The organism is Kitasatospora sp. NPDC003701 (assembly GCF_053587085.1).
In genome coordinates this window covers 1-51,479 of record NZ_JBSFNM010000068.1, presented here as the reverse complement: position 1 = coordinate 51,479, position 51,479 = coordinate 1, and the positions used below count along the sequence as shown (strand labels likewise).

40 protein-coding genes, 1 tRNA gene, 1 rRNA gene and 1 pseudogene are annotated in these 51,479 nt (G+C 74.5%); 11 read left to right on the top strand and 32 right to left on the bottom strand.

All coding sequences use genetic code 11. From position 1 onward, the window contains the following. Nucleotides 1-150: 150 nt before the first annotated feature. The gene (locus ACWDRR_RS37915; RefSeq protein WP_449776821.1) at nucleotides 151-519 is read left to right on the top strand and encodes a mycothiol transferase; all 369 of its coding nucleotides are present in this window, start codon (nucleotides 151-153) and stop codon (nucleotides 517-519) included. A 1,054-nt stretch (nucleotides 520-1,573) separates the two neighbouring features. After that, complete coding sequence (locus ACWDRR_RS37910; protein WP_449776827.1) at nucleotides 1,574-1,903, top strand: tyrosine-type recombinase/integrase; 330 nt, start codon at nucleotides 1,574-1,576, stop codon at nucleotides 1,901-1,903. Nucleotides 1,904-1,975: 72 nt separating this feature from the next. On the opposite strand, the gene ACWDRR_RS37905 is transcribed toward ACWDRR_RS37910, so the two are convergent. From ACWDRR_RS37905 to ACWDRR_RS37875, 7 genes are all read right to left on the bottom strand, one after another. Continuing rightward, nucleotides 1,976-2,049 (bottom strand) — tRNA-Pro (locus tag ACWDRR_RS37905). A gap of 137 nt (nucleotides 2,050-2,186) precedes the next feature. Beyond that, nucleotides 2,187-3,482 carry an MFS transporter gene (locus ACWDRR_RS37900; protein ID WP_449776820.1) on the bottom strand — a complete coding sequence of 432 codons (1,296 nt, stop codon included), beginning with the start codon at nucleotides 3,480-3,482 and terminating at the stop codon, nucleotides 2,187-2,189. A gap of 215 nt (nucleotides 3,483-3,697) precedes the next feature. Continuing rightward, a complete protein-coding gene (locus ACWDRR_RS37895) occupies nucleotides 3,698-4,489 on the bottom strand; it encodes a DUF1684 domain-containing protein (RefSeq protein WP_449776819.1) in 792 nt (263 codons plus the stop codon). A 193-nt stretch (nucleotides 4,490-4,682) separates the two neighbouring features. Then, nucleotides 4,683-5,543 carry an acyl-CoA thioesterase gene (locus tag ACWDRR_RS37890; protein ID WP_449776818.1) on the bottom strand — a complete coding sequence of 287 codons (861 nt, stop codon included), beginning with the start codon at nucleotides 5,541-5,543 and terminating at the stop codon, nucleotides 4,683-4,685. Between the two features lie 350 nt (nucleotides 5,544-5,893). After that, the gene (locus tag ACWDRR_RS37885) at nucleotides 5,894-6,535 is read right to left on the bottom strand and encodes an alpha-ketoglutarate-dependent dioxygenase AlkB family protein (RefSeq protein ID WP_449776826.1); all 642 of its coding nucleotides are present in this window, start codon (nucleotides 6,533-6,535) and stop codon (nucleotides 5,894-5,896) included. 238 nt (nucleotides 6,536-6,773) lie between these two features. Continuing rightward, a complete protein-coding gene (locus ACWDRR_RS37880) occupies nucleotides 6,774-7,121 on the bottom strand; it encodes a transglycosylase family protein (RefSeq protein WP_449776817.1) in 348 nt (115 codons plus the stop codon). Nucleotides 7,122-7,481: 360 nt separating this feature from the next. After that, entirely contained in the window at nucleotides 7,482-8,291 is an 810-nt protein-coding gene (locus ACWDRR_RS37875) for a LysM peptidoglycan-binding domain-containing protein (protein ID WP_449776816.1), read from the bottom strand. 692 nt (nucleotides 8,292-8,983) lie between these two features. On the opposite strand from ACWDRR_RS37875, the gene ACWDRR_RS37870 reads away from it, so the two are divergent. Further along, nucleotides 8,984-9,829 carry a hypothetical protein gene (locus ACWDRR_RS37870; RefSeq protein WP_449776815.1) on the top strand — a complete coding sequence of 282 codons (846 nt, stop codon included), beginning with the start codon at nucleotides 8,984-8,986 and terminating at the stop codon, nucleotides 9,827-9,829. A 235-nt stretch (nucleotides 9,830-10,064) separates the two neighbouring features. Further along, complete coding sequence (locus tag ACWDRR_RS37865) at nucleotides 10,065-10,754, top strand: hypothetical protein (protein WP_449776814.1); 690 nt, start codon at nucleotides 10,065-10,067, stop codon at nucleotides 10,752-10,754. 149 nt (nucleotides 10,755-10,903) lie between these two features. Here ACWDRR_RS37865 and der read toward each other — a convergent pair whose 3' ends face one another. From der to ACWDRR_RS37850, 3 genes are all read right to left on the bottom strand, one after another. Beyond that, nucleotides 10,904-12,355 carry a ribosome biogenesis GTPase Der gene (gene der / locus ACWDRR_RS37860; RefSeq protein WP_449776813.1) on the bottom strand — a complete coding sequence of 484 codons (1,452 nt, stop codon included), beginning with the start codon at nucleotides 12,353-12,355 and terminating at the stop codon, nucleotides 10,904-10,906. A gap of 251 nt (nucleotides 12,356-12,606) precedes the next feature. Further along, nucleotides 12,607-13,320 (bottom strand): (d)CMP kinase, encoded by a 714-nt coding sequence (gene cmk, locus ACWDRR_RS37855; protein WP_449776812.1) that lies wholly within the window; start codon nucleotides 13,318-13,320, stop codon nucleotides 12,607-12,609. A 318-nt stretch (nucleotides 13,321-13,638) separates the two neighbouring features. Continuing rightward, nucleotides 13,639-14,724, bottom strand: coding sequence for a prephenate dehydrogenase (locus ACWDRR_RS37850; RefSeq protein WP_387892866.1), 1,086 nt, complete (start codon nucleotides 14,722-14,724; stop codon nucleotides 13,639-13,641). A 367-nt stretch (nucleotides 14,725-15,091) separates the two neighbouring features. Between ACWDRR_RS37850 and ACWDRR_RS37845 the strand changes: the two genes are divergently transcribed. The 3 genes from ACWDRR_RS37845 to ACWDRR_RS37835 all read left to right on the top strand — a co-directional run bounded on the left by ACWDRR_RS37845 (nucleotide 15,092) and on the right by ACWDRR_RS37835 (nucleotide 19,268). Then, nucleotides 15,092-17,251, top strand: a complete 2,160-nt coding sequence (locus tag ACWDRR_RS37845) for a DUF4139 domain-containing protein (RefSeq protein ID WP_449776811.1) — start codon at nucleotides 15,092-15,094, stop codon at nucleotides 17,249-17,251. Nucleotides 17,252-17,254: 3 nt separating this feature from the next. Beyond that, a complete protein-coding gene (locus ACWDRR_RS37840) occupies nucleotides 17,255-18,841 on the top strand; it encodes a mucoidy inhibitor MuiA family protein (RefSeq protein ID WP_449776810.1) in 1,587 nt (528 codons plus the stop codon). Between the two features lie 64 nt (nucleotides 18,842-18,905). Next, complete coding sequence (locus ACWDRR_RS37835) at nucleotides 18,906-19,268, top strand: DUF952 domain-containing protein (protein ID WP_449776809.1); 363 nt, start codon at nucleotides 18,906-18,908, stop codon at nucleotides 19,266-19,268. 57 nt (nucleotides 19,269-19,325) lie between these two features. On the opposite strand, the gene ACWDRR_RS37830 is transcribed toward ACWDRR_RS37835, so the two are convergent. The 10 genes from ACWDRR_RS37830 to ACWDRR_RS37785 all read right to left on the bottom strand — a co-directional run bounded on the left by ACWDRR_RS37830 (nucleotide 19,326) and on the right by ACWDRR_RS37785 (nucleotide 33,280). After that, entirely contained in the window at nucleotides 19,326-20,309 is a 984-nt protein-coding gene (locus tag ACWDRR_RS37830) for a helix-turn-helix domain-containing protein (RefSeq protein WP_360626318.1), read from the bottom strand. 426 nt (nucleotides 20,310-20,735) lie between these two features. Beyond that, on the bottom strand, nucleotides 20,736-22,223 hold the full coding sequence (locus ACWDRR_RS37825) for a pseudouridine synthase (RefSeq protein ID WP_449776808.1): 1,488 nt from the start codon (nucleotides 22,221-22,223) through the stop codon (nucleotides 20,736-20,738). Nucleotides 22,224-22,286: 63 nt separating this feature from the next. Continuing rightward, entirely contained in the window at nucleotides 22,287-22,880 is a 594-nt protein-coding gene (gene scpB / locus ACWDRR_RS37820; protein WP_449776825.1) for an SMC-Scp complex subunit ScpB, read from the bottom strand. 449 nt (nucleotides 22,881-23,329) lie between these two features. Beyond that, a complete protein-coding gene (locus ACWDRR_RS37815; protein ID WP_449776807.1) occupies nucleotides 23,330-24,322 on the bottom strand; it encodes a segregation and condensation protein A in 993 nt (330 codons plus the stop codon). Nucleotides 24,323-24,512: 190 nt separating this feature from the next. Further along, nucleotides 24,513-25,199, bottom strand: coding sequence for a hypothetical protein (locus tag ACWDRR_RS37810; RefSeq protein ID WP_449776806.1), 687 nt, complete (start codon nucleotides 25,197-25,199; stop codon nucleotides 24,513-24,515). Next, nucleotides 25,196-26,263, bottom strand: a complete 1,068-nt coding sequence (locus tag ACWDRR_RS37805; RefSeq protein WP_380392235.1) for a ParA family protein — start codon at nucleotides 26,261-26,263, stop codon at nucleotides 25,196-25,198. Before ACWDRR_RS37805 ends, ACWDRR_RS37810 begins: the two co-directional genes overlap by 4 nt. A 509-nt stretch (nucleotides 26,264-26,772) precedes the next feature. Further along, nucleotides 26,773-27,888, bottom strand: coding sequence for an alanine dehydrogenase (gene ald / locus ACWDRR_RS37800; protein WP_387949136.1), 1,116 nt, complete (start codon nucleotides 27,886-27,888; stop codon nucleotides 26,773-26,775). A gap of 261 nt (nucleotides 27,889-28,149) precedes the next feature. Beyond that, nucleotides 28,150-30,600, bottom strand: coding sequence for a tetratricopeptide repeat protein (locus ACWDRR_RS37795; protein WP_449776805.1), 2,451 nt, complete (start codon nucleotides 30,598-30,600; stop codon nucleotides 28,150-28,152). A 255-nt stretch (nucleotides 30,601-30,855) separates the two neighbouring features. After that, a complete protein-coding gene (locus ACWDRR_RS37790; RefSeq protein WP_449776804.1) occupies nucleotides 30,856-31,494 on the bottom strand; it encodes an NUDIX domain-containing protein in 639 nt (212 codons plus the stop codon). Nucleotides 31,495-31,603: 109 nt separating this feature from the next. Beyond that, on the bottom strand, nucleotides 31,604-33,280 hold the full coding sequence (locus ACWDRR_RS37785; protein WP_449776803.1) for a CTP synthase: 1,677 nt from the start codon (nucleotides 33,278-33,280) through the stop codon (nucleotides 31,604-31,606). Nucleotides 33,281-34,003: 723 nt separating this feature from the next. Between ACWDRR_RS37785 and ACWDRR_RS37780 the strand changes: the two genes are divergently transcribed. Beyond that, entirely contained in the window at nucleotides 34,004-35,998 is a 1,995-nt protein-coding gene (locus ACWDRR_RS37780; protein WP_449776802.1) for a glycoside hydrolase family 15 protein, read from the top strand. An 87-nt stretch (nucleotides 35,999-36,085) separates the two neighbouring features. Here the strand turns inward: ACWDRR_RS37780 and ACWDRR_RS37775 are convergent, their stop codons facing one another. The 3 genes from ACWDRR_RS37775 to yczE all read right to left on the bottom strand — a co-directional run bounded on the left by ACWDRR_RS37775 (nucleotide 36,086) and on the right by yczE (nucleotide 39,947). Continuing rightward, nucleotides 36,086-37,255, bottom strand: a complete 1,170-nt coding sequence (locus ACWDRR_RS37775; protein WP_449776801.1) for a glycosyltransferase family 4 protein — start codon at nucleotides 37,253-37,255, stop codon at nucleotides 36,086-36,088. Nucleotides 37,256-37,441: 186 nt separating this feature from the next. Then, nucleotides 37,442-39,175 (bottom strand): DNA repair protein RecN, encoded by a 1,734-nt coding sequence (recN, locus tag ACWDRR_RS37770; protein ID WP_449776824.1) that lies wholly within the window; start codon nucleotides 39,173-39,175, stop codon nucleotides 37,442-37,444. A 76-nt stretch (nucleotides 39,176-39,251) separates the two neighbouring features. Further along, complete coding sequence (gene yczE / locus ACWDRR_RS37765) at nucleotides 39,252-39,947, bottom strand: membrane protein YczE (protein ID WP_449776800.1); 696 nt, start codon at nucleotides 39,945-39,947, stop codon at nucleotides 39,252-39,254. Nucleotides 39,948-40,084: 137 nt separating this feature from the next. On the opposite strand from yczE, the gene yczR reads away from it, so the two are divergent. Beyond that, nucleotides 40,085-41,596, top strand: a complete 1,512-nt coding sequence (gene yczR / locus ACWDRR_RS37760) for a MocR-like transcription factor YczR (RefSeq protein WP_449776799.1) — start codon at nucleotides 40,085-40,087, stop codon at nucleotides 41,594-41,596. Between the two features lie 33 nt (nucleotides 41,597-41,629). Here yczR and ACWDRR_RS37755 read toward each other — a convergent pair whose 3' ends face one another. From ACWDRR_RS37755 to ACWDRR_RS37740, 4 genes are all read right to left on the bottom strand, one after another. Then, nucleotides 41,630-42,532, bottom strand: a complete 903-nt coding sequence (locus tag ACWDRR_RS37755; RefSeq protein ID WP_387892841.1) for an NAD kinase — start codon at nucleotides 42,530-42,532, stop codon at nucleotides 41,630-41,632. A 226-nt stretch (nucleotides 42,533-42,758) separates the two neighbouring features. Continuing rightward, nucleotides 42,759-43,565: a TlyA family RNA methyltransferase gene (locus ACWDRR_RS37750; protein WP_449776823.1), complete on the bottom strand. Its 807-nt coding sequence runs from the start codon at nucleotides 43,563-43,565 to the stop codon at nucleotides 42,759-42,761. Between the two features lie 20 nt (nucleotides 43,566-43,585). Further along, nucleotides 43,586-43,897 (bottom strand): hypothetical protein, encoded by a 312-nt coding sequence (locus ACWDRR_RS37745; protein WP_449776798.1) that lies wholly within the window; start codon nucleotides 43,895-43,897, stop codon nucleotides 43,586-43,588. Next, nucleotides 43,890-44,810 carry a hypothetical protein gene (locus ACWDRR_RS37740; protein ID WP_449776797.1) on the bottom strand — a complete coding sequence of 307 codons (921 nt, stop codon included), beginning with the start codon at nucleotides 44,808-44,810 and terminating at the stop codon, nucleotides 43,890-43,892. The genes ACWDRR_RS37745 and ACWDRR_RS37740 overlap by 8 nt, the downstream gene beginning before the upstream one ends. A 157-nt stretch (nucleotides 44,811-44,967) precedes the next feature. On the opposite strand from ACWDRR_RS37740, the gene ACWDRR_RS37735 reads away from it, so the two are divergent. Next, nucleotides 44,968-45,315, top strand: a complete 348-nt coding sequence (locus ACWDRR_RS37735; protein ID WP_449776796.1) for an SCP2 sterol-binding domain-containing protein — start codon at nucleotides 44,968-44,970, stop codon at nucleotides 45,313-45,315. 110 nt (nucleotides 45,316-45,425) lie between these two features. Here ACWDRR_RS37735 and ACWDRR_RS37730 read toward each other — a convergent pair whose 3' ends face one another. After that, on the bottom strand, nucleotides 45,426-46,469 hold the full coding sequence (locus ACWDRR_RS37730; RefSeq protein ID WP_449776795.1) for an HAD-IIA family hydrolase: 1,044 nt from the start codon (nucleotides 46,467-46,469) through the stop codon (nucleotides 45,426-45,428). 12 nt (nucleotides 46,470-46,481) lie between these two features. Further along, nucleotides 46,482-47,195, bottom strand: a complete 714-nt coding sequence (locus tag ACWDRR_RS37725) for a tetratricopeptide repeat protein (protein ID WP_449776794.1) — start codon at nucleotides 47,193-47,195, stop codon at nucleotides 46,482-46,484. Between the two features lie 172 nt (nucleotides 47,196-47,367). Here ACWDRR_RS37725 and ACWDRR_RS37720 point away from each other — a divergent pair, with 172 nt between their 5' ends. Continuing rightward, on the top strand, nucleotides 47,368-48,738 hold the full coding sequence (locus tag ACWDRR_RS37720; RefSeq protein WP_449776793.1) for a DUF1015 family protein: 1,371 nt from the start codon (nucleotides 47,368-47,370) through the stop codon (nucleotides 48,736-48,738). Nucleotides 48,739-48,839: 101 nt separating this feature from the next. Here ACWDRR_RS37720 and ACWDRR_RS37715 read toward each other — a convergent pair whose 3' ends face one another. The 3 genes and pseudogenes from ACWDRR_RS37715 to rrf all read right to left on the bottom strand — a co-directional run. Then, a complete protein-coding gene (locus ACWDRR_RS37715) occupies nucleotides 48,840-49,727 on the bottom strand; it encodes a tetratricopeptide repeat protein (protein ID WP_449776822.1) in 888 nt (295 codons plus the stop codon). Nucleotides 49,728-50,033: 306 nt separating this feature from the next. Beyond that, nucleotides 50,034-50,576, bottom strand: a pseudogene (locus tag ACWDRR_RS37710) (DEAD/DEAH box helicase); the annotation flags it as partial. 811 nt (nucleotides 50,577-51,387) lie between these two features. Further along, a 5S ribosomal RNA gene (gene rrf, locus ACWDRR_RS37705) occupies nucleotides 51,388-51,479 on the bottom strand; the annotation flags it as partial.

Genomic DNA, 51,479 nt, shown 5'->3' with positions numbered 1-51,479 from the left:
GCGCCCTCGTCACCCTGGCCACCACGACACAAGCAACCGCACGCGCAACCCGCCAACGAGCCATCGAAGCCGCAGGCAACCGCGAATAGAACACGGTCACCAGGGCGCTCGGCCCCCCGCCGAGCGCCCTGGCACCTCCGCGGGGGGCCGATGACTACGCCACGCCGGCCGGCTTCCCGCGGCGCCGGCGTGACGGCCCGGCCGCGGCACGCGCGGGCGCACCGGCCCCGAAGCGGCGGCACTTTCGACATCGGCACCGCGGATCCGGCCGGGGCGTTCGAGTTCCGGCACGAGGAATGCGCCCGATCCCCTGAGATCGTGAATGCCACCGAGCGCCTTGACGTCATCGGGCGGCGCCGGGACGGCATCTTCTCACTCCGCTCCACCCACACCCGTGTGATCGAGGAATTCGCGCGACACAACGACCATGTCGGCCTCCGCCGCGAACACCTCGCGGAACCGTCGAACAGCACAAGCGCGGCTGCGCGTCACCGCGATACCGTGCAGTTCGTCGACTAACCGCGATCTTGCATGAGGACCCGTCAGCCGACCGGAAGGCCTCATTCTGCGCTTCCGGCGGGTCGTTTCAATGACCGGGCAGGGTGAAATGGCCCCGTCCGGCCTGCGAGACCACCCCGACGGAGCCACCCGACACCCGCACACGCAGGTAGGACCCGCTACGAGCCTTCACTTGCCAGGTGCCTCCGGCTCGGCGCCGTACTGAACCTCGACAAGCCCCATCGTCCCGGGCCAGAGGCCCCTGCCGCTGTCCTGACCAATCGTTGGACAACCAGCTCCCCGCCCGCGCCGGGCCGCTGCACCGTGATTCGGTGGCCGTCGTGCTCCGACCGCACCACAACCACCCGGTGAACCCGCCGGCCGTCCGCGGCCTCGGGCTGCTGCGAGGACGCCGTCCCGAGCCACCACGATGCAGGCGAACCGGTGCCGCGAGCACAGGACACCCAGGCGTCAGACGTCCACCCGGCCGGAAAGCGGCTGCCGCCCGCCCCTGGAGCCGGTCGGCAACGTCCACGGCGACCCGATCGAGTCCACACCCGGCCGGCCGGACGCGCACCACTTCCCCCGGGTTGTCCGAACCGCACCGATCACTGGGCGCGGTCGGGCGATCGGCCACCTGCCGGTGCGCACCGTCACGAACGGCGTGATCGACCGCGCCGTGTACGGGTGCACGACCGGTCCACCGTGAAGAACACGCTCGCCGTGCTCGTGCGGGTCATGGAGCACGCCCTCCGGGACGGCGCCATCGACACCAACCCGGCCAAGGTCAGCGGCTGGCAGCGCGAGCACCAGCGCGCCACGAACCTGGTCCTGCGCTCGCACGGGGAGTTCGGCGGGTGGGGCGACGTGGCGCGCTTCGCGGCGTGCACGGCGGCCCGCATCGGCGAGGTCTCCGGCGTGCGCCGCAAGGACGTCGACCGGAAGCGCTGGACGTGGGACCTGTGCCGGCAGACCACGACCGGGCCCGGCGGGCTGGTGGGACAAGGGAACCAAGGGCAAGCGGCGCCGGACCGAGCTGGTCGCCTGGCTCCTGAACGTGATCGACCGGGCCCCGATGGCGCGGCTGTTCACCGGGCCGCGGGGTGGACGGATCACCACCGCCGTCCTGCGGGACGCGACGCACTGGGACGAAGTGGTGGTCGCGCTCGGCTTCGAGCACCTGCGCCGCCACGACCTCCGGCACACCGGGCTGACATGGATGGCCGACGCTGGGGTGCCGCTGCACGTCCTGCGGAAGATCGCCGGGCACGGATCGCTCACGCCGGCGCTCGATCGAGCTGGCCGGCGAGGCGCTGAGCGCGCACCCGCGCGGGCCCCGCGAGGCCCCTGGTCCCGAAGTGGTCCCGCAGGACTCCCCGGCCGCCACCTGCAACTCGTGCGCTGACCCACCCTCGGAAACGACAAAAGCCCCGCTGTCCTGGACTTCCGTCCAGTCAGCGGGGCTCCGACATCACTGTCGGGACGACAGGATTTGAACCTGCGACCCCTTGACCCCCAGTCAAGTGCGCTACCAAGCTGCGCCACGTCCCGTGGTCTCGGCGCCTTCGGCGGAGCCTGGGGGGCTCTGCGGTGGGGCTTCTCGACCTTGTCGCCGGTCTCCCTGCGACGTGGAAAACAATACAGCACGTCGGGGGGTGCTCGCTGCCAGGTATCGCGGGGCGGCGGGGTCAGGGGGTGGGGTGGCGGGCGTCGTAGCGGAGGAAGGCGGGGCGGCGGGCGGCGAGGAGGACGATGGCGGCGACGCAGGCGAGGCCGCCGCTGATGACGGAGGTGGCGGGGCTGGTGAGGGAGGCGACGGTGCCGGACTCGAAGTCGCCGAGGCGGGGGCCGCCGGCGACGACCACGATGAAGATGCCCTGGAGGCGGCCGCGCATCTCGTCGGGGGCGGCGACCTGCATCATCGTGTTGCGGAAGATCATGCTGACGGTGTCGGCGCAGCCGGCCACGGCGAGCAGGAAGAGGCCGAGCCAGAGGTTGTGGACCAGGCCGAAGGCGGCGATGGCGAGGCCCCAGGCGGCGACGGAGGCGAGGACGGCCACGCCCTGGCGGTTGACCCGGCTGACCCAGCCGGAGAACAGCGCGCCGGTCAGGGCGCCGACCGCCGGGGCGGCGACCAGCAGGCCGACGGTGCGGGCGTCGCCGGCGTAGAAGGTGACCGCGATGGCGGGGAAGAGGGCGCGCGGCATGCCGAAGATCATCGCGGCCAGGTCGGCGAGGAAGCTGGTGCGCAGGTTCGGCTGCTCGCGCAGGAAGCGCAGGCCGTCGAGGACGGAGGCGCGGCCGCGGCGGTCGCCGAGCGGGCGCATGGCGGGCAGGCGCCACATCGCGTACAGGGTGGCGGCGAAGGCGACGGTGTCGACCAGGTAGGCGGCCTGGGTGCCGTAGGCGCCGATGAGAACGCCGCCGAGCATGGGGCCGACGGTGAGGCCGAGGTTCATGCTGACGGTGTTCAGGGCGTTGGCGGCGGGGAGTTGGTGGCTCGGGACGAGGCGCGGGATCATCGCCGACCGGGCGGGCGAGCTGAGCGCGAAGAAGCCGGCCTGGACGGCGACGGCGGCGTAGAGGACGGCGACCAGGCCGAGCCCGGCGAACGCCTGGGCGGCGAGGACGGCAGAGACGACGGCGAGGCCGGCCGAGCCGATCAGGCCGAGACGGCGTCGGTCCACGGTGTCGGCGATCGCGCCGCCGTAGAGGCCGAAGGCGATCAGCGGGAAGAGCGAGAAGAGTCCGACCAGGCCGGTGGCGAAGCTGGAGCCGGTCAGGTCGTAGACCTGCACGGAGACGGCGACGGCCGTCATCTGCTGGCCGATCGACGAGACCGCCTGACCGAACCAGACCCGCCGGTAGTCGACGTTGTCGCGCAGTGGGCTGAGGTCGGCGAAGGCCCGCCGGTACCAGGGTATGGACGCGGCGGGCAGTTCGGCGGCCGAGGAGGGGGCGGACGCGGGGCGCTCGGGGGGCACGGAAGGCGTGGAGGCAGGAGCGGCGGACTCGGAGGCGGCACCGGCCGGCGCGGCGCCCGAATTGGCAGGATGATTGGTCGACACAGCCCCCCATATTCGACCTGCGCCCGCGCGCCGCGCCCACCGGGGTGGCGGCCGGGGGCCTGCAGGCCCCTTGGACTGGGCAGCCTCCACCGGCGACCCGTCCCCCCGGTGAGCGGCGGCGAAGGCAGCGGCTAGCGGGTCAGGACCTGCTTCTCGCCCGCCTCGACCGCGAAGTCCAGCCGGTTGCCCGGCGGCGGGAAGGGGCAGATGAAGTGATCGGCGAAGGCGCACGGCGGCAGGTAGGCGCGGTTGAAGTCCAGCACCGTACGGCCGTCCGCGTCGGGTGCGGGGAGGGTGATGAAGCGGAAGCGGTAGGTGTCCGCCCCGCTGGTGGCGTCCGCGATGACGCCGCTGAGCCCGTGGCCGGCGCCGCTGACCGTCAGGGTGCGGTGCTCGCCCGCCACCGTGAAGGTGATCCGGCCGGTGACGGCCAGCGGACGGTCCTTGCCGTCCGCGTTGGGGACGAGGACGGCCCGGGCGTCGCCGTCCTCGAAGGGGGTGAAGACCGCCGGGACGGCCCACTCCGGCGAGTACGGGTAGGCGGCGATGCCGGCGAAGGACTGCCGGCGGGGCGAGGCCGGGTCGAAGACCCGCAGGGCGAGCTCGCCCTCGCGCTCGATCGGGACGAGCAGCAGCTCGCCGGCGGAGGCGGTGTCGGCGGCCGGGTCGGTGTCCGGGCGGAGCAGCACCTCGCCGTCCACCGGCCCCGGCGCACCCGCGACGACGATGCCGTCGGCCGGCGTCGCCCGGACCCGCACACCCTCCGCGTCCGCCCACCAGAGGCCGGGCAGGCCGGGTATCCCGGTCGGCCCGGGCTCCAGCCAGTGCGTACCGGTGAGCGCCAGCTGTCCGTGCTCCGCGCTCACCGCCGCCGCGCGGCCGTCACTCCAGTGCTTCCAGTCCTCTGCGGCTGTCGCCGTCATCGGTGTGCCCTCCCAGTCCGTCCTGGCCCGCCGGGCCGTCCGCCGTGCATCGACGTCCGCCGTCCGCTTCCCGCCGTCCGTCCATGCGTTCCGTCATCACCTCAACGCCGACCACCGGGGTGGATCATCCCGGTCGCCCCGGCCGGCAGCGGACAGCGCCCCGCCCGACCTCGCAGGGCGCTGCGGGGGCGCGTCAGTCCTTCAGCGGCCGGAACAGCCCCTCCTGCACCACGGACACCACCAGCTGCCCGTGGCGGTCGAAGATCTGCCCGCGCGCGAGACCGCGGGCGCCGTGGGCTATCGGGGACTCCTGCTGGTAGAGCAGCCAGTCGTCGGTCCGGAACGGCCGGTGGAACCACATCGCGTGGTCGAGCGAGGCCATGTCGAAGTGGCGCGTGCCCCAGAGCGGCTCGACGGGGGCGCGGACGGCGTCGAGCAGCGTCATGTCGCTCGCGTAGGTGAGCGCGCAGACGTGGATCAGCGGGTTGTCGGGCAGCGCGCCGTTGGTCCGCAGCCAGACACCGCTGCGGGCCTCGACGCCGGCCAGCTCCTCCTTGGTCCAGCGCAGCCGGTCGACGTAGCGGATGTCGAAGGGCTGCCGGCGGCTGATGAACGGAGGCAGCTCACCCAGCCGGGACCCGACCTCGTCCAGCGCGCTCGGCAAGTCCTCGGGAGCGGCGACGGCGGGCATCGGGTACTGGTGCTCGATGCTCCCCTCCTCGGGGAGGTGGAAGTCCGCGGTGAGGGCGAAGATCGAGCGCCCGCCCTGGATCGCGAGCACCCGGCGGGTGGCGAAGGAGCGGCCGTCCCGGAGCCGGTCCACCTGGTACACGATCGGCACGCCGGGCACGCCGGGGCGCAGGAAGTAGGCGTGCAACGAGTGGACGGGGCGGTCGCTGTCCACCGTGCGCCCCGCCGCCACCAGCGCCTGGCCCGCGACCTGGCCGCCGAACGTCCGCTGGAGCGCCTCTTCGGGGCTGCGCCCGCGGAAGATGTTCAGTTCGATCTGCTCAAGATCCAGCAGCTCGACGAGTTCGTCGACAGGGGTACCCATGCGTGCGCTTCCTCTCCGGGTGGCCGACCCGAGCGGAGGTTTCCCGTCCGGCTGCCGACGCCCGTTCTATCGAATTCTCCCGCCCAGTCGAATCCTTCAGCGAGCCAGGGCATTCCCCCCGCCCCCGCACCTCGCCACCGATTCACTCGAACGAGGACCCACTCTCTCGAACGCGGCCTCGATGCGCTGCCCCGGGAACGTCTCGGGGGTCGTCTCGAGGGTCGTCTCGGCGGACGTCTCGGGGCGGCGAGAGGAACGCCGCCGGTGCGTCGGAGGGGGCGCCCCGAAGGCACCGCGGGCACACCGGGAACAGGGTCGGAAACGTCGGGCACCGCACCGGGAGCGAACCGTCAGAGACCCGACTGGCGGACCGTGATGTTGAGCCGGCCGGTCAGCCCGAGCGCCGGATCCGCCGTGCCGGGCAGCGTGCGCACCACGCCGTGATAGGCGAAACGCGCCGGTCCGCCGAACACCAGCAGGTCGCCGCTGCACAGTTCCAGGTCGGTCCACGGCCGGGTGCGGGTCTCGGTGTTGCCGAGCCGGAAGAGACAGGTGTCGCCGAGGGACAGCGACACCACCGGCGCGTCCGTCCGCTCGTCGCGGTCCTGGTGCAGGCCCATCTTCGCGCCGTGCGGGTAGTGGTTGACGATCGCGATGTCGGGCTCGTACCCGACAGCGCCCGCGACGGCGTCGACGGCCTCCCCGTACGCCTCGGCGACCGCGCTGCGGGCGAGCCCGGCGAGCTCCGGCGGGAACGCCTTGACCGGTGCGCCGTCGGCCGCGACGCGGCGATAGCCGTAGGGGTACCAGTCCAGCCCCAGGCCGACCATGCGGACGGACATCATGGCGCCGGTCGGCATCCGTACGGCGTGCATCCCGGCCGGCGGACGGGCCCACTCCCGGCAGGCGGCGACCAGGCGGAGCTGGGCATCGGCATCGAGCCAGCCGGGGACGAGCACCGCACCGGGCGCCGGCTCGGACCTCCCGCGCACCGGCGCGCCGCCGGAACCGCCACCGGACCCGGGATCAGCACCGAACAGTTCGCCCTGAATCACGCCACCATCCTCCCGCACCCGCGCTGCGTCCGGCGGGGCGGAGGGCACGGCCGGCAGCAGCAGAAGCAGGCAGACCGGCGGGCGGGAGGCGGGGAAGCAGGCAGACACGCGGGGAGACGGGGAGACGGGGAGACGGGGAGGCAGGGAGACCAGCAGGCAGCGGCAGCAGCGCCGCCTAACCGTGGTCGGAGTCGTCCCCGATCATCCCGATCTCCCGGGCACAGGCCGGCCACGCCTCCCAGCCCTGCATACGGAGGATCTCCTCGGCCACAGTGGTCTGCTGGCGCCGGCTCGCGTGGTCGGGGCGGTCGGCGAACCGCAGGCCGCCCGCCTCCTCCCAGGTCGGCGGCCAGATCTGCAGGCCGCCGAAGTAGCCGTTGCCGGTGGCGGCCCGCCAGTCGCCGCCGCTCTCGCACTCGGCGAGTTCGTCCCAGATCACGTCCGCGACCGTCGAGGCGGCCCGGGCGCGCCCGTCCGGGATCAGCACGGCGGCGGGTAGGGCCACGAGGGCGGGAGCGAGCACGAGGGCGAGGAGGCGGGCAAGCGCGGCAACGGCAGCCGCGCCCCGTACCGGGACTCCGGTCGGTAGGAAGGATTCACGGCTGATCCTACGAACGCTGGGAAGGCACAGCAGCCGACCCTAGGCGCGCGCCTCCCCCGCCCGGCCCGACACGCCGGACACGCCGACGGCCGCTCCCCCGCACAGCGGAGAAGCGGCCGGTCGAACGACCCGTCCGGGGTACGGCGGCCACCTGGATCAGGCGGCCCGGCCGAACCGGAAGGACCCGAAGGACCCTCAGGGCCCGGAAGCACCCGAGGATCCCGTGGACCCGATGGATCGGACGGATCAGACGGATCCAACAGACCCGAAGGACCCGAGGAATCAGACGGTCAGGGTCTGGCCCGGGAAGATCAGGTCGGGGTTGCCACCGATGACCTTGGCGTTGTTGTCGTACAGGGCGTGCCAGTCGACGCCCTGGGCGGCGGCGATGGTGCTGAGGGTGTCGCCGGCCTTCACGGTGTAGTTGCCACCGGTGACCTGCTTGGCGTCGTTCGAGGCCGGAGCGGCGGGCTTGGCGGGCTTCGCGGGCTTGTCGGACTTCCACGAGGTGGCGGCGTCGGCGGCCTTCGGCGCGACGGCGGCCTTGGGGGCCTCGGCGGCCTTCGGCGCGGCGGTCTTCGGGGCCTCAACGGCCTTCGGGGCCTGCGCGGGCTTCGGCGCGGCGGTGGCGGCCGGGGCGGCCGGCTTCGCGGCGGCGGTCGAGCCGGCGGAGGTGTCGACGGCGGCCGGGGCGCCGCCCTTGGTCAGGCCGGCCTTGACGGAGCAGACGGGCCAGGCGCCCGGGCCCTGCGAGGCGAGGACCTTCTCGGCGACGGCGATCTGCTGCGCCTTGGTGGCCAGGTTGGCCTGCGAGGCGTAGGCGGTGCCGCCGAAGGCGGCCCAGGTGCTGGAGGTGAACTGCAGACCGCCGTAGAAACCGTTGCCGGTGTTGATGGCCCAGTTGCCGCCGCTCTCGCACTGGGCAACCGCGTCCCAGGTCGAGACGGAGGCGGCGGAGGCCGAGGTGGCCGTGACGAGGCCGGCCACCGGCAGGGCCGCGACAGCGGCGCCCGCCACGACAGCCATCCGAACGCGGTTGCGCTTGGTGACGGTGGAGGGGGTGGCAGCGGCGGTCTCGTTACGGAAGGTCATGAGGTTCCTCTCGACAGCCCCGGGCGGGCATGCGGAACCAGACCCTCGAGAGGGGCCGAATCGCTCGCCGCGTCCGTCGGGCGGCCGGGCACGTGTCGGACGTGCCGCGCCGCCCCGGCCACCCGCCACGCACCGGCGACCGGATCGAGCGGTCGCATCGGCGGGCACGGCCTGCACCGGGTTGAGCCGGCGGGCTGTGCGTCGGGGGTGAACCCGGGTGGTGCTCGTTGCACCGCCAATGAAGCTACGAGTCGGCCGCCGGGGAACCAAACACTCGGCGGTCTGCCCAGCTCAGCAAGGCGTTACCGGCGGTAATGACCATGCAAGCATGTCCAATTTGTCCGATATAGCCGTCATTTCCTAGATCAAACATCGACCGGCCGTGACTCACCTCACGGTTTCATTCCGGCAGTCCTGTCACCGACATCGACAGATTGTGACCGCCCGACAGCGCGGCGCGGTCGGATCAGGGGCAATTCCCGTCAGCCTCGGGGCCCACCCGTGACCCCTGACACAGGGCTCCGTTGGTAAAGGCGGCCGGAAACGCCCCTCCGCCCCACCACTCGAGCCCCACCACTCGACCCGGCCCGACCGACCCCGGCCGGACCCGGTCGTCCCCGGCAGTACCCGCCCCGCTCCCCGCCCACGTCAACCCCTGACGGCCGGCGGACCCGACAACCCGAGGAGTACCAGTGCCGCGCATGCTCGCCGTCAGCGACGAGGTCCGATCCGAGATCGGCGACGACGAGGCCGACCGCCTGCTCGGCGGCGCCCACGCACCCGACAGCTACGAGTGCACTTCCTGCCGCACCCCCGGCGACTCGCTCCAGGAGGCCACCAGCACCGTGCTGTTCGTCGGCGAGGAAACGGCGGTGCTCGCCTTCGCCCATGCCCGCTGCATCCCCTCCCAGGTGGTTCCGGTCTCCGAGGAGCAGCTGGTGGGCGCGGTGCGCAGCATCAGCCAGGCGCAGGCCGACGCGCCCGCGACGGTACCCGCCCCCGCCGTCCCGGGCCCCGCCCGGTCCACCGGCGACCAGCCCGCCGCCGCCCAGCCCACCGCGCCCGGCCAGGCCGCCATCCTCGGCATCACCTGCGGTCTGGTCCTGCACGGCGGCACCGGCCACGCCTCGGTGGTCGTCGAGCCCACCGGCCCGGTCGGCCGTCCGGGCAACACCTCCGGCACGGACGAGTTCCTGGACCTCCTCCAGGACGCCGGCTTCCAGCCCGTCACCGACCTCGACAAGACGCCGGACCAACTGCCCGGCTGGTCCGTCCTGGTGGCGATGGGCAAGCTGCACGCGATCCTGCAGCCCGCGGCCGCCGGGGGGAGCACCGGCTGGTGGCAGGCGCACCAGCCGCTCCAGGTCACCGATGCCTGGCGGTTCGCCGCCAACCAGCTCACCGAGGTGACCATGTACGCGGTCCCGGCCGGCACGGTCGGCCGCCAGCCGCGCGAGGACCTGCTCCGCCAGGCGCTGGAGCGCGCCGTCGCCCTGGGCCAGGTGGTCGGCGCCTCCCTCCCGCTCGCGGGCACCTGAGCCACCCCGGCAGCCCCGACCCGGCCAGCCCCGACCCGCGCCCCTGCCCGGGCGCCCCTGCCCCGCGCCCGGCCGGAAGGCCCGCCACCGACCGATCGGCTCCCCCGATCGGCATAGGCCAACCTTCCGGCCGGGCCGACGCACCCCGCATCCCCCGGCGGATTCGCTCGTTGGCCCCTATGTGTACAGCTACGACGTCTCCGCATCCCACCGCCGGTCCACCACCGTCCCCCGCGTGATCCCGGGCATGCGCCCGTCGTACGACGCTGAGCACCCGCACTCGGCCACGCCGATCTACGACGAGCTGTACTCCGAGTACCGGCGGCTGTTCCGCGCGCTGCCCGGCGACCGCTCGGGCGAGGAGAACCTGAAGTTCGCCGGCTTCGCCGTCCGGGACGGCTACCCGGTGCTCGCCGAGCCGCGCCCGTACCCGCCCCAGCACCAGGCGTTCCAGACGTACGCGGGCCAGGCCCTCGGCATCCCCCAGTTCATGCCGAGCCAGCAGACCGGTCCGGGGCACAGCGGTCCGGGACACAACGGCCAGCACACCACTCACGCCGGCCACACCACGGGCGCGCACCCCACGGGCGCGCACCCGACGGGCGGACATCCGAACGGCACGCACCCCACCGGCACGCACGGCGGCCACCACACCCCCGCTCACCATCACCCCGCCGACCCCACCAGCGACGGCCTCGGTCACGCCGGTCCGGCCGCCCAACCCGCCCAGCCCGCCGCCCAGTTCACCAACGGCCAGGGCTGGGTGGCGGCCGGCTACCTGGGCCCCGTGCCGCACCCGATGCCCGCTCCGGCGCCCGCGCCGGTGATGGGCGGCGGTACCGGCGCCACCGCCGGCCCGGCCACCGGCGGGCGCCACCGCAACCTGCTCTCGCTCCCCCCGGGCCGCAGCAGCGACCAGCACTGACCGCGCCCGCCCCTCGCACCCCGCCCCCCGCACGCCCACGCAACCGCCCCACGCAACCGCCCCACGCACGCAGGAGGTCCCCGCCACCGAAGTGGCGGGGACCTCCTGTCACGCAGGCCGCGGCCGGCGCGGCCGACCGCTCAGGCGCCCTACTTGCGCTTGCGCTTCTCCCGCACGCGCACCGAGATCGAGATCGGCGTGCCGACGAAGCCGAACTCCTCGCGCAGCCGGCGCTCGACGAACCGGCGGTACCCGGCCTCCAGGAAGCCCGAGGCGAACAGCACGAAGCGCGGCGGGCGGGTGCCCGCCTGGGTGCCGAACAGGATGCGCGGCTGCTTGCCACCGCGGATCGGGTGCGGGTGCGCCGCGACCAGCTCGCCGAGGAAGGCGTTCAGGCGCGCGGTCGGGATGCGGGTCTCCCACCCGGCCAGGGCGGTCTCGATCGCCGGGACGAGCTTCTCCATGTGCCGGCCGGTCTTCGCCGAGACGTTGACCCGGGGCGCCCACTGCACCTGGACGAGATCGCGCTCGATCTCGCGCTCCAGGTAGAAGCGGCGCTCCTCGTCCAGCTGGTCCCACTTGTTGTAGGCGACGACGACGGCGCGCCCGGCCTCGACGGCCATCGAGATGATCCGGGTGTCCTGCTCGGCCAGGGTCTCGCTGGCGTCGATCAGGATGACCGCGACCTCGGCCTTCTCCAGCGCGGCGGAGGTGCGCAGCGAGGCGTAGAAGTCCGCGCCGGCGGTCAGGTGGACGCGGCGGCGGATGCCGGCGGTGTCGACGAACTTCCAGGTCTTGCCGCCGAGTTCGATCATCTCGTCGACCGGGTCACGGGTGGTGCCGGCCAGCTCGTTGACGACCACCCGCTCCTCGCCGGCGACCTTGTTCAGCAGGCTGGACTTGCCGACGTTCGGCCGGCCGATCAGCGCGACCCGGCGCGGGCCGCCGGTGGCGACGCCGAAGGTCTGCGGCGGGGCCTCGGGCAGGGCCTCCATGACGGCGTCGAGCAGGTCGCCGGAGCCGCGGCCGTGCAGCGCGGAGACGGGGAAGGGCTCGCCGAGGCCGAGCGACCACAGGTACGCGGCCTCCGCCTCGGTGGACTGGCCGTCGACCTTGTTGGCGCAGAGCACGGTCGGCTTGCCGGCCCGGCGAATGATCTTGATCAGGGCCTCGTCCGTGTCGGTGGCGCCGACGGTGGCGTCGACCACGAACAGGACCGCGTCGGCGGTCTCGATGCCCAGCTCGGCCTGCGCCGCCACCATGGCGTCGATGCCGAGGACGTCGATCTCCCAGCCGCCGGTGTCGACGACCTTGAAGCGGCGGCCGTTCCAGCTGGCCTCGTAGCTGACCCGGTCGCGGGTGACGCCCGGCTTGTCCTCGACGACGGCCTCGCGGCGGCCGATGATGCGGTTCACCAGGGTCGACTTGCCGACGTTCGGGCGGCCGACGACGGCCAGCACGGGCAGCGGGATGTGCTCGCCGCCCTCGAGCCCGTCGACGTCCTCGGGGTCGAACCCCTCCTCGGCGGCGAGCGCCATGAATTCGGCGTACTCGGCGGCGTCCAGCTCACCGTGGCCGGCGGCGGAGTGCTCTGTGGTCATGTTCGTGTTTTCCGTTTCCCGGCGCGGCCCTTCCCAGGGGCGTGCCGTGCGTACCTGCCCCGGTCGGGGCAGCGCGAGTACTACAGGGAGACGCCCCGCGGGCGCTCCCGAACAGCAAGCCGCGACCTGCGAAGGTCACGGACAATGAGCCCCGGGCGACGAGCCCGGAACGACGAACCCCGGACGGCGGGCCGACCGGCGCCGGAGCCTTCGGGCCCCGGAGCCTTCGGGCCCCGGACGAGCGCGGCGGCTCAGACCGCCGACAGCCCGGCCCGCTCCTCCACCAGCGCGGTGATCGTGCCGATCACCTGCTCCAGGGTGAGCTCGCTGGTGTCCACCAGGACCGCGTCGGCGGCCTGGGTGAGCGGAGCGGTCTCGCGCGAGGAGTCGGCCTTGTCCCGGCGGCCCAGGTCGGCGGCCATCTCGGCGATGGTGGCCTCGTCGACGCCCTTGGCGCGCAGCTCGGCCGCCCGCCGCTCGGCCCGGGCCGTCTCCGAAGCGGTCAGGAAGATCTTGACGGTGGCGTCCGGGAACACCACGCTGCCCATGTCCCGGCCCTCGGCGACGATGCCGCGCTCGGCGACCTCGGCGCAGCCGCGCTGCAGCTCCACCAGGCGCGTCCGCACGGCCGGCACCGCGGCGACGGCGCTGACCCGCGCGGTCACCTCGGGGCCCCGGATCGGACCGGACACGTCCTGCCCGTCCACCGTGATGGTCGGACCGGCAGCGTCGGTGCCGGAGACGATCACCGGCTTGCCGCAGGCAACGGTCACGGCCTCCGGGTCGTCGACGTCCACGTCGTTGGCCAGCATCCACCAGGTCAGCGCCCGGTACATCGCGCCGGTGTCCAGGAAGCTCAGCCCCAGCCGGGTGGCGACCGCCCGGGAGACGGTCGACTTGCCGGAGCCGGAGGGTCCGTCGATGGCGACGACGACCGGGGCGTGCGCTCGGTCGGCAGTGTCCACGGGGCGAACCTCTCTCTGGGCCTGAACCCGAAACCTGAATCTGTACGGCGCGAGCCGTTCAGCGTGAAACCGGGGGATGTCTCCCTCAAGGTTAATGGACCGGCGCCAGACCCCGGTCCGCGCGCCGACGGGGCCGCTCCTCGGCGGGCAGGCCCCCGGCAGGCCCCGCACCCCGGCCACCCCCTCGGCCACCCCCTCGGCCGCCTCTCGGCCGCCTCTCAGCCAGCCCTCAGTCGCCCCGATCGCCGTCAGCGCAGCCGGCTCAGCGCCCCGGCCGGAACACTGTCCCCGGCCCGGCCCTCGACCCCGTCCGGTGCTTCAGTCCCGGACGCTCCACCCGCTCGCCCGCAGCGCCACCGTCAGCGGCATCACCGCCGCCGGCGCGACCGACAGCTGGACGAAGCCGACCTGCTGCCCGGTCGAGTGCTCGATGTCGACGTCCTCGATGTTGACCCCGGCGGCGCCGACCTCGCCGAAGAGCCGGCCCAGCTCGCCCGGCTGGTCGCCGAGCACGACCGCCACCGTCTCGTAGCGGGTGGGCGGCGCGCCGTGCTTGCCGGGGATCCGCGACTGGCCGGCGTTGCCCCGGCGCATCACGGTCTCGATCCCGGCCGCCCCAGCGCGGCGCTCACCCTCCTCGGTGGCCTGCAGCGCGCGCAGGGCGGTGACCGTCTCGCCGAGGTCGACGGCGACCTCCTCCAGGATGTCGGCGACCGCGCCCGCGTTGGCGGAGAGGATGTCCACCCACATGCCCGGGTTGGAGGCCGCGATCCTGGTGACGTCCCGGACCCCCTGGCCGGAGAGCCTTATCGCCGTCTCGTCGGCCTTCTCCAGCCGGGCCGCGACCAGCGAGGAGACCAGCTGCGGGGCGTGCGAGACCAGGGCGACGGCGCGGTCGTGCGCGGCGGCGTCCATCACGATCGGCATCGCGCCGCAGAGGGCGACCAGCTCCAGGACGGCGTTGAGCGTCTCGGTGTCGGTGTCGGCGGTGGGGGTGAGCACCCACGGCCGGCCCTCGAACAGGTCGGCGCGCGCGGCCAGCGGTCCCGACCGCTCGCGGCCGGCCATCGGGTGGCTGCCGATGTAGTGGACGGTGTCGCAGCCCAGCGCCGCCACCTCGGCCCGCGGCCCGTCCTTGACGCTGGCCACGTCGGTGTACCAGCGCGCCAGGCCGCGCCGCTGGCAGTCGGCGAGCACCTTGCCGACCAGCGCGGGCGGCACCGCGATGATCGCCAGGTCCACCGGGCCGTCGGCGGGCTCGATCGTGCCGGCCCCGAGCGACGCGGCGGTGCGGGCCGCGTCCGGGTCGGCGTCCTCCAGATGAACGGTCAGCCCGCGCCCGGTCAGGGCGAGGGCGGCGGAGGTGCCGATGAGTCCGGTACCGACGACGGCGGCAGTGCGCATGGCGGGGTGGCTCTCCTCACGGGGCTGACCTGGACGTGCCCGCCCATCCTCTCGCATCCCCACCGCCCCTGCGGCCACTGCCCGGCACCGCCGAGCGCAACCGCCCGACCGCCGGCTCCGTCCCCTCTCACGCGACACCACGCACGCACCGCCGAGCACGCAGCACCGCACCACGCACGACACCGCACGCACCACACCGCACGTACGCGCGCGGACACGTGCAGACACACACCGACGCCCGCGCTCACCGCACACGCCGCGCGCGGGCGAAATCCGAGGACGTCCGCTCCGATGCGAGGCAGACTGACCGCCCAGGGGGCGGCAGCGCGCGATCGGCGCGAGCGGCGCGAACGAAGGGGTAGGCCGGGTGGACGATCAGCACAGGGCAGACAACGGGAAGCAGTCCGACGGAGCGGCGGTACCGGCCCACCCGTCGGTGCTCGACTCGGTCGTGGTCTACGCCGCCGGCGCGGTCTGCCGGCGCCGGGCCCGGGTGGCCCTGCCGCCCGGCGGGCGGCTGCGGCTGACCGGGCTGCCGCAGGTGCTCGACGGGCGGTCGCTGCGGGCCCGGGTGCTCTCCGGCCCGCCCGGCACCGCCGTCACCGAGGCCCGCCTCGAACCGGTCGCCGAGCTCCGCTCCCCCGACGAACTCCCTGAGCTCCGGCGTCAGTTGAAGGACGCCCGGGAGCACGAGTCGGCCGTCCGGGAGCGGCACCGGCTGGCCCTCGGCGCCATCGCCGAGACGGCCGCGCTGCGCGCCGTTCCGCCGGCGCGCCGCAAGGACGAACCGCTCCGCCGCACGCCCGCCGATGCCTGGCTGGAGCTGGCCGAGTTCATCGACGACCGGCTCGCCCGGCTCCAGCTCCGCGCCGAGGAGCTGACCGGGGAGCTCGAACGGGCCGAGCACGCCACCGAGACGCTGACCGACCGGCTGGAGCGCTCGTCCACTGCCGGGCCGACCCGGCCGGTGGAGACCTCCGCGACCGTCCTGCTCACCCTCACCGTGCCCGACCCCGCGAAGACCCTGACCCCCGTCCAGGACACGGCCGAGGCACCCGCCCCCGACATCGACATCGAGCTCGAGTACGGCGTCCCGGCCGCCCGCTGGGTGCCCGCCTACCGCCTCTCCTACCAGCAGGGCTCGGACACCGGCCGCCTGGTGCTGCGCGCCTCCGTCGCCCAGCGAACCGGCGAGGACTGGACCGGCGTCGGCCTCGCGCTCTCCACCGCCGACCTGGACCGGCGCACGGACCTGCCCAAGCTGCGCTCGCTGCGGATCGGCCGCAGCCAGCCCGCCCCGCCGCCCTCCGGCTGGCGCGAGCCCCCGGCCGGCCTGGGCGACCTCTTCACCGGCTACGACGCGGTGGGCCCCCGCCCCGAGCCCCGGCGGAGCGGCCCGGTCCCCGTCGCGGCCGTCACGGCCGCCGCGCCCCCTCGTCTCGCCGCGCCCGTCGCCCCCGTCTCCCCCGTCGCCCCGGGCGGGCCCCGCGGTGGTGCCCGGTCCTTCGACGAACCCCAGGCCTCCCTCGGCTTCGCCGGTTACGGCGGGCCGCCCCCGCAGCCCGGCGGCCCGCTGCCCCCGCCGGCGGCGGCCCCGGCACCGGCGCCGCAGGCCCGCCGGGCCCGCGCCTCGCGCAGCGCCGTCGAGTCCACCCGGGCCGCCTTCGCCGACGAGTACGGCGGAGCCGCGGCCCCGCCCGCACCCCCGGCGCCCCCCACCCCGGGCGCCACGCTCCTCGACTACCCCTCGCTGGTCCTGGCCGGCCCCGACGAGCCCGCCGCGCGCCGGGGCACCCTCCACCCGCCGGCCACGACCGCTCCGGCGGCCGCCGGCGCCACCCTGACCGGCCTCCAGCTCCCCCGCCACGCCGTGCCGCCGCGCACCTCGGCCGGCTCCTTCGACCACCGCTTCGACGCCGCCGCGCCCGCCGACATCCCGTCCGACGGCACCTGGCACACCGTCACGATCGGCGAGATCCCGGTCACCGTAAATCCCGAGTACGTCACCGTCCCCTCCGTCGAGGAGAAGGTGTACGGCACCCTGGTGCTGGCCAACCGGACGGCCCAGGCGGTGCTGGCCGGCCCGGTCGAGGTCACGGTCGACGACGAGTTCCTGCTCACCGCCGCCCTGCCCACCCTCGCGCCGGGCGGTACGCGCCGGCTCGGCATCGGCGTCACCGAGAGCGTCGAGGTGGCGCGCCGCACCGAGCTGCACGAGTCCACCACGGGCATGCTGAACACCAGCACCGTGCTCGACCACCGGGTGCACGTGGAGCTGGCGAACCGGCTCGGGCACGCCGTCACCGTGGAGGTCCGCGAGCGCGTGCCGGTCAGCTCGGACGCCGAGATCCGGATCGAGGAGCGGGCCGACTGGCAGGCGCCCGCCGTCCCCTCCCCGGAGTGCCCGCCGAGCAGCCGGCTCTGGCGGATCGAACTGCCGCCGGGCGGCCGGGCCGAGCTCGACGGCGGGTACCAGATCAAGATCCCGGCCGGAAAGGCCATCGTCGGCGGAAACCGGAGGAACTGAACGATGAGCAGCGACACCATCCCCCTCCCGGTCACCGCCGTCACCTGCCTGGAGGACCGCAGCCAGGTCGAGCGCACCGCCACCGTCGAGCTCGCCGCCGGCGTCCAGCGGCTGCGCCTCGGCCCGATCACCGCGCTCGCCGTCGACCGCACCCTGCGCGCCGAGGCCACCGCCCTCTCCGGAACCGCCGCACCCGCCGGAGCGACCGCCCTCGCCGGCATCCGCGTCCTGGACGCCCGTGTCGTCCGCGCCTGGACCCCGCGCGCCCCGCTGCCGCCCGGTCCGGACGACTCCGCGCTGCGCCACCGCGTCCACGAGCTCGACGTGCGGGCCCGCCGCGAGGAGCAGCTGCGCCACCGTCTGGAGGCCCGGCTGGCGCTGCTCACCCAGCTCAGCGCCGACCTGCTCCGCGAGGTCGGCGAGGGCGCCGGCGTCGGCGAGGTCGAGCGGGCCCGCTGGGCGCGCGAACTGGACCGGGTGGACGCCGAACGCGAGCGGTACGGCGAGGAGCTGCGGGCCACCCACTCCCGGCTGCGCGAGCTGGAGGTCGACCGCTCGCAGGCCCGGACCGCGCTCGACGAGGCCGAGGAGGAGCCGGCCGAACTCGTCGCCCACCTCGACCTCACCGTCGAGGCGGCCGCCGCCGGCCCCGCCCGGCTGACCGTCGGCCATCTGGTGCCGTGCGCCGTCTGGCGCCCGTCCTACCGGGCCACCCTCGCCGACGGGTCGCTGCGCCTGGAGTCCGAGGCGGTCGTCTGGCAGCGCACCGGCGAGGACTGGACGGGGGCCCGGCTCACCCTCTCCACCGCCCGCTCGGCGCTGGCCACCGCCCCGCCCGCGCTCGGCGAGGACGTGCTGGCGCTGCGCGAACGCAGCGCCGAGGAGCGGCGCACGGTCGAGGTGGAGCTGCGCGAGGAGGCGATCAGCACGCTGGGGCCGTCCGAGGCGGTGCCGGGCGTGGACGACGGCGGCGAGGTCCGGGTGCTGCGGGCGCCGGCCCCGGCCACCGTGCCCTCGGACGGCCGGGCCCACCGGGTCCCGCTGGGCTCGTTCACGGCACCTGCCGCCGGCGAGTACGCGTGCGCCCCCGAAATCTCACCGCTGGTGACCCAGGTGGTCCGGTTCCGCAACGCGGCCGGGCACGCGCTGCTCGCCGGCCCGGTGGAACTGATCCGCGGCAGCGGCTTCACCGGCCGGGGCGAGCTGCCCTTCACCGCGGCGGGCGCCGAGGCCGAGCTGGCGTTCGGCAGCTCGGACGGCTACCGGGTGGTCCGCGAGACGGAGGAGCGCCAGGGCACCGCCGGACTCACCCAGCGCACGGTGACCACCCGGACGGTCCGGCTGCACATCTCCCGGTTCTCGGGCCCCGAGGAGCGGGACGAGCAGCTGGTCACGGTCCGCGAACGGGTACCGGTCTCCGAGGTTTCGGCGGTGGAGGTGCGGCTGCGCAAGGAGGAGTGCTCCCCGGCACCGGACTCCTTCGACACCGAGGGCATCGTCCGCTGGGACCTCCCGCTCGGCCCCGGCGCGCGCCGGACGGTGACGCTGGTGTACGAGGTCTCCGCCTCCGGGAAGGTGGCCGGCCTGTGACACCACCGACCGCGCCCGGTCGGCCGGGCCCTCGCCGTAACGAGCGTTCAGGTACAACAGGAACATGATCCTGCACCTCGCCCCCCTGGACGACTGGCTGGCCGACCCCGGCCGGCCGTACGCCACCGCCTCGCTGCTCACCGACGGGTTCATCCACTGCTCGGCGGACGAGCAGACGGCGCTCGCGGCGGCCAACGCCTTCTTCGCCGACACCCCCGGTCCGCTGATGGTGCTGCTGATCGAGGAGTCGCTGGTGGAACCGATGGTGAAGTGGGAGGCCCCGAACGGCACACCGCCGCCCGGGGCCACCCCCGGTGTGCTGTTCCCGCACATCTACGGGCGGCTGAACCGGTCCGCCGTGGTCGGCCTGGAGAAGGTCGAGCGCGGCCCGGACGGCCGCTGGGCGAACCTCACCCCCTGGAGCTGAGCCCGCCCGAACCGGTCCCGGCCGACATCGGTGCAGCCGTCGGTGCTGTCGCCACCGCTACAGCCAGCCCCGCTCCCGGGCCGCCATGCCGGCCTGGAAGCGGGTGGTGGCGCCCAGCTCCCGCATCAGGCTCTGCAGCCGGCGCTGGGTGGTCCGGGCGCTCCAGCCGAGCGAGCGGGCGATCGACTCGTCGGTGAGGCCGGCCGCCAGCAGGCCGAGCAGCTTGCGGTGGTCGGCCTCCGGCTCCAGCGCGCCCTCGGCGGCGCCGATCGCGGACTGGAGCTGGACCGCCCGCTCCCACTCCGCCTCGAACAGGGTGTCCAGGGCCTGGAGCAGCGCCGACGGGTGGATCACATAGGCCGCGTCGAGGACGCTGTCGCCCACGCTGATCGGGATGATCGCCATCCGGTCGTCCGACATGATCATCTTCATCGGCAGCACCGGCCGGACCCTCGCCTCCTCGCCGTCCGCGACGCCGACCAGGATGTTCTTCTCCAGCCGGCCAGGCCAGGCGACCGCCTCCCGGTCGTAGATGGTCCGGAACCGCAGGCCCTCCCGCATCCGCTGCCGCTGCAGCGGGATGTTGGCCACCGGATCCTGGATGTACGGGGGACAGTCGAAGCCGCGGACCTGGTACTGGCTGGTCTCGGTGATGTGCTCCAGCCGCTGGGCGATCGCCTCGCCGCCGGTCAGCACCTCGACCGAGTGCGCCGGGTCGGTGTAGCGCGAGGCCTCCCGGAAGGCGTCCATCAGACGGTGCATCTCGGCCCTGGCGTGCCGCAGCTCGGACTCGCGATGGCCGATCAGCGTGCCTATCGCGACATCGGGGGCCACCGGGAGGAAGCGGTGCCGGTCCACCGGGGCCCGGGTCGCCATGCCCTGCTGCGCCAACCGGTCCAGCGCGCGGACGCTCTGCTGGAGCGTCAGGCCGCAGCAGACCGCGAGGTCCTCGGCGGTGGACTGCGGGTTGGCCACCAGCGCCGCGTAGACCCGTCCGTCCGGCGCGGCCAGTCCCAGTGCGCTGAGTGGTGCATCGGACACGACGCCGCTCCCCGTCTCGACTCCCGCCCGCGCCCGGAGTGGCGCAGTCCCGCCACTCGGCGAGTCGTGGTCAGGTGGCAATCTTCGGCCACGGATCATGACGCTGACAAGGCGATGACCAGGCGATGCGTCCCGGCTCACAGCAGGACCCGCCGAACGGCAGGAGGGCCTCCCCGCCACTTGGCGGGGAGGCCCTCCTGGACACCCGAATATGCAGACCGGTCTACAGAGAGACCCGGGGGCCGCAGATTATGAAGATCGGTCTACAGAAACCGGTCGGAATATGTCGACCGGTCTACAGAGAGGCTGCCCCCAGCCGCGAACCTGCAGATCCACAGATCCACAAACCCACGGCCACGGGCCCCGTCCACAAATCTATGTCGACCGGTCTACAGAGTGTTTCTCTACCGACCGGTCCACAGATTCCTAGAGGCCGACCTCACGCATCAGCTGACCGACCTCGGGGTTGGTCAGGCGGCGCAGCCAGCCGGACTTCTGGTCGCCCAGCGCGATCGGGCCGAAGTGCGTGCGCACCAGCTTCTCGACCGGGAAGCCGGCCTCGGACAGCATCCGGCGGACGATGTGCTTGCGACCCTCGTGCAGGGTCACCTCGACCATGTAGTTCTTGCCGACGTTGGAGATCACCTTGAAGCTGTCGGCCCGGGCGAAGCCGTCCTCCAGCTCGATGCCCTTGGCCAGCTGCTTGCCCAGGTCCCGCGGGATCGGGCCCTGGATCGCGGCCAGGTAGGTCTTGGTCACGCCGTACCGGGGGTGGGTGAGGCGGTGGGCCAGCTCGCCGTGGTTGGTGAGCAGGATGATGCCCTCGGTCTCGGTGTCCAGGCGACCGACGTGGAAGAGCCTGGTCTCCCGGTTGGTCACGTAGTCGCCGAGGCACTGGCGGCCGTCCGGGTCCTCCATGGTGGAGACCACGCCGGCCGGCTTGTTCAGCGCGAAGAACAGGTACGACTGGGTGGCGACGGTCAGGCCGTCCACCTTGATCTCGTCCTTCTCCGGGTCGACCCGCTTGCCCTGCTCGGTCACGCGCTTGCCGTTGACCTCGACCCGGCCCTGCTCGATCAGCTCCTCGCACGCCCGGCGGCTGCCGATGCCCGCCCGGGCCAGCACCTTCTGCAGGCGCTCGCCCTCCTCGCTGCCCGTCTTCGGCAGCTTCACGGCCGGCTTGTCGTGCCGGGCGAGAACGGCGTCCTCGATCTTGGCCTGCAGCTCGCGCGAGCGCTGCGGCTGGCGGCGCGGGTCGCCCGGGGCGCCCTGGCCCTCACGGCGGGGCCGCGGGGCGGGGCTGGGACGGCGCCCGCTGTAGCCGCCGCGGGCGGGAGTGGCGTTGGGACCGCCGCCGAACTCGGGGCGGTCGTAGCGCCGCTCCTCGGGACGCAGCGGGCGGTCGGGGAACCGGCGGTCGTCGCGCCGGTCGTCCCGCCGGTCGTCGCGGCGGTCGTCCCGCCCGTACGAGCCGGAGCCGCCCCGCGAACCGCCGGAGCCGCCGCCGTAGGACCCGCCACGCGAGGAGCCCGAGCCGCCGCCGTACGAACCGCCGCGCGAACCCGCGCCGCCGCCGTACGAACCACCGCTCGACGAACCGCCGCGCGAGCCGGCACCGTACGAACCGGACCCACCGCGCGAAGCGCCGGAGCCGCCACCGTACGAACCGCCGCCGTACGAGCCACCGCCCGACGAACCGCCGCGCGAGCCGCCACCGTACGAGCCGCCGCCCGACGAACCCCCGCGCGAGCCGCCGCCGTACGAACCGCCGCCCGACGAACCCCCGCGCGAAGCGCCCGAGCCGCCACGGCCCGAGCCGCCCCCGTAGGAGCCGCCGCCGGCCTGGCCCCCGCCCTGTCCGCCGCGACCGCTGCCGCCGCCGCTGCTGTTCCTGCCGTTGCCACTGCTACGCATCAAAGTGTCCGTACGTCGTTCCGTCTGGGATGTGCGGTCGTTTCGGCCGACCTCACCGCCCCCCTACCGATCGAGCGAAGGCCGATCGGCCTCGCCACTGCCGTTCGCAGCCTGCGCGGCAGCGGCGGCGACCGCCTCCGCGATCATCGTGCCCTCCAGGGACTCCGCTTCCACGTCGTCGACCTCGGGCAGGAAGGGAGCAAGCTCCGGCAGCTCGTCCAGGCCGCGGAGCCCCATCCGTTCCAGGAAGTAGTTCGTCGTCCGATACAGGATCGCACCTGTTTCGGGCTCGGATCCGGCCTCTTCCACCAGTCCTCGCTGTACCAGGGTACGCATCACGCCGTCACAGTTCACACCACGGACGGCCGAGACCCGTGATCTGGACACCGGCTGCCGGTAGGCGACGACCGCCAGAGTCTCCAGCGCGGCCTGCGTCAGCCGGGCCTGCTGGCCGTCCAGGACGAAGCGGTCGACGGCCGGCGCGCACTCGGCACGGCTGTAGAACCGCCACCCGCCGGCCACCAGTCGCAGGTCGAAACCGCGGCCCTGGGCGGTGTACTCGGCGGACAGCTCGCGCAGCGCCGACGCCACCTCCTCCCGCGGTCGCTCCAGGACGGACGCCAGGTGGGCCTCCCGGGCGGGCTCGTCGACGACCATCAGAATCGCCTCCAGCTCGGCCTTCAACCCGGGCCCGCCGGCCGGCGCCGTCCCGGCCGCAACCCGCTCGGTCTCTCCCGCACCGGAAGTCGACGGAGCCGACTTCTGGTGCACGACCAGCACCTCGGACACCCCGGGAGCGGGCTCGGCCACCACCGCCGCACCGGCCCCGGTCGCCCCGGCCGCCACGTCGAGGACGGCCACCTCGTCGACGGCCACCTCGTCGACGGCCACCTCGACGACGGCCGTCTCAGAAGCCGCCACCCCACCGACCGCCGCCGCCCCACCGACCGCCGCCGCATCAATCACGACCGCGTCGACCACGACCGCGTCCAGCACCGGCTCCGCCACCACCCCCGGTGCCGGCTCCAGCCACTCCTCCGCCCTCGGCTGCCCCGGCACGCCGAGCGGACGCCGCACCGGCCGCTCTCCGGCGTTCGCCCCAGACGTCATCGCTCCTCCTTCTGCTCGCCCACCGGCCGGTCGAACTCGTCCGTCACCTCGACCGCGCCGCGGTCCTCCTCGGCCACCCAGCGCACCAGCAGCTCGCCCAGCGCCTCGGGCTGCTCGAAGGCGAGTACCCGCTCCCGGTACAGCTCCAGCAGGGCCAGGAAGCGGGCGACCACGACCAGGGTGTCCGGCGCGTCGGCGACCAGCCGCTGGAAGGACGCCTCGCCCAGCTCGGCGAGCAGCCCGACCACCAGCCCGGCCTGTTCCCGCACGCTGACCGGCGGGGAGTGGATGTGGTCGACGTAGACGACCGGCTCGGGCCTGGGCGTCATCGCCTTCGCCGCCAGTTGCGCGAACCGCTCCGTGCCGATGCTGATCACGACCTCGGGGAGCAGCTGCGCGTGCTGCGGCTCCAGGCCGACGGTCCGGGGGCGCCGGAGCAGCTCGGCGGCCCAGCGGTCGCCGAAGAGGGCCGCCGCCCGCTTGTAGGCCCGGTACTGCAGCAGCCGGGCGAAGAGCAGGTCGCGTGCCTCCAGCAGGGCGAGGTCCTCCTCGTCCTCGACCTCGGCGGCCGGCAGCAGCCGGGCGGCCTTGAGGTCGAGGAGCGTCGCGGCGACCACCAGGAACTCGGTCGCGGCGTCCAGGTCCCAGTCCGGGCCCATGGCCCGGATGTGCGCCATGAAGTCGTCGGTGACCGTGGCGAGCGCCACCTCGGTGACGTCCAGCTTGTGCTTGGCGATCAGGCTCAGCAGCAGGTCGAAGGGGCCCTCGAAGTTCTCCAGCCGCACCCGGAAGCCACCACGGGACTGACCGGCGACCTCAACCGACTCGGCAGCCCCGGCGCCCTCACCCGTCGCACCGACCTCGGCGGCCTCGGCGCCCTCAGCGGCAGCGCCCTCGGCGCCCTGACCAGCCGCAACGATCTCAGCGGCCCCAGCGGTCTCAGTGACCTCGAAGGTCTCGGCGGCGGGCGATTCGGAGGTGCTCGGCATGACGGTCCATCTTCACCCGGCGCCACCGCCCACCCCGCGCCGGGGCCGACGACACGCCGCACGCACCGCGCCCGGACCGGCACCACCGCCCGCCGGACACCGCCCCACAAGCGCCGAGCGCCGAGCCCCGGAGCCACTGGCTCCGAAGAACCGGCCCCCAGAACCCAGAGCCCTCAGAGCCTCAGAGCCCTCAGCGCCCGCGCAGCCGCCGCACCAGGATGCTCGCCTCGCCGCGCTGCTCCAGGTCGGCCAGCACCACCGCGATGGCCTCCCGGACGATCCGGCCGCGGTCCACCGCGAGGCCGTGCTCGCCACGGAGCACCAGCCGGGTGTGCTCGAGGTCCATCAGCTCCTCGGCGGACACGTACACGGTGATCTTCTCGTCGTGCCGCTCCCGCCCGGTGGGGCGGCGCGGAGCCCGGCCGCGCGGCCTGGGACGCCCTGTGGCGCCCGCCTGCTCCTCGGCGGCACCCGCGTGCTGGCGCGGCGCCGGCGCGGCGCTCCGGCCGCCCTGCACGGTCTTCCCGGCCTGTGCGGCGCCCGCCGCACCGCCCGCCGTGCTGCCCGCCGCACCGGTCTGCCCGATGCCCTGGGCCCCACCCGGCTGTGCCGGGGGCGGCACCGAGCCGGCCGACGGCTGGTGCTCGCGCGGCCGACCGGCCTCGCCGGCGGTCGCGGCACTCCCGTTCGTACTGCCCGCGGAGCCCCCGGCGCCGTCGTCGACGCCCTCGGCGCCGTCCGCTCCGGGGCCGGCGCCGTTGACGGTCCGCGCGGTCTCCGGTCTGGGTGCCTCGGCGGCCGGACGCGGCGCGAGGGACGGCGACAGCGCCATCCCGCCGGTGGTCCGGAACAGCTCGTCGGCACCCGGGAGACTCACTCGGCGGGGCGGCACCGGTCGAGCACCTCCCTGGCGAGCTGACGGTAGGCGGCGGCACCGACCGAGTTGGTCGCGTACGTCGTGATCGGCTCGCCGGCGACGGTGGTCTCCGGGAAGCGCACGGTCCGCCCGATGACGGTGTGGAAGACGTGCTCGCCGAACGCCTCGACGACCCGGGCCAGCACCTCGCGGCTGTGCACGGTGCGCGAGTCGTACATGGTGGCCAGGATGCCGTCCAGGCGCAGCTCGGGGTTGAGCCGCTCGCAGACCTTCTCGATCGTCTCGGTGAGCAGCGCGACACCGCGCAGCGCGAAGAACTCGCACTCCAGCGGGACGATGACGCTGTGAGCCGCCGTCAGGGCATTGACCGTCAGCAGGCCCAGCGAGGGCTGGCAGTCGATGATGACGAAGTCGTAGTCGGGCAGCAGCGGCTTCAGGGCGCGCGCCAGCGCGGACTCCCGGGCCACCTCGCTGACCAGCTGCACCTCGGCGGCGGAGAGGTCGATGTTGGAGGGCAGCAGGTCCATGCCCGGCACCGCGGTCTTCAGCAGCACCTCATCGGCCGTCAGCCCCCGCTCCATGAGCAGGTTGTAGACGGTGACGTCGAGCTCCATGGGGTTGACCCCGAGGCCCACCGAGAGGGCGCCCTGCGGGTCGAAGTCCACGAGCAGCACGCGGCGGCCGTACTCGGCCAGGGCCGCGCCCAGGTTGATGGTCGACGTGGTCTTGCCGACGCCGCCCTTCTGGTTGCACATCGCGATGATCTGCGCGGGGCCGTGCTCGGCCACCGGCGCGGGGATCGGGAAGTACGGCAGTGGACGGCCGGTCGGGCCGACCCGCTCGCGGCGCTGGCGCGCGGCGTCGGGGGCCAGCGTGGCGGCGTACTCCGGATCCGGCTCGTACTCGGCGTCCGGGTCGTCGTAGGCGCCGTAGGCGAACTCGCCGTAGGCCAGGCCGTGGGCCGGCAGGTCGACGTCGTAGTCGGTCACCGTGGTCACCTGTGCTGTGTTCTGGCGTGCTTCGAAAGTGCGGAGTGCGACCGAGCCGACCTCGGCCGAGCCCACGGTGGCCTGCCGGGCCCCGGACTCCTCACTCGGCTGGACGGCGGTGTGCTCCGCCAGTCCTGGCTGACCACCCCCGGGAGCAAATGTCGACTCATTCACAAGTCGTCTTACCTCCTTGGGCATCCAGGACTCTATGTCGATTCGTCAGCGTGGCAGCATGCCGACGGTTTGCGACTCTAGGCCGTTCAAGGCGTTCGCAGCAACACAATCCACGGTAGTGGGCAGGATGTGTCGACTATCGGGCAACCCTCTGTCAAGGGATGCGCGGGCCCTTGACCCTAACGTTTCTGCGGTCGGGTGACACGACCCACAGAAATTGACGACAGAGCGACCCGCCCGTGTCACCACCCGTTCACGGGCATGGCGAAGCCCCCGACCCTCCTTCTCCGCCCGTCGACGGGAGGGGAAGGAGGGCCGGGGGCCTACGGGCCGCCCTGCGGGGAGCAGCACCGGGTCGGGGCGGCCTGCGCCGGCCGGCGCGGACCGTCCCGGACCGGGGAAGGGCGAGGTCAGGCGAGCACGCTCTCCAGGGAGACGGACTCCAGGCCGAAGGCCTCGGCGACGGCGCCGAAGGTGATCTGGCCCTCGTGCACGTTCAGGCCCTTGGCGAGCGCCGGGTCGCGACGCAGCGCGTCCTTCCAGCCACGGTTGGCCAGCTCCACGATGTAGGGCAGCGTGGCGTTGGTCAGCGCGTAGGTGGAGGTGTTCGGGACGGCGCCCGGCATGTTGGCCACGCAGTAGAAGACCGAGTTGTGGACCTGGAAGGTCGGCTCGGCGTGCGTGGTCGCGTGCGAGTCCTCGAAGCAGCCGCCCTGGTCGATGGCGATGTCGACGAGCACGGAGCCCGGCTTCATGCGGGAGACCAGCTCGTTGGTGACGAGCTTCGGGGCCTTGGCGCCCGGGATCAGCACGGCGCCGATCACCAGGTCGGCCTCCAGGACGGCCTTCTCCAGCTCGAAGGCGTTGGAGGCGATGGCCTTGATCTTGGTGCCGAAGACCTTGTCGGCCTCGCGCAGCTTGTTGATGTCGCGGTCGAGCAGGGTCACCTCGTAGCCCATGCCGATGGCGATGGTGGCCGCGTGCCAGCCGGAGACGCCACCGCCGATGACGACGGCCTTGGCCGGGTGGGTGCCGGGCACGCCACCGGGCAGCACGCCGCGGCCGCCGGCCGGGCGCATCAGGTGGTAGGAGCCGACCTGCGGGGCCAGCCGGCCCGCGACCTCGGACATCGGCGCGAGCAGCGGCAGGGCGCCATTGGCGAGCTGCACGGTCTCGTACGCGATCGCGGTGGTGCCGGACGCGACCAGCGCGTCGGTGCCGGCGCGGTCGGCCGCCAGGTGCAGGTACGTGAAGACGGTCTGGCCCTTGCGCAGACGGTGGTACTCCTGGGCGATGGGCTCCTTGACCTTCAGCAGCAGGTCGGCGGTGGCCCACACCTCGTCGGCGGTGGGGAGGATGGTGGCGCCGGCGGCCACGTACTCCTCGTTGGGGATCGAGGAGCCGACACCGGCGTTGTCCTCGATGTAGACCTCGTGTCCGTTGCGGACCAGCTCATGCACGCCGGCGGGCGTGATGGCCACGCGGTACTCGTGGTTCTTGACCTCGCGGGGGATGCCGACCTTCACGGCTAAACACGTCCTCTTGCCATGGGGGTCCCTACCGGAGAAGACCGGCGGGCGACGCGCACGTGGGGAAGCCTCCGGAAGACACCGGGGCATGGATCGCTGCGCGACTGAGTTCGAGTGTAATGAAGCCCAGGCGGCGTGTCAGCCTTCCAAAGTGAATAAATCTGCCGGACACATTGGCAGGTTCGTAGGCTTCCCCAGCGATCTTCCCGCCAAAGCAATGCCAACCAGGCATCTCCGACAATACTCCGAAACCGCCCCCTACCACCCGCCGTCGAGACGTTCCCGCAGCTCCGCGAGGGCGGCGCCGACCACCTGGAGCCCGCGCTCGTCGCCCAGCCGCCGCAGCACCGCCAGGGACGACCGGTACTCCCGCTCGGCCTCCTCGAACCGGCGCTGCGCGGTGTGCGCCTCGGCCACCCGGGCGAGCAGCCGGGCCTCGGCGGCGTGGTCGCCCATCGACTGCCGCAGGGCGAGCGCCCGCCCGTACCAGTCGGCGGCGCGGACGGCCTCGCCGAGCGCCCGGTAGCACCCGGCCGCGCCCTCCAGTGCCCGGGCGCAGAGGGCCTCGTCGTCGGCGGAGCGGGCGTGTTCCAGGGCCGCCCGGTAGTGCGCGGCGGCCTGCTCCCAGCGGCCGGCGGCGGCCTGGAGATCACCCAGATTGAGCAGTGCGGCGGCGGCCCGGCGGGGCCTGCCGTGCCGCTCGGCCACGGTCAGCACCTGCTCGTGCAGCTGGTAGAGGTCCGCGGGGGCGGCGGCGCCGGTCAGCGGCAGCGCCCGGAGCAGGGCGGTGACCAGCCGGCCGGCCGAGCCGTCCAGATCGCCCTGGCCGATCGCGTCCGCGACGGCGCCGAGCAGGACGTCGCGCTCGCCGAGAAGCCACTGCCGGGCCTCGGCGGCGGAGCGCAGCCGGAGCGGGCCGGGCAGCGGGTCCGGGCCGGGGCCGCCGGCCGGGTCGAGCAGCGCGCGGGCGGAGTCGGTGAGCCGGACCAGCCGCTCCAGCAGCCGGGCCCGGGCCAGTTCGAGTTCGGCGGGCCGGTCCTCACGCTCGCGCAGCCGGACCAGCCGGGGGTAGAGCCGGCCGGGCACCCGGTAGCGGGGGGTGCCGTCGGCCGCGGGCGGCTCCTCGCCGAGCAGCTCCCGCTCGGCGAGCGCGGCCAGCGTGGTGGCGGCCTCCTGCGCCGGGCAGCCGACCAGCGCCGAGGCGGTCCGCGGGTCGGCCGTCTGCCCCGGGGCGAGGGTGAGCGCCCGCAGCATCCGGGCCTGGGCGGCCGGCAGCGTGCCGTACTGCAGGGTGAACGCGCCGATCAGCGGATCGTTGTCGGGCACCGGGACGGGTTCGGCGGGCTCGGGCGCGGGCTTCACCCAGGCGGCGGGGTCGGTCACCGGCACGGCGGCGGACGACAGGGCCCTCGCCGGGGCGACGGCGGCCGGCGACAGCGGCCCGGCGGCCGGCCCCGGACGGGAAGCCCCGGCGGAGGCGGCGGAGGGAGCAGCGGACGGTGCCGCCGGCCCGGGCGCCCCGGCGGCACCCGGCTTCCCGCTCCCGGCCCCACCCGCTCCCCCGCCCGGTCGGCCCCCCTGCCCCGGAGTCCGCTCCGGCGCCTGCTCCGAACCCTGCTTCCCGTCCTGGCTCCCGCCGCGCCGCTCACCGCGCTTCGCGCCCCTGGCAGCACCCGTGGGCCGCTTCCCGCCCTTCACTCCCCCCGGAGCTCCCCCCGGGACGTCCCTGGCCCCGCCCGGAGCCTGCCCGGCCGCCCCGGCCGCCCCGGCCGCCCCGTCGGCCCCGGTCCCCCCGTTCAGCGCGTCCTTCGCCCCGGGCCCGTCCCCCGCCCCCGTCGGCTTCGCACCACCCGCCCCCGCCGGTTTCACCCCACTGGCCGACTTCACGCCGCCCGCCGGGTTCACGCCGCCCGCCGGCTTCGCGTCGGCCTCCCGGACCGCCCGCGCCAGCTCCTTCGCGGCATCCGTGACCGCCAGTTTCGGGTTGCCGCGCAGCCAGCCGGCCATCAGCCGCAGCGCGGCCGGCCGGGAGGCGCAGGCCTCCGCGAGGTCGGCCCCGCCGACCGGGTCACAGCTGATCCGCGTCCCGCCGACCAGGTCCCCGAGCAGCTCGCCCGAGGCCTGCCGGTCGAGCCCGCCGAGGATGACCGGGTCGATGTCCTCGATGCCGGTGAGCGGCCCGGCGGTGGTCGCCAGGACGAGGCAGCCGGGCTCGTCCGCGAGCAGGGGCCAGAGCTGTCCGGCGTCCCGGACGTCGTCCAGCACCAGCAGGACCTTCCGCCCGGCCAGCGCCTCGCGCAGCGCGACGCAGGCGGGTTCGTCCCGGCCGTCCTCGACGGCGCCGGGCAGCGGGACGCCCGCGGTGTCCGCGCCGAGCTGCTCCAGCAGCCGGCGGGCGGCCCGGGCCGGGGGCACCCGGCCGCCGTCGGGGGCGGAGAGCCGGGCGAACAGCACGCCGTCGGGGTAGTCGGCGGCGGCGGTGAGGGCGAACCGGACGGCCAGTGTGGTCCGCCCGGAGCCGGGTCGGCCGGCCAGCACCAGGACCCGGCAGCGGCCCTCGGCCGGCCGGGCGGCGGCGGCCCGCAGGGCGGCGAGCTCGGCGCGCCGGCCGACGAGCAGCGTCGGACCGGCCGGCAGCCGGTCCAGTCCGGGCACGCCCTCGACGGGTACGCCGGGCCCCGCGTCCATCGTCGCCGTCTTCCTCGCCACCCGTGCCACTCCCGACGTCACCCAGTGCTCAGCGGAGGCGGCCCGGGACGGGCGGCCTGTCTGCGAAGCGTAGTTCGACCGTCCGGCTCCGCCGAGGTGACATCCGGTCGTACGAACCGGTAAGTCACTCCTGCGGATCAACGACGAGGTGAAGTCCCGCCCGGCGTCACGCCGTGAGGGGGCGCGCAGACCCACCCGGCGTCACGCCGAGGTAGGCCGCGCCGGCCCACCCGGCCGACGCCGGCCCGGCGGACGTCACACCGAGAAGGGCCGGGCCGGCCACGGCGAGTCCGCCGGGCGCAGCGCCTCCAGCCCACCGGGGCCGGTGAGGGCGGCGTGCACGGCCAGGGTGCCGGTGATCAGGGTGGGGTTGTGCAGCTCGCCCGCGTGGATGAGCCGGACCAGCTCGGTGACCGGCACCCGGGCGATCTCGATCTCCAGCTCCTCGCCGTGCGCCTCGTAGCGCTCGCCGTCGGCCTCGGTGAGGTCGGTGGCGAGGAAGAGCCGCAGCGCCTCGTCGGTGCCGCCGGGCGAGGTGTAGAAGTCGACCAGCACCCGCCAGCCGTCGGCCTTGCAGTGCGCCTCCTCGTACAGCTCGCGCTGGGCGGCGTGCAGCGGGTTCTCCCCGGGGACGTCGAGGAGGCCGGCCGGCAGCTCCCAGAGCCGCTGCCGGACGGGGTGGCGGTACTGGCGCAGGATCAGCACCCGCTGCCGGTCGTCCAGTGCCAGGACGGCGACCGAGCCGGGGTGGGTCTGGTAGTCGCGGCGGGCCCAGCCGCCGTCGGGCATCCGGACCTCCTCGGAGCGCACCCCGGTGACCCTGCCCTGGAACGGCGTCGTGGTCCCCCGGGTCTCCCACTCCTCGGCCACGTCAAAGATGCTCTGGTCGTCCATCGCTCTCCCCTTTTCGTCAGTACGACACAATCTAACGCCGGACGGCGGCCCCGCGGGAATCGCGGGGCCGCCGTCCGGTGACATGTCGACGACTACTGGTCGGTCCTGACTACTGACCGGCCGTCTTGATCTCGATGGCCGCCTTGACCAGGCCCGCGAACAGCGGGTGCGGGCGGGTCGGGCGGGACTTCAGCTCCGGGTGGGCCTGGGTGGCCACCAGGTAGGGGTGCACCTCGCGCGGGTACTCGACGTACTCGACCAGGTCGCCCTTCGGGGAGAGGCCGGAGAACTGCAGGCCGGTCTTCTCCAGGTCGGCGCGGTACGCGTTGTTGACCTCGTAGCGGTGGCGGTGGCGCTCCTCGACGTACTGCTCGCCGCCGTAGACCTCACGGACGATGGAGCCCTCGGCGAGCTTGGCCGGGTAGAGGCCCAGGCGCATGGTGCCGCCCAGGTCGCCCTTGCCGTCGACGATGGCCAGCTGCTCGGCCATGGTGGAGATGACCGGGTACTTGGCGGCGGCGTCGAACTCGGTGGAGTTGGCCTCGGGCAGGCCGGCCAGGTTGCGGGCGGCCTCGATGACCACGCACTGCAGGCCCAGGCAGAGGCCGAGCAGCGGGACGCGGTTCTCGCGGGCGTAGGTGATCGCGGCGACCTTGCCGTCCACACCGCGGTCGCCGAAGCCACCGGGGATGCAGATGGCGTCCACGTCGCCGAGGTGCTCCTGCGCGCCCTCGGGCGTGCTGCAGTCGTCCGAGGTGACCCACTTGATCTCGACCCGGGCGTTGTTGGCGAAACCGCCGGCGCGCAGCGCCTCGGTCACCGACAGGTAGGCGTCCGGCAGGTCGATGTACTTGCCGACCAGCGCGACCTTGACGATGTGCTGCGGCTCGTGGACGCGGCGCAGCAGGTCGTCCCAGGTGGTCCAGTCCACGTCGCGGAACGGCAGGTCCAGGCGGCGCACCACGTACGCGTCCAGGCCCTCGCCGTGCAGGACCTTGGGGATGTCGTAGATCGACTTGGCGTCGATGGCCGCGACCACGGCCTCCTCGTCCACGTCGCACATCAACGAGATCTTGCGCTTGATGGCCTGCGGGACCTCGCGGTCGGCGCGCAGCACGATGGCGTCCGGCTGGATGCCGATGTTGCGCAGCGCGGCCACCGAGTGCTGGGTGGGCTTGGTCTTCAGCTCGCCCGAGGGGCCGATGTACGGCAGCAGGGAGACGTGCACGAAGAACACGTTGTCCCGGCCGACCTCGTGGCGGACCTGGCGGACGGCCTCCAGGAAGGGCAGCGACTCGATGTCGCCGACGGTGCCGCCGACCTCGGTGATCACCACGTCGACGTCCTCGGTCGCCATCCGGCGGATCCGGGCCTTGATCTCGTTGGTGATGTGCGGGATGACCTGGACGGTGTCGCCCAGGTACTCGCCGCGGCGCTCCTTGGCGATGACCGTCGAGTACACCTGGCCGGTGGTGACGTTCGCCGAGCCGTGCAGGTTGGTGTCGAGGAACCGCTCGTAGTGGCCGACGTCCAGGTCGGTCTCGGCGCCGTCGTCGGTGACGAAGACCTCGCCGTGCTGGAACGGGTTCATGGTGCCCGGGTCCACGTTGAGGTACGGGTCGAGCTTCTGCATCGTCACGCGCAGTCCGCGGGCCTTGAGCAGGGCGCCCAGGCTGGAGGCGGTGAGGCCCTTGCCGAGAGAAGAGGCGACACCCCCGGTGACGAAGAGGTGCTTGGTCGTCACGGCGCGGCCGTTCGATGCCTTGCCGGAATGGGGCTGTGCCAAGAGGGGGCTCCCGTGGGTCGCGTGTCGAAGGTGACGTGGGCGGGATGCTCTCGGCTCGCCTCGCGCGACGGGAGTGCGGTGCGGTGCACGGCGCTCGAAGGGTCGTCGGTTCGGCTGGTCCGGGGCGTTTGATCCCACCGGTCCACGGGATACCAGGGTATCAGTGACCCGGCCGGGACGCGTTCCGGCCCGCTCGCGGCGCCCCGGGACCACACTCCCGGCGCACCACCGGCGCACCATCGGGCGCACGAGTCACACCGGTCGCACCACCCGCCCGAGCGGGCCACTCCGCGGCGCTCGGGCGGGTCATGAGAGCCCCTCCCGACGGACCATCCGGAGGTGATCCTTCCGAGCCATCCTGCACGGCTCCCCCACGATGCACGGCATTTCCGCCGAATTGTGGCGCCACGCAGGGCTGCGTCCGCGTGCTTCGCCCCTTTCGTCCGTCGTAAGCTGCACGGACGCATCGCCGACAGCACGAGCAAGCGGAGGGCGTGGGAGGGTCAGGACACCTCTCGGTCCCCGATGCGCGACCGGACCTCCCCGTTACCAAGCTCCCCCCACCCACCCTGGGGCTCGACCGAGCCTCGCGCGGACACTCCAGCAAGGCCTGCCACCACCCCCGGCAGGCCGGACGTCCCGGGGTGGCCCCGGCCCCGCAGACCCGCTGGCTCTCCCCGGATCGCCGATGCGTCGTGACCACATTGCGAACTGGAGATCCACGTGGCCGGCCGTATCGAGGACTACGCACTCATCGGGGACATGCAGACCGCTGCCCTGGTCAGCAGGGACGGGGCGGTCGACTGGCTGTGCCTGCCCCGCTTCGACTCGCCGGCGGTGTTCGCCGGCCTGCTCGGCACCGATGAACACGGCTTCTGGCGGATCGGCCCGGCCGAGGTGATGGCCGCCGAGCTGCCGGCCACCCCGGCCCCCGCCCCGGACACCCCGCGCGTCCGCTTCACCGACACCGGCGACCTGCGGGTCCCCCCGCCCACCGCCGCGGCGCCGGCCGTCCCCGCCGACCGGCGCCGCTACCGGGGCGACTCGCTGATCCTGGAGCAGGAGTGGGACCGCCAGGGCGGCAGCGTCCGGGTGATCGACTTCATGCCCCCGCGCCCGCTGGCCGGGCGGGACGCCGTCCCGCAGATGATCCGGATCGTCGAGGGGCTGTCCGGCACGGTCCGGATGCGCTCGGCGGTGCGGATGCGGTTCAGCTACGGGCGGGTCGTGCCCTGGGTGCACCGGGTCGAGCAGGCCGACGGCGGCCACCGGACCGTGGCCGTGGCCGGCCCCGACTCGGTCTGGCTGGACGGCGAGGCGGACACCTACGGGCGCAACCTCACCACCTACGCGGACTTCACCGTCGCGGCCGGCGAGCGGATCGCCTTCGCGCTCACCTGGCAGGCCTCCCACCTGGAGGCTCCCAAGGCCCCGGACGCCGAGGAGATGCTCGACGCCACCGCGGACTTCTGGCACGAGTGGGCCGGCCAGTGCACCTACCAGGGCCCCTACCGGGAGGCCGTGGTCCGCTCCCTGATCACCCTCAAGGGCCTCACCTACGCCCCCACCGGCGGCATCGTCGCCGCCCCCACCACCTCCCTGCCCGAGGACATCGGCGGCGAGCGGAACTGGGACTACCGCTACACCTGGCTGCGCGACGCCGCCATCACCCTCTCCTCGCTGCTGCGCACCGGCTACCGCGACGAGGCCCGTGCCTGGCGCGAGTGGCTGCTGCGCGCCGTCGCCGGGGACCCGGAGAACCTGCAGATCATGTACGGCATCGCCGGCGAGCGCGAGCTCACCGAGTCCTCGCTGGACTGGCTGCCCGGCTACGAGGGCTCGCAGCCGGTGCGGGTCGGCAACGGCGCGGCCGGCCAGCTGCAGCTGGACGTCTACGGCGAGGTCGTCGAGGCCCTGCACCTGGCCCACATGACCGGCCTGGTCCGCAACGACCACGCCCACCACCTCCAGCTGCGGCTCATCGAGTACCTGGAGGAGCACTGGCAGGAGCCGGACGAGGGCATCTGGGAGGTGCGCGGCCCGCGCCGGCACTTCGTCCACTCCAAGGTGATGGCCTGGGTCGCGGTCGACCGCACGATCAAGCTGCTGGAGCAGAACCCCGAGGACGCCCCCTCCGACGGCCACCTGGAGCACTGGCGCGAGCTGCGGGCGACCATCCACCGCGACGTCTGCGAGAAGGGCTACGACCCGGAGCGCAACACCTTCACCCAGTACTACGGCGGCAAGGAGCTGGACGCCTCGCTGCTGCTCATCCCGCAGGTCGGCTTCCTCCCGCCGGACGACAAGCGGGTGATCGGCACCATCGAGGCGATCCAGCGCGAGCTCTCCACCGAGGACGGCTTCGTGCTGCGCTACCCCACGCACGACGAGAGCGGCAACAACGTGGACGGCCTCTCCGGCCACGAGGGCGCCTTCCTGGCCTGCTCGTTCTGGCTGGCCGACGACCTCGCCATGATCGGCCGGGTGCAGGAGGCCCGCGAGCTCTTCGACAAGCTGCTGTCGCTGCGCAACGACCTCGGCCTGCTCGCCGAGGAGTGGGACCCGCGGGAGAAGCGCCAGGTCGGCAACTTCCCGCAGGCCTTCAGCCACGTCCCGCTGATCGACACCGCGCTGAGGCTGACCGCCTGCGGCGGGGCCTACCTCTCCGCCCAGCCGGACGGCCTGGCCACCGACCGGGCCGAGCAGGCCACCGTCTGAGCGGCTCCTGCCCGGGGCGGCCACGGCCCGGGCAGGTCCGGCCGGACCGACCTGCCCGGCCGGGCCGACCCGCCCTCACCGGTCCGGCTACGGGGTCCGCTGCACCAGCTCGTCGTAGGTGCTGAGCACCTGGGCCACGGTGGCGGCCTCGTCCGGCCAGGTCTCGGCCTGCTGCCGGCCCGCGGCCACCAGCCGCCGGCCGCGGTCCGGGTCGCCGAGCAGCTCGCGCACCGCCCGGCCGAGCGCGGCCGCGTCGCCGGGCGGGACCAGCACGGCGGCGTCGCCGACCAGCTCGGGGATGCCGCCGACGGCGGTGGCCACCACCGGCACGCCGGCCCGCATCGCCTCCTGGACCACCAGCGAACGGGCCTCCCAGCGGCTGGAGACCACCAGCACGTCGGCGGCGGCCAGCAGGTCCGGCACGTCGGTGCGGTAGCCGAGCAACCGGACCGGCGCCTTCTCGGCGGCCACCCGCTCACGCAGCCCGGCGGCCTCGGGGCCGTCGCCGGCGATCAGCAGCAGCGGTTCCGGCTCCAGCGCGGCCAGCTCGCGGGCGGCGTCCAGCAGCAGCCCGAAGGCCTTCTGCGGGACGAGCCGGCCGACCGCCAGCACCAGCGGGCGGTCCGGGCCGTCGCCGAGCAGCGCCGCCCGGGCCTCGGCCCGTTCCAGCCGGCCCTCGGGCATCGGCGGGGCGGCCACCGGGCCCAGCCGCGCGTCCGTGGCGCCGAGCTCGCGGGCCCGGGCCACCAGGTCGGAGGAGGCGCCGAGCACCAGGTCGGCGGCGCGCGCCACCCGGCGCTCCATCAGCCGCTGGAGGCGCCGCTCCATGCCGGTGGCCAGCAACGCGTGGTGCGAGGTGACCACCAGCGGGGTCTCCGGGCGCAGGCCCGGGAAGCGGCCGGCGGTGCGCAGCGCCAGGTCCGAGAGGAGCCCGGCGCGCAGGCCGTGGGCGTGCACCACGTCGGCGCCGGTGAAGGCGCGGCGCAGCTCGCCGATCGCGGTGGCGTCGCTGCGGGCGCCCGCCGTGGGGGTGATGTCGACCAGGTGGAACCTGGCTCCGGTGCGGGAGAAGCCGAACAACGCGTCCGTACCGGCGGGCGCGCAGACCGTGACGGTCACTCCGTGCGCGACCAGGCCCTGTGCCAGTGAGCGCACGTGCGCACCGATGCCGCCGGTGCTGGCGGCCAGGACGAGCACCACGTGCAGCTGACCCGGTTCTGGGGCGGCCGCGGCGGCCCGGGCGGCGGAATGGTCCACGTCGTCTCGCATCCGACTCGATCAGGTTCGCGCGCCGCGTCGCGAGGATTGCCCGCCGACGGCGCTCGGGACTGGAAAGCCAGTGTCCAGCCGCCACCATGCCAGGTCGGCGGCCCTCTTGGACAGTCGGCGCCACGGGGGGCGCGTCGCGGTCCGCCGGAGGGCCGCCGGGCCGGGCGACGGCGGCTACCGGTGGCGCGGCGCCCGGGCGGCGGCCAGCAGTTCCTCGGCGTGGGCGCGGCCCAACTCCGAGTCCTCCAGACCCGCCAGCATCCGGGAGAGTTCGCGCACCCGCTCCTCGTCGTTCAGCACCTTGACGCCGCTGCGGGTCACGGTGCCGTCGTTGGTCTTCACCACCACCAGGTGGCGGTCGGCGAAGGCGGCGACCTGGGGCAGGTGGGTGACCACCACGACCTGGGCCGACTCGGCCAACTTGGCCAGCCGGCGGCCGATCTCGACCGCGGCCTTGCCGCCGACGCCCGCGTCCACCTCGTCGAACAGGTAGGTGGGGACGGGGTCGGCGCCGGCGAAGACCACCTCGACGGCGAGCATCACCCGGGAGAGCTCACCGCCGGAGGCGCCCTTGGCGATCGGGCGGGGCTGGGCCCCGGGGTGCGGGGCGAGCAGCACCTCGACCTCGTCCACGCCGTGCGGGCCGTAGGCGACGGTGCGGCCGTCGACCTCGATGCCGGCGAGGTCGTCGACCTGGCCGATCGCGAAGGTCACCCGGGCGTGCGGCATCGCGAGTTCGGCGAGTTCGGCGGAGACGGCCTCGGCGAAGCGGCCGGCGGCGGCCTGCCGGGCGGTCGAGACCTCGGCCGCGAGCTCGGCCAACTCGGCGCGCAGCTCGGTCTCCTGGGCGCCGAGCTCGTCGATCCGCTCGTCGTCGCCGTCGAGCTCGGCGAGCCGGGCGGAGCCGGTGTCGGCCCAGGCGAGCACCTCGGCCAGGGAGTTCTCCGGGCCGCCGTACTTGCGCAGCAGCTGGGCCAGCACGGACCGGCGGTCCTCGACGGCGGCCAGCCGGACCGGGTCGGCGTCCAGGTCGTCGGCGTAGCCGGCCAGGTCGCCGGCGACGTCGGCCAGCAGGTAGCCGACCTCGTTCAGCCGGTCGGCGAGGGAGGCGAGCCGCTCGTCGTGGTGGCGGACGGCGTCCAGGGCGCGGCGGGCCTGGGCCAGCAGGGTGCCGGCGTCCAGCGCCTCCGGGTCGGCGGGGTCGCCGGCCAGCGCGGCGTGGGCCAGGGTGGCGGCGGAGGAGAGCGCGTCGGCGTGGCCGAGCCGCTCGGCCTCGGCGCCCAGCTCGACGTCCTCGTCGGCGACCGGTTCGGCGGCGGCCACCTCGTCCAGGCCGAAGCGGAGCAGGTCCGCCTCCTGGGCGCGCTCGCGGGCCCGGGTGGTCAGCTCCTCCAGGGTCGCCGAGACCTCCCGCAGCCGGCGGTAGACCTCGCGGTAGCGGGCCAGCGGCTCGGCCACCGCCTCGCCCGCGTACCGGTCCAGGGCGCCGCGCTGGCGGGCCGGGCGCAGCAGCCGCTGCTGGTCGGTCTGGCCGTGCACGGCGATCAGGTCCTCGCCGAGCTCGGCGAGCAGCCCGACCGGGACGGCCCGGCCGCCGACGTACGCCCGGGAGCGGCCCTCGGCGGAGACGGTCCGGCTGATCAGCAGCGCGCCGTCGTCGAGTTCGGCCCCGGCCTCGACGGCGCGGGCGGCCGCCGGGGAGCCCGCGGGCAGTTCGAGGCGGCCCTCGACGACCGCGCGTCCGGCGCCGTTGCGCACCAGGCCCGGGTCGGCGCGGCCGCCCAGCAACAGGCCGAGGCTGGTCACCACCATGGTCTTTCCGGCACCGGTCTCACCGGTCACGGCGGTGAAGCCGGGGGCCAGTTCGACCACCGCGTCGTCAATGACCCCAAGATCCCGTATCCGCATCTCGTCCAACACGGTGACGACCTTACGAGGTTCCGGCCCCGGCGCGCGACGAGCGACAACTCCACGCCTCCCAAGTTCATCCCTTCCGGGGCGTTTGAGCTGCGGTGGGAGCGGTGCACCAGGGCAGGAAGAACTGTGCGAGCGGGCCGATGGCCAGCGCGTACGCGACGGTCCCGACGCCCGCGGTGCCGCCGAGCAGGACTCCGGCGGCCAGTACCGTGAGTTCGATCCCGGTCCGGATCAGCCGCAGCGACCGGCCGGTGCGCCGGTGCAGGCCGGTCATCAGGCCGTCCCGCGGGCCCGGCCCGAAGCGGGCCCCGATGTAGAGACCGGTGGCCAGGCCGTTGAGCACGATCGCTCCCACCATGAGCGCGATCCGGGCCGGCAGCGGGCCGGGCGTGCCGACCACCCGCAGGGTGAGGTCCATCGCCGCGCCGATCATCAGCACGTTGGCGACGGTGCCGAGGCCGGGGCGCTGGCGCAGCGGGATCCAGAACAGCAGCACCAGGGCGCCGCAGATGGTCACCCAGGCGCCCACCGAGAGGCCGGCGGTGCGCTGCAGGCCCTGGTGGAAGACGTCCCACGGGTCGAGGCCGAGCCCGGACCGCAGCATCAGCCCCATGCTCGCCCCGTAGAGGGAGAGCCCGACCAGGAGCTGCGGGAGCCGGCGGCCCAGGGCGTGGGTGTCGCCGAGCAGCCGGACGGCGAGCGAGGGGCGCGCCGCGGTGGCGGCGGGCGCGGAGGTGGTCGGATGCGTGGTCGTGGTGGCCATCGGGGTCTCCCGCAGGTGGTGCCGCACCGTACGGGCCGGGCCCGCGACGGTGGCGGACTCAATGGCCGCCCTGCCATGATGGGCAGGCCAAAGCGACCCTTTCCAGGGCCAATTCCGAGCAAGTGGACTGATCACCCATGGCCGACTGGCACACCACCGTCACCGCCGCCGCGCTCGCCCGGCTGCTCGAAACCGCCCGGCTGCCCGAGCCGGCCACCGCCCGCCGCCCCGCCTACCGGACGCTGGCCGGGCAGGTCCGGCTGCTGGTCTCCGAGGGCCGGCTGCCGGTCGGTGCCCGGCTCCCCGCCGAGCGCGAACTGGCCCTGGCCCTGCGGCTCAGCCGCACCACCGTGGCCACCGCGTACGAGGCCCTGCGCGCCGAGGGCTACCTGCACAGCCGGCGCGGCTCCGGCAGCTGGACCGCTCTGCCCGAGGGCGCCCCGCCGCCCGGCGACGCGCTGCACCCGGTGCCGCCGGACGAGCAGGGCCGCGTCCTGGACCTCGGGGTCGCCGCACTGCCCGCCCCGCAGCCGTTCCTCGGCGCGGCAGCCGCCCGGGCCGTCGAGCAGCTGCCCGCGTACGCCGCCGGCCACGGCAACTACCCCACCGGCGTCCCGGTCCTGCGCGAGGCGGTGGCCCGGCGCTACACCGAGCGCGGCCTGCCGACCACCCCCGACCAGATCCTGATCACGATCGGCGCGATGGGCGGCCTGCACCTGGTGCGGCAGGCGCTGATCGGCCGCGGCGACCGGGTCGCCGTCGAGGCGCCCAGCTACGCGCACACCCTGCAGGCGCTGCGCCTGGGCGACGCCCGCCTGGTGCCCGTCCCCTACGGCTGGCCGGGCGGGCCGTCCCGGCAGCCCGCCTGGGACCTCGCCGAGTGGCGCCGGGTGCTGCGCGGCGCCGCACCCAAGGCCGCCTACGTGATCCCGGACTTCCACAACCCGACCGGCGCCCTCGTCCCCGAGGAACAGCGCCGGGAGCTGCTGGCCGCCGCCCGGGCCGCCGGCACGATCGTGCTGGCCGACGAGACCACCGCCGAACTCGGCTGGGGCCTGCCGGAGGGCGTCGCGCTCCCCCGCCCGATGGCCGCGCTGGACCGCTCCGCCCAGGTGGTCACCGTCGGCTCGGCGGGAAAGCTGCTCTGGGGCGGCCTGCGGATCGGCTGGGTCCGGGCGGCCCCCGCGCTGGTGCGCCGGCTGGCCACCGCCCGGGTCTACAGCGACGTCGGCGCCCCGGTGCTGGACCAGCTGATCGCCGCCGAGCTGCTCGGCGAGCCGCTGGCGGCCGTCCGCGCCCACCAGCTGGCCCGGGTGCGGGCCACCGCCGAGGCCTTCGCCGGCGCGCTGCGCGAGCACCTGCCCGCCTGGCACTACGCCGCCCCGCCCGGCGGGCTCTCGCTCTGGGTCTCCACCGGCGGCCTGTCCGGCGCGGCACTGGCCCTGGCCGGCGAGCACGGCGGCGTGCGGATCGCGGCGGGCAACCGCTTCGGCTCGGACGGCGCCTTCGAGCACCACATCCGGATCCCGCTCTCCCTGCCCGCCCCGGCCGTGCCCGCCGCCGTCGAACGACTCGCGGCGGTCGCCGCCCGGGCCGCCGCCGGCGGCCGCTGGAGCGCCGCCGACGACAACCAGCCACTGGCGGTCTGACGGTCCGTCAGCGTCGGTGGCCGGGGCGACCGGTCAGAGCGTCTCCGCCCGGCCGCGCCAACCCGTCACCGGCAGCGCGAACTTGGCCACCAGCCGGTCGGTGAACGGGGCCCGGTGCAGGCGCGCCAGCCGTACCGGCGTCTGCCCCCGGCGGACCTCCACCCGGGCCCCGGCCGGCAGCTCCACCGAGCGCCGGCCGTCGCACCAGAGCACGCCGTGCGGGGTCTTCGGCTGCACCTCGACCGCCAGCACCGAGTCCGGCGAGGTCACCAGCGGCCGGGCGAACAGCGCGTGCGCGCTGATCGGCACCATCAGCAGCGCCTCCACCTCGGGCCAGACCACCGGACCGCCGCCGGAGAACGCGTACGCCGTCGAACCGGTCGGCGTCGCGCAGACCACCCCGTCGCAACCGAAGTTGGAGACCGGACGGCCGTCCACCTCGGTCACCACCTCCAGCATCCGCTCCCGGGCCGCCTTCTCGATCGAGGCCTCGTTCAACGCCCAGTCCTGGTGCACCACGTCGCCGTTGGTCCGGACGATCACATCGAGCGTCATCCGCTCCTCGACCTCGTAGTCGGCGTCGACGACCCGCTCGACCACCACCGCGAGATCGTCCCGCTCGGCCTCCGCGAGGAAGCCCACCCGGCCCAGGTTGATGCCGAGCATCGGCAGCCCGTGCTCGCGCGCCAGCTCGGCCCCGCGCAACAGCGTCCCGTCCCCGCCCGCGACCAGGATCAGCTCGCAGCCGTCCGCCGCGCCCGGTCCCCCGGCCACCCGCTCGACGCCGTCGGGCAGGTCCAGGTCCACCGCCTCGGCCGCGAGCAGTCTGATCCGGATCCCCGCCTTCAGCAGGCCGTGCACCAGGCCCTCGACGCTGCGCAGCGCGGCCTCCCGGCCGGTGTGCGCGATCAGGAAGACCGTACGTCCCTCGCTCATGCGCGCCCCTCTCCGCCCGTTCCGACAGCCCTGAGGTGCCCCCGCCGCCCGGCCGTCGCCACGGACGACGCGCACCCCTCGACAGCTCTCCGCCGGATTCCGGCCGGGGATACCCCCACGGTTCGCTCGCTCATGCCCGCTGCCCTCTCCCTACGTCGGCCGGGTCGCCCTCGGCCCGGTGCGGCCGCGTCACTCAGCATGACGGACCGGACGTCCGCAGAGCACCCTATCGGGGGCCTTCGGCGACCGCCCGGTCCGCCTCCGCCGGGTCCAACTGCGGGGCGTCCCGGCGCAGCCAGAGGAAGTACTCGACGTTCCCCGACGGCCCCGGCAGCGGGCTCGCGGTGACCGCCCGCACGCCCAGCCCCTGCTCCCAGGCCTTCCCGGCCACCTGCCGGATCATCTCGGAGCGAAGCTGCGGGCTGCGCACCACGCCACCGCTGCCGAGGCGCTCCTTGCCGATCTCGAACTGCGGCTTGACCATCAGCACCAGGTCCGCGTCCTGCGCGGCGCAGCCGGCCAGCGCGGGCAGCACCAGGCCCAGCGAGATGAACGAGAGGTCGCCGACGACCAGGTCGACCGGCGAGCCGCCGATCAGCTCCACGGTCAGCTCGCGCACATTGGTGCGGTCCATCACCGTCACCCGCTCGTCGCTCTGCAGCGACCACGCGAGCTGCCCGTAGCCGACGTCCACCGCCAGCACGCCGGCCGCCCCGGCGCGCAGCAGCACGTCGGTGAAGCCGCCGGTGGACGCACCCGCGTCCAGCGCCCGGCGGCCCTCGACCACCAGGCCCTGGAGCACGAAGGCGGCGAACGCCCCGGCGAGCTTGTGTCCGCCGCGCGAGACGTAGTCGGGGTCGTTCTCGTCCTCGGCCACCACGACCGCCGCCGCGGTCTCCACCTGGGTGGCCGGCTTGGTCGCGGTGGTGCCTCCGACGGTCACCCGGCCGGCCGCGATCAGCTCGGACGCGTGCTCGCGCGACCGGGCCAGCTTGCGGCGGACCAGCTCCGCGTCGAGACGGCGTCGTGCCACTGCCACTGGTGTTTCAGCTCCTACGGGTCATTCCGGGCGGTCGATCCGAGCGGGTCGTCCTGGTCGAGCGCGGCCAGGGTGTCGGTCAGCCGCTGGTGAACATCTTCGTACACCGCGACGTGTGCCTCGGTCGGCACCCCGTCCAGGACCTCCAGCCGGGCCACGGCGGCGTCGACGGCCGGGTGGCCGGTGGGGGTGATCTCGACGCCCAGCGGGAGCGGCTCGCCGGTGACCGGGGCGGCTTCCCGGGCGCCTTCGCAGCCGGCTACCCGGCCGGCTTGCTCCGGAAGGGGGACGGGGGCGGCGACCGGGCCCGGGCCGGGGTCAGGCATCGGGCTTCTTCGTGCTGGTGCTCTTGCGGACGGTGGTCTTCCTGGTCGCGGTCCGCTTGGCGGGCGGCTCCTGGCCGGCGGACTGCGCCGCCCTCTTCGCCGCGGCCCGCTTCGTGGTCGCTGCCGCGGTCTTCTTGACGGCGGTCTTCTTGACGGCCGTCTTCTTGGCCGCGGCCTTCCCGGCGGAAGCGGGCTTCGCGGCGGTCGCGGGCTTCGCGGTCGCCCGGCCCGCGGTCGCGGGCTTCGCGTCCGACGTCCCGGTGGCGGTCCGGTCGGCCGCGGCCTTCTTCGCGGCCGGCTTCTTCGTCGCCGCCTTCTTCGCGACAGCCTTCGCGACCGGCTTCTCGACCGGGGCCTCCGGGGCGGCCGCCCGCGCCGACGGCACCGGCGGGTCGATCTCCACCGGCTCGTCGACCTCGACCCGCTCGGCCACTATCGGCTCGCCGCCCGCCCGCGCGGCCGGCGCCGCGGCCTCGTCGTCCTGCTCCCAACCGCGGCCGAACAGGCCGTCCGCCCGGGGCGCCGGGGCCGCCGGCCCGGACTCGGCCTGCGGCGACGCGGCCGGCACGCCCTCCTCCTCGACCTCGCGCAGCTTGCTCTCCAGGTAGGCGAGCACGACGCCGACCTTGGTCACCTGGTCGCCGACCTTCTCGAAGGCCTTCTCCACCTCGCCGCGCGCCACACCGACCGCCAGGTCCACCCCGGCCCGCCCGGCGGTCACCGCCTCCTCCGCCAGGGTCTGCAGCGACTTCGCGGACGGCGGGAACGGCCCGCCCAGCCGCCGCTCCACCTCGGCGATGTCGACCCCGCCCTTCTCCAGCAGCCCGGCCGCCGTCCCGACGACCAGCTTGCCGACCTCCTCCACCAACCCGGCGGCGGCCTCGACCGCTCCCCGCACCGTCTTCGGCAGCATCCGGGTGCCTCCTTAGCGCCTGCGCGCATCGCTCCGTCGCCGTCGGTACCCGGACCGGTTCCGGGCACCCCACAGACGACGCTACCGCCAAAACCCGCCTGCGGTACCGTGGCCCCGCAGTGACCGCCGCCGCCGCACGAGGAGTGGACCAGCCGCCATGGCCAACGCCGAGGAGTGCCGGACGGCACTGGAACAGCTCAGCCGGAACCTGGCGAAGTCCACCGGTGACATCCACAAGGCCGCCGCCCTCGACCGCTCCCTCACCTGCCGGATCACCGATCTCGACCTGACCTTCTCCGGACGGCTGCGGGACGGCCGGATCGTGGACGTCACCGAGGCACCCGGTCCGCCCTCCGAGAAGGCCGAGATCCGGCTCACCATGAGCAGCGACGACCTGGTCGCCCTGGTCGGCGGCAAGCTCAACTTCGCCGCCGCCTGGGCCGGCGGCCGGGTCCGGCTGGAGGCCGGCTTCCGCGACCTGCTGCGGCTGCGCACCCTGCTCTGACCCGGCGGCCGGGCCAGGCGGCCGGGCCGGCGCACCGACAGGCGGGGCCGGCCGCGCGAGTCGCGCGACCGGCCCACGGTCACCGGCGCCCCGGCCGGGGAATCCCGGCCTCAGAACCCCAGCTCGGCCAGCGCCTTCCGCCCGTCCGCCGCGGCACCGTCCGCGTCCAGCGCCGTCCAGGCCGCCGCGCAGAGCGCCCGCAGCCCGTCCCAGCGGTCCGCCCCGACGCCCTCCAGCCGCAGCACCCCGTCCTGCGCCACCACGACCCAGCCGCCGCAGCCGAAGCCGCCGTCCGGCTGCCCGGTGACCGCGGGGTGCGCCGTCAGCAGACCGCGCAGGTCCTCCGCCAGGTACGTCGGCCGGTGCTCCGCCGGCGCCGCGAGCAGCTGCGCCGCCGTGGTGACCCCGGTGAACACCAGCAGGCTGTCCACACCGCCGTTGAAGGCGCCCTCGATGTCGGTGTCCAGCCGGTCCCCGACCACCAGCGGCCGCCGCGCCCCGGTCCGCAGCACCGTCTCGCGGTGCATCGGCGGCAGCGGCTTGCCCGCCACCTCGGGCTCCACGCCCGTCGCCGCGCGCACGGCGGCGACCAGCGTGCCGTTGCCCGGCGCGATCCCGTGCGCGGTCGGCACCGTCAGGTCGGTGTTGGAGGCCACCCACGGCAGCCCGCTCTGCACCGCGTAGGAGGCCTCCGCGAGGTGCGCCCAGCCCACCGAGGGGTCGAAGCCCTGCACCACCGCGAGCGGCTCCTCGGCCAGCGTGCGGACGGCCACCAGGCCGCGTTCGGCCAGCGCCTCCTCCAGGCCCGGACCGCCGACGACCAGCACCTTCGACCCGGCCGGCACCTTCTCGGCGACGACCCGGGCGGCCGCCTGCGCCGAGTTGATCACGTCGGCCGGCTCGGCCGGCACACCCAGCTCGGTCAGATGGGCGGCCACCACCCGGGGCGGGCGGGAGGCGTTGTTGGTCACGTACGCCAGCCGCATCCCGGCCGTCCGCGCCGCCGCCAGCGAGTCCGCCGCGTGGTCGATCGCGTTCGGCCCGGCGTAGACCACGCCGTCGAGGTCCAGCAGCGCCGTGTCGTACGCCTCGGTCAGCGGGAGCTCGCTGCCGCCGGGGGCGGTCCGTCGCTCGGTGGTGGCCGTCTCCGTCATGCCTTCGCTACCTCATTCACTGCGTCGATCCCCGTCATCCGTCTCGTCCGTCCCGGCCGGCCCGGTGCCGTCCCGCACCGATCCGTCACGCTCCGTGCCGCCGCCGTCGCTCCGACCGCCCCGGTCGGCCGCCGGCGGCAGCCCGCCGGGCGCCTGCCCGGGCTCCGCGTACCCCGGCGCCCCCGGCAGCAGCGGGCCGAACGCCCCGGCGCGGGCCGCCAGGGTCGCCCGGGTCTGCCGCAGCGCGGCCCGGTAGTGGTCGCTGTCCGGCCGCATCGCGACGGCCAGGGCCAGGTGCTCGGCGGACGTCTCGAAGTCGCCCAGCCGGGCCGCCGAGACACCCCACCCGAACTGAGCGTAGTCGTCGGACGGATCGGCCAGGGCCACCGCCCGGAAGTTCTCCAGCGCCGCCGCGTACGAGCCGGCGTCGAACTGTGCCCGGGCCAGCGTCTCCCGGATGCTGCGCGAGTGCGGCTCCGCCGCGGCCGCCCGCGCCAGCAACTGCTCGGCGGCCGCCGGATTCCCCTGGGCCAGCAGCCTTCCGCCCCGGCGGAACCACTCGTAGACGTCCCCCGCCGGCTCGCCGGGCCGTCCCTGCTCCGGCACGCCCCCGCCCGCTCCGGATCCCTCGCCCGAACTCCCGGCGCCGACGGACCCGTTCGCGCCACCGTCCGCGAAACCCTCCGCACCGCCGCCGCCGTCCACCCGCTCCTGCCCACCGCTCATGCGCCCACCTCGCTGCCCGCGCCGACCGCCTCGCGGGACGCGCACCGCTGCGCCGCCCGCTCACTGCGCTCTCCCACGCCGTACCTCGCCCTCGCTCACGACACCCGCCCGCTCCGGACCAGCACGGGTGTTCCGATCTCTGAACAACGCGTACCCGATTACGATGCCCAGAATGAGCACACCCAGTGCAGAAAGCGGAGCGGAGTCTCCGCAGGGCGGCCCCGGCAATCCCGGTCATGTCGCCACCGCAGGTCTGTCCCTGTCCCCCTTCCGCGGCCTCCGCTACGTCCCCGACCGGGTCGGCGGACTGGCCGCGGTGACCTCACCGCCGTACGACGTCGTGGACCCCGGCCGCCGGCTCGACCTGGAGACCGCCGATCCGCACAACGTGGTCCGGCTGATCCTGCCGCGCCCCGAGCCGGAGGACGCCGGCGACCGCCCCGACCGCGACACCCGCTACCGGCACGCCGCCCGGCTGCTGCGCGACTGGCTGCGCGAGGGCGTCCTGGCCGCCGACGACGAGCCCGCGCTGTACGTCTACGAGCAGCGCGTGCCCGCCACCGGCGACTCACCGGAGCTCCTCCAACGCGGTCTGATCGGCGCCCTCGCCGTCAGCGGCAGCGAGGCCGGCGTCGTCCTCCCCCACGAGGACGTGATGCCCAGGCCGGTCGCGGACCGGGTCGGTCTGATGCGCACCACCCGGGCCAATCTCGAACCGCTGCTGCTCACCTACCGGGGCAACGGCGGCGCGGCCGGCGTGGTCGAACGCGCGGTCCAGGACGAGCCGCTGCTCACCACGACCACCACCGACGGCACCCACCACCGGCTGTGGGCCGTGACCGACCCCGCCGAGATCGCCGAGATCGGCCGGGACCTGGCCACCTGCCGGGCGCTGATCGCCGACGGCCACCACCGCTGGGAGATGTACCTGCGGCTCCAGCGCGAGCACCGCCACCTGCCGCGCAGCCCCTGGGACCGGGGCCTGGTCCTGCTGGTCGACACCGCCCGCTACCCGCTGCGGGTCCGCGCGATCCACCGGGTGCTGTACCGGCTGCCGATCGCCGACGCGCTGGAGAAGCTGGGCGACCGCTGGCGGGTCAAGGAGGTGCCCGGCCCGCTGACCGCCGCCCTGCAGGCGCTCGCCGAACAGAAGGGGCACGGCGGCAACGGCTTCGTGCTCACCGGCGGGGACGGCGTCTACTGGCTGATCGGCGAACCCGACGAGGCCCTGCTCGACGCGACCGTGCCGCGCGACCGGCCGCAGGAGTGGCGCCACCTGGACGCGACCGTGCTGCACGCCACGCTGCTGGACCACACCTGGCACGTCCCCGACGGCCCCGACGACATCGGCTACCTGCACACCGCGGTGTCGGCCGAGCGCGAGGCGGCCCGGACCGGCGGCACGGCGGTGCTGCTCCACCCGGTGCGCGAGAGCGTCGTCCGCCGGCTCGCCGAACAGGGCGTGACCATGCCCCGCAAGTCCACGTCCTTCGGCCCGAAGCCGGCCACCGGGCTGGTCCTGCGCAGCCTCGAACTGGGCTGAGCGCCGGGGCCCGAACAGCAGTGAGGCCCTGCCGCGCCCCGGAGAATCCCGGGGTACGGCAGGGCCTCACTCACCTACTCACTGCTACGCACCGCGCGGCATCAGGCCTTGGCGTCCTTGGAACGCTCCGGCACCACGCCGTCGAAGTCCTCGTCGATCTCGAGGTCGTCCTCGTCGTAGAACTCCTCGACGTCTTCCTCGTCCTCGAAGATCTCCCGCTCGTCCGGCACGCCGCCGCGCGACTTGGCCGGCGCCGGGGCAGGGGCCTCGACCTCGGCCTCGGCCTCGCCGTCCTCCTCCTCGACCTCGGGGTCGAGCGCGTCGACGAACTCCAGCCCGTCGATCTCGGCCAGCCGCTCCGACGCGTTGGTGGCGCCGTCGGTGTCGGCCTCGGCCGCCTTGGCGAACCAGTCACGGGCCTCGTCGCCCCGGCCGGCCGCGATCAGGGCCTCGGCGTACGCGTACCGCAGTCGCGCGGTCCACGGGTGCACGGCGCTGGAGGCCAGCTCCGGGCTCTGCAGGGTGACCACGGCCGCCTCGAACTGCTCCATGTCGCTGCGGGCACCCGCCGCGACCAGGCGCATCTCGACCTGACCGGCCTTGTCCAGCTGCTTCACCTCGGGCTCACCGGCCATCGCCAGCGCCCGCTCCGGACGACTCAGACCGCGCTCGCAGTCCGCCATCACCGGCCACAGGTCCGCCCGGCCGGTCATCCGACGGGACGCGCGGAACTCGGTCAGCGCCTCGGAGTAGCGCTGCGTCATGTACGAGGCGAAGCCGGCGGCCTCGCGGACGGCGGCCACGCGGGACGCCAGCCGCAGCGCGACGCGCGAGTACTGGTAGGCCTCCTCCGGCTCGCTGTCGAGCAGGCGGGCGACCATCACCAGGTTGCGGGCGACGTCGTCGGCGAGCGTCTTGGGCAGGCTCTTGAGCTCCTGGCGGACGTCCGCGTCCAGCTCGAAGCCGGTGACGTCCTCCGGGATCGGCAGCCGCTTGACGGGCTCGAAGTTGCCCCGGCGGTCGTCGTAGTCCCGGCCGCCACGGTCGTCACGGTCGCGGTTGTAGCCGCCGGAGGGGCGGTCGTCACGACGCGGGCGGTCGTCGCGGCGGAAGCCGCCGCGGTCGTCACGGTCGCGGTTGAAGCCGCCACCGGAGGGGCGGTCGTCGCGACGCGGACGGTCGTCGCGGTCACGGTTGAAGCCGCTCGGACGGTCATCGCGACGGAAACCGCCGCCACCGGACGGACGGTCGTCACGGCGGAAGCCGCCGCGGTCGTCACGGTCACGGTTGAACCCGCCACCGGACGGACGGTCGTCACGACGCGGACGGTCATCACGGTCGCGGTTGAAGCCGCCCGGACGGTCATCGCGACGGAAACCGCCACCACCCGACGGACGGTCGTCACGACGGAAGCCGCCACGGTCGTCGCGGTCGCGGTTGAAGCCACCACCCGAGGGGCGGTCGTCGCGACGCGGACGGTCGTCGCGGTCGCGGTTGAACCCGCCACCGGACGGACGGTCGTCACGACGGAAACCGCCACGGTCGTCGCGGTCGCGGTTGAAGCCACCACCCGAGGGGCGGTCGTCACGACGCGGACGGTCGTCACGGTCACGGTTGAACCCGCCCGGACGGTCATCGCGACGGAAACCGCCACCACCGGACGGACGGTCGTCACGACGGAAGCCACCGCGGTCGTCACGGTCACGGTTGAAGCCACCACCGGACGGGCGGTCGTCACGACGCGGACGGTCGTCACGGTCACGGTTGAACCCGCCACCGGACGGACGGTCATCGCGACGGAAACCGCCACGGTCGTCACGGTCACGGTTGAAGCCACCACCCGAGGGGCGGTCGTCACGACGGAAACCGCCACCCGAGGGGCGGTCATCACGACGGAAGCCACCGCCACCACCGGACGGACGGTCGTCACGACGGAAGCCGCCACGGTCGTCACGGTCACGGTTGAACCCGCCACCGGACGGACGGTCGTCACGACGCGGACGGTCATCACGGTCACGGTTGAAGCCACCACCGGACGGACGGTCGTCACGACGGAAACCGCCACCCGAGGGGCGGTCATCGCGGCGGAAACCACCGCCGCCACCGGACGGACGGTCATCGCGACGGAAACCGCCGCCACCCGACGGACGGTCGTCACGGCGGAAGCCGCCGCCGCCACCGGACGGGCGGTCGTCACGACGGAAACCGCCGCCACCGCCCGAGGGACGGTCGTCACGACGCGGACGGTCGTCACGGTCACGGTTGTAACCGCCACCGGAGGGGCGGTCGTCGCGGCGCGGGCGGTCGTCACGGTCATCGCGACGCGGACCGCGGTCGTTGGACCAGCCCCCACGAGACCGGGGCTCGTAGCCGCGGCCGTCGTCCGATCGACGCTCGGGACGGTCCTGGGGCTGGTTCGACATTGTGGTGACTCCTCTGTTGCTTCAGCTCTACCGCGGCCGGGGCGACACCACTGCCCTCGCGCGGTTCGATGCCGGCCTCCTGGCCGAGCACCATCTCCATTGTCCGGCATCGGAGGACGCCCCGCGCCTGGGCGGAAGTCCCTAGTCGTGCCGACGGTGCAAACGTACGTAAAAACAAAAAGGCCGCGGCCCCAGCGAATCGCTGGGGCCGCGGCCTTGAATAATTGTTCGGCGGCGTCCTACTCTCCCACAGGGTCCCCCCTGCAGTACCATCGGCGCTGTGAGGCTTAGCTTCCGGGTTCGGAATGTAACCGGGCG

Bases quoted from the DNA above. Each gene is read 5' to 3' on its own strand.
- ACWDRR_RS37740 (WP_449776797.1), bottom strand. From the start codon at position 44,810: ATGCTGCCGAAGACGGTGCGGGGAGCGGTCGAGGCCGCCGCCGGGTTG.
- ACWDRR_RS37735 (WP_449776796.1), top strand. From the start codon at position 44,968: ATGGCCAACGCCGAGGAGTGCCGGACGGCACTGGAACAGCTCAGCCGG.
- ACWDRR_RS37790 (WP_449776804.1), bottom strand. From the start codon at position 31,494: ATGGACGACCAGAGCATCTTTGACGTGGCCGAGGAGTGGGAGACCCGG.
- ACWDRR_RS37730 (WP_449776795.1), bottom strand. From the start codon at position 46,469: ATGACGGAGACGGCCACCACCGAGCGACGGACCGCCCCCGGCGGCAGC.
- ACWDRR_RS37825 (WP_449776808.1), bottom strand. From the start codon at position 22,223: ATGCGTAGCAGTGGCAACGGCAGGAACAGCAGCGGCGGCGGCAGCGGT.
- ACWDRR_RS37840 (WP_449776810.1), top strand. From the start codon at position 17,255: ATGAGCAGCGACACCATCCCCCTCCCGGTCACCGCCGTCACCTGCCTG.
- ACWDRR_RS37915 (WP_449776821.1), top strand. From the start codon at position 151: ATGACTACGCCACGCCGGCCGGCTTCCCGCGGCGCCGGCGTGACGGCC.
- ACWDRR_RS37815 (WP_449776807.1), bottom strand. From the start codon at position 24,322: ATGCCGAGCACCTCCGAATCGCCCGCCGCCGAGACCTTCGAGGTCACT.
- ACWDRR_RS37850 (WP_387892866.1), bottom strand. From the start codon at position 14,724: ATGCGCACTGCCGCCGTCGTCGGTACCGGACTCATCGGCACCTCCGCC.
- ACWDRR_RS37910 (WP_449776827.1), top strand. From the start codon at position 1,574: ATGGCGCGGCTGTTCACCGGGCCGCGGGGTGGACGGATCACCACCGCC.
- ACWDRR_RS37720 (WP_449776793.1), top strand. From the start codon at position 47,368: ATGAGCACACCCAGTGCAGAAAGCGGAGCGGAGTCTCCGCAGGGCGGC.
- ACWDRR_RS37895 (WP_449776819.1), bottom strand. From the start codon at position 4,489: ATGACGGCGACAGCCGCAGAGGACTGGAAGCACTGGAGTGACGGCCGC.
- yczE (WP_449776800.1), bottom strand. From the start codon at position 39,947: ATGGCCACCACGACCACGCATCCGACCACCTCCGCGCCCGCCGCCACC.
- ACWDRR_RS37745 (WP_449776798.1), bottom strand. From the start codon at position 43,897: ATGCCTGACCCCGGCCCGGGCCCGGTCGCCGCCCCCGTCCCCCTTCCG.
- ACWDRR_RS37725 (WP_449776794.1), bottom strand. From the start codon at position 47,195: ATGAGCGGTGGGCAGGAGCGGGTGGACGGCGGCGGCGGTGCGGAGGGT.
- scpB (WP_449776825.1), bottom strand. From the start codon at position 22,880: ATGGTCGTCGACGAGCCCGCCCGGGAGGCCCACCTGGCGTCCGTCCTG.
- recN (WP_449776824.1), bottom strand. From the start codon at position 39,175: ATGCGGATACGGGATCTTGGGGTCATTGACGACGCGGTGGTCGAACTG.
- ACWDRR_RS37835 (WP_449776809.1), top strand. From the start codon at position 18,906: ATGATCCTGCACCTCGCCCCCCTGGACGACTGGCTGGCCGACCCCGGC.
- ACWDRR_RS37755 (WP_387892841.1), bottom strand. From the start codon at position 42,532: ATGAGCGAGGGACGTACGGTCTTCCTGATCGCGCACACCGGCCGGGAG.
- der (WP_449776813.1), bottom strand. From the start codon at position 12,355: ATGACCACAGAGCACTCCGCCGCCGGCCACGGTGAGCTGGACGCCGCC.
- yczR (WP_449776799.1), top strand. From the start codon at position 40,085: ATGGCCGACTGGCACACCACCGTCACCGCCGCCGCGCTCGCCCGGCTG.
- ACWDRR_RS37875 (WP_449776816.1), bottom strand. From the start codon at position 8,291: ATGACCTTCCGTAACGAGACCGCCGCTGCCACCCCCTCCACCGTCACC.
- ACWDRR_RS37890 (WP_449776818.1), bottom strand. From the start codon at position 5,543: ATGGGTACCCCTGTCGACGAACTCGTCGAGCTGCTGGATCTTGAGCAG.